The following is a 57,671-nucleotide window of genomic DNA, read 5'->3' as shown; positions in this document are numbered from 1 at the left end:
CACCACCGAGCAATGGTTGATACTGATGTTGTACATGAGTAATACTATTTGCCTTAAAAGTCTGTTGCCAACTATAAATAATTTGGGCTGACCACAAAACTTCCTCATCACCACTCATACTTAGCAACTTCTGAATCTGTGGCTGTTGACAGGCTTTGATTTTATTACTGATCCGATGTGAGTCAAGTTGACGATACCAAGGATTCATTAATTCTTGCTCTGTTAACCCACAAGCAATAAGTGCTGCAGTAACATCATGCACTTTTTCCACAGCTTCACCTTGTGCTGGTAGCGGATATTCACTCATAAAAGCACGTACATTCATTTTAGGTTTAAGTGCTTGACCATTCACTTTTACCTTAAAACTTTGAATTAATTTAGCCGTGTCAGCAAAATCTCCATCCATTTCAGCTTCAATCGCTGGTAATGGAAATAATACTGTTTCACTGATGTCCTTTTTACTCTCATTACGAAATTCGTAGTCGACTTTAATCAATTGTTTACTAATAAATAAATTTTCGCTTTGCATGGTTATATCGAGATTCTTTTTATAGGTCACCCCACCTGTCCCTACATAACCAGTACTATCATTGGCCCATATTTCAGTACTTCCCAGTAATAAAACACATCCATAAAACAAAGTTTGCAGTCTCATAACACATCTCTTTTCTCAAATAATCGTTATCCAACGATTTACTTCTAGTCCATCAGTTCTTCATTGCTTATTGCCTTAATCAATATGTTTGAGCCAGCTACAATGTTGATCAGACTGCAATGTATCAAAAAATATAACTGATTTTAATGTGGATTTTTAGTAAAAATCTAAGCTCAAAATATATTTTTTATATAATAATCAAAATCATTTAGTTAATTTAATTGAAATATAAAGTAGCAATCAGTGCAAATTAACGATTTATTCATAATATTTTCTATTCAATAGATTAAAATTCAAACACATTGCTTTAACTTAATTTAAACCTTTATTTTTTACACATAAGGATATGCTCATGAATGAAACACCAATCTATCAAACCCATGAGAAAAGCAAACGGGTTAAAGCCATTGTTGGCGCAGCATCAGGTAATTTAGTTGAATGGTTTGATTTTTATATTTATGCAGCATTTGCAGTATATTTCCAGCATGCCTTTTCCACTCCAGATATGAGTGACTCCACCAAAGCCATTTATGTTTGGGGTGTATTTGCCGCTAGTTTTTTTATGCGTCCTATTGGTAGCTGGCTCTTTGGTTGGATTGGTGATACCTATGGCCGCAAACAATCAATGACGATCTCCATTACCTTAATGGCTATTAGTTCTTTTTTATTTGCAGCACTACCTACCTATGAGCAAGTCGGTATGGCCGCCCCATTTTTATTACTTGCCGTACGTCTATTACAAGGTCTTTCTGTTGGTGGTGAGTATGGTACAGTTGCGACCTATATGAGTGAAGTTGCACTCAAGGGTCAACGTGGTTTTTATTCTTCATTCCAATACGTTACGCTTTCTGGAGGGCAGCTTTTAGCCAGTCTTTTAGGTGTTATTATGCTTATGCTCATGACAAAAGAGCAAATGATGGATGGTGGCTGGAGAATTCCATTTATTATTGGTGGTATCGTTGCAATTTTATCTTATTTTGCTCGTCGTAATTTGGAAGAAACTTTAACTGAAGATAAGAAAAAAGAAGGTGGAGGCAGTCTATCTGAATTATTCAAACACAATTGGGGTACTTTTTTACTGGTTGTAGGCTATACCTCTGCTGGATCATTAACCTTCTATGTATTAACTGTCTATTCAAAAACTTATATTACCAGTTTAGGTTTTGATGAAAAAATCGTAGGTTATATGATGACCACGGCATTACTGGTCTTTATGTTAGCTCAACCTTTATTTGGTATGTTATCAGACCGTATTGGTCGCCGTGCCTCTATGATTCTGTTCAGTGTTTCTTGTGCGATCTTTGTTTATCCAGTTATGGTCATCGCTATGCGACATTTTAGCGACTCGGCAGTTATTGTTACTTTGCTACTCATTTTCTTATTGATGTTACTCAGCTTCTACACTTCAATTAGCGGTCTAGTCAAAGCCGAAATGTTCCCTGCACATATTCGTGCTTTAGGTGTTGGCTTTGCCTATGCAGTTGGTAATGCCATCTTTGGTGGCTCTGCACCTGCGGTGGCTTTACAGTTTAAAAATTCAGGCTATGAAAACATGTTCTTTATCTATGTTTTTGTCATGCTCATCATCTGTTTACTCTGCAGTATGAAGCTACCTAAAGAGCCAGAATACTTAAAACACGACCATTAAACTTCAAACTTAGTTAAAAAAACGATATCTTATAAGATATCGTTTTTTTAAAACCATATGAAATAACTTTCTAATCTGTAATCAACTGACCTAAACTCACTCGATCTTTTCCAGCATAGTCTTGAATTGTTTTAACTTTTTTAAAGCCAGTTTGCTCAAATAAAGTTCGTACCGCTTGCCCCTGATCATAACCATGTTCAAGTACAACCCACCCTTGAGGTTTAAGCCAATACACTGCCTGTTGAATAATGAGCTGAAGATCAGCCATACCTTGCAGATCCGCAACCAACGCACGTTCAGGTTCTGCTCGTAGGCTTTGCATATGTGGATCAACACGATCAATATAAGGTGGATTAGAGACAATAACATCGAACTGTGCTTGATCATCTATTGCTAAAGCATCATACCAAGCACCACAAGCAAACTTGACCTGCTTTAAACCATGTTTATTTGCATTACGTTGGGCAACAGCCAAGGTGGGTTCATAAATATCTGTCGCTAAAATCTGCCAACTTGGGCGTTCAGAAGCAAGAGACAAAGCAACTGCCCCTGTTCCAGTACCTAAATCGACTACTTTTGCATACTGCGCCAAATCTAATTGGAGGACACTTTCAACCAATACTTCAGTGTCAGGGCGTGGCACTAAAGTGTCAGGAGTAACAATCAAGTCTAAGCTCCAAAACGGCTGTGAACCCGTAATATATGCCAAAGGTTCACCTGCCCCAATACGCTCAAGTGCTTGAACATAGTCCTGTTGCTGTTTAGCAGTGAGCTCAAATTCACCCAGTAATTTTAATTCAAGTACACTGCGCTGCAAAATATGTTCAAGAATCCAAAGATTTTCTTGGCGCTCATAGCTATCGACTTCACCACGTAACGCCACCGCCTCTTTAATATTCATTAACCACCATTTTGCTGTGCAAGTAAGGCCAACTGATCTGCCTGATATTCACGATGTAAACTATCGAGTAACTCAGTTAAATCACCTTCCATAACAGCATCTAACTTATATAAGGTTAAGTTAATACGATGATCTGTCATGCGACCTTGCGGATAATTATAAGTTCGAATCCGTTCAGAACGGTCACCAGAACCCACCAAATCACGGCGCATTTCAGATGTTGCTGATTCTTGAGCAGCGCGTTTGGCATTTTCTAAACGTGAAACCAATAAAGCCATGGCCTTTGCTTTATTCTTATGCTGTGAACGTTCATCTTGACACTCAACAACTGTGCCAGTTGGGATATGCGTAATACGTACAGCCGAATCTGTTTTGTTAATATGCTGACCACCAGCACCTGATGCACGGTAAGTATCTATACGTAAATCGGCAGGGTTAATCTCAACAGTGGTATCAACATCAACTTCAGGCAAAATAGCTACTGTACATGCAGAGGTATGTACACGCCCTTGAGATTCCGTAGCTGGAACTCGTTGTACACGATGTGCGCCACTTTCAAATTTAAGTCGTCCGTAAACGCCCTCACCGTTAATGAGACAAATGACTTCTTTATAGCCGCCATGTTCGCCTTCATTTTCTGACAAAATTTCAATACGCCAACCTTGTGTTTCCGCATACTTACTATACATACGGAACAAGTCACCAGAGAAGATTGCGGCCTCATCACCACCTGTACCTGCACGTACCTCTAAGTAAGCAGAGTTTGCATCATTAGGATCTTTAGGAATCATCAAAATATTGAGATCAGCTTCAAGCTGTTCAATGAGTGCTTTATTTTCTTTGATTTCCTCTTGGGCCATTTCTTTGAAATCAGGATCTGAGGCCATCATTTCAGCTGTTTCTATATCTTCCTCAGCCTGTTTATACTTAATCCAAACAGTGGTTATTTCTGTGAGATCATTATGTTCACGCGATAAATTACGAAATCGCTTATTGTCCGAAATTACTTCAACATCTGCCAATAGGGCTGTTAGTTCTTCTTGTCGATCACAGAGTTGATCCAAACGTAGACGTAACGATTCTTTCATTTAAGTCAGTTCTCAAACACGGTTTAAGTCAAATAGCAACATGAGCTGTTATTTGAAGCAAATCTATTGTAAAAAATTTCGCTTAGTTTACAGATTGTCGCTTTTAAAAGACACTGCTAGATACACATCTTTGCCAGTTTTACTTTATTTTCTCCCCCCATCTATTGCCTCACCCCTATCTTCCACACATTTTCTGCATAATGTTCTTATTTTTGCGGTTTATTTCATCAATTTAGAATTTATAGTTACAAGCTGATACCAAAGCATTATAGGACAGCCTATGTTCTCCATATTTATCTCGTAGATGCTTGTTAAATTAGCTGCAATGATTTTAACAAGCCCCACATGAGAGGGCATGGAGAATAGAATGAATGCTCAAGTATTATTTTTAGGTGTAATGCTGTCATTGTCGACTGTATTTGCTACAGCTGCTCAGGCTGGAAATACCACACGCGTTGCTGCGACATCCGCATTAGGTAGTGTTGTTGGTACTGCACTTGGTAAAGAGATGGGTGGGCATAGTGGAGCAATGATTGGTTCAGCCATTGGCGGTGCTGGTGGGGCTGCTGTCGCGAGTGACCGCCGTGATCGTACTGCTGCTGCAATTGGTGGTGGTTTAGGTGGTGCTGGTGGTTATGCTGCTGGTCGAAATATGGGTGGAAGCACTGGTGGTTACGTTGGTTCTGCACTTGGTGCCGCAGGTGGATCAGCCCTAGGTAATAAAATCTCTCAAGATAATCGCTATAACTATTATGGTAATAGCAAACACAATCGCCATAAACATCGTCGCTACCGCTAAAATCACTCACCTTTGGTGTGTCTTTCAGCCTCAAATGTCACTCACATTTGAGGCTTTTTTATTGCAGATAACTTTAGCATTTAGCAAGACTTTACCAATTTATATACCCCCTTAAATACACCATTCTTATATCGAAAAAAAACGATATACAGCATTCAATTTATCACGTATGCTCAACTGAATATTGATTTAAGGGTTTCTAATGAGATCACTTCATAACACTAAATTTTCCATTTTAGAATTAGCCCCAGTACGTCATGGACACAGCGTTGCTCAAGCATTACAGCATGCATGTCAACTCGCACAACACGCAGAAAAACTCGGTTATGACCGCTTATGGCTTGCAGAACATCACAATATGGATGGTATCGCTAGCTCTGCAACAGCAGTATTACTTGGCCACTTACTGGCCAACACACAACATATCCGTTTAGGATCAGGCGGTATTATGTTGCCTAATCATGCCCCTCTTGTGGTTGCTGAGCAATTTGGCACTCTCGCAACTTTGTACCCCAACCGCATAGAATTAGGTTTAGGACGTGCGCCTGGTACAGATCAAGTGACCATGCGCGCATTACGCCGTGGACGCCAAGAAACCGAAGATCAATTTCCACAAGATGTTATGGAAATCTTAAACTATTTTGCAGATGCTCAAGCAGGTCAACGTATTACAGCGACACCTGGTCAGGGCACCCATGTTCCAGTTTGGTTGCTTGGATCAAGTTTGTTTAGCGCACAACTTGCTGCCCGTTTAGGTTTGCCTTATTCATTTGCATCACACTTTGCTCCTCGCATGTTGAGAGATGCTATCGAGTTATACCGTGAAAACTTCCAAGCTTCTCGCTACTTAGACCACCCGTATGTCTCAATGGGTGTTCCAACAGTAGTCGCACCTAGCGATGCTGAGGCTGAATATCTTGCAACGAGCGCTTACCAACGCATATTAGGTTTAATTCGTGGTCAAAGTTTAAAACTTCAACCACCAATAAAAAGCACTGATGGATTATGTAGCCCAGGTGAGCAAATCGCTGTAAATAACTTCTATGCTATGGCACAGATTGGATCACCACAAACAGTGAAAGCAGGACTTGAAAAATTACTAAAAGACTATGAAGTAGATGAGTTTATTTTTACCTGTGATGTTTATGATCCACAAAAACGTCTTGATAGTTTTGAATTATTGATGCAGCTCAAACATGATGTTTAATCATCTAGTACGAGTCATGATTTTATTAAATTAATCATTACAGTAGTATATAAGTCTGTGTTTCACCTAGATTCCAGCAATTCTTGATAGGAAATTTGCAAAAACTCACAATCAAGGCGTTACACAGCATATAGTTCTGCTATGCTAAAAGCCTATCAAGCATTGTATGGATCTTTTACATGAGCGTTACTTTAGGCACTCCTCTGCAATCTTCTGCTTTCAAAGTTTTATTACTTGGCTCGGGTGAACTTGGCAAAGAAGTCGCAATTTCATTACAACGTCTTGGCGTTGAGGTCCACGCTGCTGATCGCTATGAACAAGCCCCTGCAATGCAAGTTGCACATTTTGCATATTGCATTGATATGACAAATAAAGCGCAATTACAACAACTCATTCAAGACGTCAAACCACATTTAATTGTTCCTGAAATTGAAGCCATAGCAACAGAAGTTTTAATTGAGATCGAACAACAAAATACCGCAACTGTTATTCCTTCAGCTAAGGCGGTAAATCTCACCATGAACCGTGAAGGCATTCGGGTTCTCGCCGCTGAAGAGCTTGGTCTTCCTACTTCTGCTTATCGTTTTGCCGACTCATTAGAAAGCTTTAAAGCTGCATGTGATGATATTGGTTATCCAAACTTTGTGAAGCCAGTTATGTCTTCTTCTGGCAAAGGACAATCACGCGTAAAAGCATTTTCCGAAGTTGAAGCTGCTTGGGAATATGCACAAACAGGTGGTCGAGTAAAACAAACAAAAGTTATTGTTGAAGCACAAATCGATTTTGACTTTGAAATCACATTATTAACTGTTCGAGCGAAGAATCCAGAAAGTGCCGTTGTGGAAACTCACTTCTGTGATCCTATTGGTCACCGTCAAGTTGATGGTGATTATGTAGAAAGCTGGCAACCACAACAAATGACAGCCACAGCACTTACAGAAGCAAAACGCATTGCAGATAAAGTAACGACAGCACTTGGCGGCTGTGGTGTCTTCGGTGTTGAGCTTTTTATTAAAGGCGATCAAGTGTGGTTTAGTGAAGTATCTCCTCGCCCACACGATACTGGATTAGTTACTTTAGCCTCTCAATTCCAAAGTGAATTTGAATTACATGCACGCGCAATTCTGGGTCTAAATGTCAACACTACACGTCATAGCCAAGCTGCAAGTGCTGTGATCTATGCTGGTGTTGATGCAAATAACCTCAGTTATTCTAATTTAAATATCGCTTTACAACATCCAGATACAGATTTACGTTTATTCGGTAAACCTGAAGGATTTAAACGTCGTCGCATGGGTGTAGTCACAGCACGTGCAGAAAATACTGAACAAGCACGTCAACTTGCACAACAAGCTGCTGACTTAGTTCAGGTACAAACAACTGAGAGCTAAGCAGTTTGTATTGCTTGATCTTCAGTTTTTAAAATCATGTAAATCATCATTCGGCACAGTATTTATATTTATGATCTGTGCCTCATCAAGGAAGCTTTTCAATGATTCAAATTACGCTCTTGAAAGACGATCTGCGTTTTCCCGATGACATTCAAGCCATTAATCAATGGCGTGATACGGTCGAAACAGAATTAGAGCAGTATTTTGAAGCAGGCCACCCGATTCGCGATACTTTAAAAGCTCGCTCTGACTCGATCGATAGTATTTTGAACTTACTCTGGCAACATGCTGGCTTAGATCAAAGTCCTTTGGCTTTGTTTGCTGTAGGTGGCTACGGCCGACGTGAAATGCTTCCATGTTCTGATGTTGATATTATGGTGTTATCAGAACAAGACTTAAGTCCTGAGCAAGAGGCAATGGTAACCACATTTATCTCCTCGCTTTGGGATGTAGGTCAACTCAAACCTGGAGTAAGTGTACGTACCATCCAATGTTGTTTTGAACAAGCAACTGCTGACTTAAGTATTGCAACCACACTCATTGAAGCGCGTCTAATCTGTGGTAATGCGTTTTTACGCAAATGGCCACGTCGTGTTGTTTCACAAACTTGGACTGACCGCACTTTTTTTGATGCAAAAATGCAAGAACAAGTTCAACGTCACGCGCAACATAATAATACTGAAAGCAACTTAGAACCTGACATAAAAAATGCACCTGGTGGAATTCGTGATATTAACCAAATTGGTTGGATTGCCAAACGCCACTTTCGTGTTAATCGTATCTATGATTTAGTACATTTAGGCTTTATCTCTGAATTTGAATTGGGTGTACTAGAAGAAGCTGAAAATTTCCTTTGGGAAATTCGCCACCATTTACACCGCATCACTAAACGTGATGAAAACCGTTTGTTGTTTGATTACCAACGTGAAATTGCAACTAAATTTGGTTATGTAAAAAAAGAAGATCAACATATCAATTACCCAATTGAGCAATTTATGCGTCGTTATTATCGCACTGCGCAACAAGTCTCAACGTTAAATGAAATGTTGTTATCCTATTTCAATGAATCAGTCATTACCCCTCGCCTACCAAATTATGAAAGACAAATTGAGCAAATTAACGAAAGATTTAAATTAGTTGATGGTAAATTAGCAGTACAACATCATAAAATTTTCTCAGAAAAACCAAGCGCTATTTTAGAAATTTTCTATCTATTGGCAAGTCGTCCTGAAATTGAAGGTATCCGTGCACGCACGCTGCGTCTACTGATTTTAGCTGGCAAACGCATTGATCAAAATTTTAGAGATAACCCTGAACATCAAGCCTTGTTTATGGCAATTATTCGTGGGGCGAATCATAGACTATATGACACATTGTTAGCCATGAAGCGCTACGGTGTACTTGGAACATATATTCCAGCTTTTGGTCAGATCATGGGCCTGATGCAGTACGACCTGTTTCATATCTATACGGTTGATGCCCATACACTTCTACTGATTAGAAATCTTAATCGCTTTAAAGACCCGGTGTATACCAAAGACTTCCCTGTTGTAAGCTCAGTTTATCAACGCTTATTACGCCGTGATATCGTCATGCTTGCTGCACTATTCCACGATATTGCCAAAGGTCGTGGTGGAGACCATAGTGAGCTTGGTGCTCATGATGCTATTGAGTTTTGCCGCAAACATGGCTTTAGTGAACGTGAATGTAGTCTCGTTGCTTGGTTGATTCAAAACCACCTACTCATGTCACTAACTGCACAAAAGAAAGATATTTCAGATCTTGATGTGGTCAAAGATTTTGCAGAAAAACTGGGAGATATGGAGCATCTTAATTATCTTTACACTTTAACCGTGGCAGATATTAATGCGACGAATCCAAAATTATGGAACTCATGGCGTTCATCATTAATGCGTCAGCTTTATACGCATGCCCGCGATATTATTCGTATTGGTCTTGATCGTCCGGTCGATTATCAAATGCATATTGAGGAAAATAAATTTGCAGCCAGTGAGTTATTAGTCACTGATTTTTCTCTCGATCAAGTTGAAAAAGTTTGGCAAGAACTTGGAGATGAATATTTCCTTAAAGAATCTGCTGAAGAAATCGCGTGGCACACACGTGCGATTTTAGAACATGGCGATAACCCCGAACCATTGGTTATGATTCGTGCACACCGCCGCAGTGGACAAGTAACGGCACAAGATGCCATTCAAATTTTTATTTATACACAAGATCAACCAAATCTATTTGCAACCACAGTTGCCATACTCGATCGGATGAATCTTGATGTTCAAGATGCACGTATTATCACGGCGGAAAAAGCGTTTAGCTTAGACACCTATATGGTTCTTGATCGATTGGGCTCTCTACTCACTGACCCTGAACGTGAAGACCTTGTGAAAAACACACTTATACAAGCTTTAAGTCGTGCTGATCAGTATCCTGGTCTGATGCAACGTCGTATACCTCGCCAGTTAAGACATTTTGATATTGAAAATACTGTAGATATTACACTGAACGATGCCCTACAGCAGAATATGGTTGAGATTTCCACTCTAGATCATCCGGGCTTATTAGCAAAAATTGGTGGTTTATTTATGATTCAAGGTCTAGATATTCATTCAGCGCGTATTGCAACATTAGGGGAACGTGCAGAAGATATTTTCTTTGTTACCAAGAAAAATGCCATACCAATGACTCAAAAAGAGGCCACCGTTTTTGCTGAGCAACTTAAACATGCCTTAGATGAAGTCTCTAGCCAAATCGCGCAGCCCCATTGATTCACTTTACATTACCTTAGTTATTAAGCGGTCTTAGTTTCATGAATAGTAGTTTAGATTTACTGCATCCTTATCCTTTTGAAAAACTCAATCAGCTTTTTCAAAATGTTCAACCTGTAGATATGCCTTTGATTCCACTTTCGATTGGTGAACCAAAGCATCCAGCTCCAGAATTTGTTATTCATGCACTCTCTGAGCAATATCAACACCTTTCAACCTATCCAAACAGTAAAGGTCTACTGCAACTCAGACAAAGTATTGCTCATTGGTTACAACACCGCTTTCACCTACAACATATTTGCGCCGAAGAACAAGTCCTACCGGTCTCTGGTACACGAGAAGGAATTTTCTCATTTGTACAAGCCGCAGTTGAACGAGAACGTGCTCCATATGTTGTGATGCCGAATCCGTTTTATCAAATTTATGAAGGTGCAGCACTACTCGCAGGCGCTAAACCTTATTTTGTAAATTGTACAGAAGACAACGCCTATGTCGGTGACTTTGATGCAGTACCTCCAGAGGTTTGGGAAAATACCGCCATCGTATTCATCTGTACACCAGGTAATCCAACAGGTGCAGTCTACAGCAAAGCACAGTTTAAAAAGCTGATTGCGCTCTCTGATCAATATGGTTTTATTATTGCTTCCGATGAGTGTTATTCGGAGCTTTGGTTTGATCAAGCGCCTTGTGGTTTGCTGGAAGTTTGTGCCGAATTGGGACGCCATGATTATAAAAATTGTATCGTCTTCCACTCATTATCTAAGCGATCAAACTTACCTGGTATGCGCTCTGGTTTCGTTGCAGGTGATGCAGCACTGTTAAAACCCTATTTAAAATTCCGTACCTATCATGGTGCGGCAATGCCTGTACAACATCAAATTGCGTCCATTGAAGCTTGGAATGACGAAAACCATGTTGAGGAAAACCGTCAACAGTATCGTGCGAAGTTTGAACTATTTCAAAATGAGCTTGGGCATTTACTACCACTTAAAAAACCAGATGCAGGTTTTTATTATTGGTTAAAGGTAGATAATGATGAAGCTTTTGCCAAGATGCTCATGGAAAAAGCACATATTAAAGTATTACCTGGTCGCTATTTATCACGTGATACTGATCACGGTAATCCAGGTGAAGGTCATGTTCGCATGGCCCTAGTTGCAAGTCTGCAACAATGTGAAGAAGTGGTACAACGTTTAAAAGCAATTTTGTAATTTTACCTGAGTGCTATCAACCTCTCCTTTTATGGAGAGGTTTTTCTTTGAGTAAAATACGATTAGTTATGGCCGAGATATTCTTTCGTTCATACCATGCTGCTGCAAAATAAGTTTAAGGACGATATTGAGTGGGAATCCACTGATAACCCTGTGTATTTTTCACAATATGCCCAATACCAGGAAAAGCAATATGTGAAGCCCCAATCCACCATTGATCTTTATCTGCTTGCTTAAAAATAGACTCACGCACTGCGATAGCACGTTTAGCATCTGTATCTGGTTTATAACTAGCTTCAGGGTGTGGAAACTGCACCGCTGCATAATGTACAACATCACCCAAACCCAAAAACTTTTGGCCATTCTTACCATCTATCAAATAAGAAGAATGCCCTTCGGTATGACCATGCGTTGTGATTAACTGTACATTAGGTACATTAAATGATGCTGGTGTAAAAGCAACCAATTGATCAGCCTGCTGATATGGTATCAATGCTTCTCGGACCATTTTAAATATCGGCTTAAAGAAATCATTGGCTTTGGCCTCATGATCAACAGAGGTCCAATAATCAACATCCTCTTTGGCCAAATATACTTTAGCGTTGGGATAAAGCATTTTCCCATCTAAACTAATGCCACATAAATGGTCAGGATGAGCATGAGTAATTAAGATCGTGTCAATTTGCTCGGGTTGTAGTCCTGCCTTTTTTAAATGATCAGGCACATGTCCCAAGCTTGGTCCAAAACAGTTTGCTGTACCCGCATCAATTAAAATATTCTGTGTTGGTGTTTGTACTAAATAAGCCGAAAAATCAGTGATGATCTGATTGTCTGCGTCTACAGGAACAAAATTTTTAGTGAATAGCTGATTCGCTTTCTCATGCGAAATATTCAACAAATCACCACGTGGTAAACCAAGCTCACCATCCAACAATGCGGTGACCCTAAGATTACCTATAGATTGAGAAAAATAACCCGCAACTTGTGTAACCTGTTGAGTTGATTGCGCATGCAACAAACTACTACTGCATATTAATGCAAAGACAATTGCTGTGAGAGATTTCAAGAGCATATCCTCGTTATTGAACTGATCTTACAATATCGATTTTGAGTACTAGAAATCGCTCAATATACTTAGCGAAACGCTCACATTTGGTGGCTGGAACAGTTTATTCATTAGAAATAACTGCAGGATCAACATGATAATGTGCAATGAAACGCTCACGAAAAGTCGCAACGGATTGATAACCAGACTTTGCCGCAATAGTTTTCATGGGTAATTTACTTGAATATAACAACTCAAGAGCATAAGTGAGACGTGCATGGGTAATAGTTTCTCGAAGTGAGGTCTCTTCTTGGCTAAGTTTACGTCGCAGTGTGGCACTACTCATGCCAAGGCGCATTTCAATATCGCTAGACCGCCAGTGATATTGTGGCTCATCAATAACCCATTGATGAATAATTTTTGATAATTTTGATGGAGGAATAATCAGTACATCCGCATAATGTTGTTGGCAAAGTTGAACTAATATTGAGGTGATTGTTAAGCGCGCTTTTACAAGATCTTGTTTAAATAAAGCATCTTGCCATGTAAATAGCGCAGTTGAAAAATCATCAATAGAAAACTTTAAAATATCGGCAGTCTTATCCGTAATAGGTTTCGCCCAGATCATTTGTGCAGCCTGAATCACTTCCTCACAAAATGGTACCAGTATCGTTAAATATTCTCCTGTCTTTACATCAGGAATATTCACTGCATCAGTTATAATGTCTGGTTTCAATATAAATAAATCACCAGCACTTAAATGCACCTGAGTACTTTGCGTATTAATTTTCTTCTGACCGCGTAAAACCATCCCCATATGTAGTTTATTCACTTTAAAATGTGACAAACCATGCTGATTTCTAGATCGAATACACAAATAATCCTGAGCAAGCCCTGCTTGAGCCAACGCCAGCAGAGATTGATGCAAATCGTCATTTTCTAGAAAAGCAGGATGATGCATGTTCATCAATAATCGCCACAGTTTTAAATTGTTCATTGGGTATTATAGCTCTTTCAAAAGTCAAATAATCAACATCATAAAATGAGTCATCACTCATATAGGCAACGTGTGAAGTGGCATGGATGCCACTGTGATCAAGGACTATAGGGACATAGTCTCTTGATCACAAAAGGTTTTTGTTACTTTTGACCTTTCAAAAGTAAGGCATTGCCTACGGGTAAACATATCGTCCTGATCAGTTATATGTGGCCATGCATACTTTAATATTTGTCTATTTTTTAATTTATAAAAGTTGTCTATATAGAAAACAACATACGTATTACTGCAGGAGATTATTTTTAATAATGACTAGCACACATGGCATTTAACCCGTCCAACATAAAACTTCATGAAAAGTACGGCATCACGATCAGAGTAGATAAACTGAACAGAAAGCAAAAATTAAAAAGCAGATACCTGAAATTGCATAAATCCACCTCACCTTAGCCTGGAGGTATTGTAAATAAGAAGCTCGGCTCAACAACTTTAACAGTATACAATTCCAAACATATACGACTGTTACCATCCATAATGCTAAACCCAATTGTTGCCACAAGTTAAACTGCATATAAACTAACAATAAGACACTGCTATAGAAAATCATATTTTTAGGATTAAGCAAACTTGACTGTAAGCCCAAATAAAAGTGTTGCAATATACGACATTGCTGCTTTGAATCAGTCTGTATCGCTATAGATTGACGATGGTCAACCATACGCAAAGCCATAAAACAACGTAAAGCCAAATATAATAAATAGGCTGCAGCACAGTATTTAATAACCTGTACAATGCTCGGATCAAGCCCCCCCATATGATGTAATATATATAAAATCAGCAACAAAATAATGGCATTACCTAGCGCAATTCCCACACATACCGCATGTGCAGCTCTACGCCCATAACCCAGTAATGTTGTCACCAGTAAAAAGAAGTCCGGCCCAGGTGATAATAAAGCAATAAAATGAGTCGTTGCGACCAATATAAATATAGACATGCTGTCCCTCCTTTAACTTGCGAGAGACTTTAGGTAAGTGCATTAAATAGTTCTTGTACAAAATTGCAGAGTGGACATCAGCACATCAATAAAATTGCTTCAGCTAAATGCTTTGTTGATATTGTTTTGGTGTAACGCCGGTATAAGCTTTAAAACTACGATGAAAATGACTTTGGTCGCAAAAACCCAAAGTAAACGCCACATCAGCAAGGGAGTAGCCTGCGCAAAGCAACTTACGTGCTTGGTTCATTCTTAAATTAATTTGATAAGCATGAGGCGCCAAACCAAAATGCTTTTTAAACAATCGAATTAACGCAAACCGACTCATATTGGCCTGTTTTGCCAAATCCTCCAAGGAAATAAAATCATCACACTCAGCCAACCATTCTAATATATCCATCCATTGCTGCTCTGCTACATCTGCGTCAGCGAACGTATCAGCAGACGGACTAAGACGAAATACAGCAATCAACAGCTCAATCAAACTTTGTTCTTTATTGGCAATGGTGACCTCCGAATCGAATAAGAGATCATTGAGCTTAGTGAATTGATGATAAAGATCAATATCATGTAAAACTTTGGCCTGTAATTGCACCAATACTTGCTGTGCCGGGTCTGGATATTTAATTTGATGCTCTTGTAAAAGCCGATTTAACCAAGCCGCATCAATATGCATCATTTGATAACTCCATAGCTGCTCAGGCATGGGATTACAACTGTGCACTACATGTGCAGGCATAAGTACCAAAGTCTTTGCTGAAATTATATGTTGACCTGTTAGATGACTTTGGAAACGACTCTGACCTTGATCGACTGCGCCAATAGAAAATGTCTCATGACTATGTGCTTGATAACAAATACGACTCTCGCATGCCCGCCGTGTTTCCACATAGGGCATACGAGTGTCTCGCCAAAATTGACTCTTGAATGAGTTCATATCAGCCTATAGGTACGAATGATTACACTAAACTGCAAGGGCAGCTTGAGCCAAAGCTTGTTCAATATCTTGCTCTAAGCTTTCTGGCTTGGTGGTTGGTGCATAACGTTGAATGACTTCACCTTGTCGATTGAGCAAAAATTTAGTGAAGTTCCATTTTATACCACTGCCCAAAATACCTTTACTTTGGTTAGTTAAATAACGAAAAATCACATGAGCCTCTGGGCCCTTCACATTGACTTTAGCAAACATGGTAAAGCTTACGCCATAATTTTTACTACAAAATTCACCAATTTGCTCATTACTTCCAGGATCTTGTCCCCCAAATTGATTGCAAGGAAACCCCAACACCTCTAAACCTTGCTCACGATATTTATTATAGAGTTTTTCTAGGCCGGAAAATTGTGGTGTGAAACCACACTTACTCGCCGTATTTACAATCAAGAGTACTTTACCCTGATAATCAGCAAGACTCTTATTTTGTCCATTTAACAGTTCAGCATCAAATTGATAGATATTGCTCATGGATAGGTATCCTCATCATTTTTTTCTTTTGTTTTAAGTTCTAATGAAGCCGAGTTAACACAGTAACGAAGACCTGTGGGTTGCGGCCCATCTTCGAAAACATGCCCTAAATGTGCGTCACAATGATGACAGGTAATTTCTACACGGTGCATCCCATGGCTATGATCAGTATGCTCATCAATAACAGCAGCGTTAACTGGTTTGAAGAAACTTGGCCAACCACTCCCACTGTCATATTTGTTTTCAGAGGAAAAGAGTTCTGTCCCACAACAGCGGCACAAATAAACACCGGCACTTTTACTGTTCCAATATTGACCCGTGAATGCTGGCTCAGTACCTTTCTGGCGAGTAATCCTAAACTCTTCGGGTGATAACTCTCTTTGCCATTCTCGGTCTGTTTTATTGAGTTTTCCCATGACTAACTCCTTTAATTATTTAGCATTCAATGTCATGCTTCGATGCATTCATATTTACGCTAGAACTTTATATATTTCTAGTTAAATTTCAACATAGATTGTGATATTTCAGTAATCTATTTTTTTAACCCTGATAATATTGGATTGAATTATGTCCGTTTTAGGTTACACAACGCCACGAGAAATCAAAAAGTCATCAAAGCTCGAGCATGTTTGCTACGACATTCGTGGACCTGTGTTACGAGCCGCCAATGAAATGGAAGAAGCCGGACATAAAATCATTAAACTCAATATTGGTAACCCAGCCCCATTTGGTTTTGAAGCACCACAAGAAATTATTAATGATGTTGCGCTCAACTTACCTAATGCAATTGGCTATACTGATTCCAAGGGTATTTTTCCTGCACGTAAAGCAGTATGTCAGTATTACCAACAAAAAAATATTCATAATCTCACTGTGAAAGATGTATATATCGGTAATGGTGTTTCAGAACTGATTGTAATGGCCATGCAAGGTTTACTTGATGATGGCGATGAAATGCTCGTTCCTATGCCAGATTACCCATTATGGACTGCAGCAATTAATCTATCGGGTGGTACTGCTATTCACTACAAATGTGATGAAGAAAATAGTTGGTATCCCGATATTGCAGATATGGAAGCGAAAATCACAGCGAATACGCGTGGTATCGTGATTATTAACCCAAATAATCCAACGGGTTCGGTCTACCCACGTCATATTCTTGAGCAGATTGTCGCATTAGCAAAAAAACATGATTTACTTTTGTTCGCAGATGAGATTTACGATCGTATTATTTATGATGGTATAGAGCACGTATCAGTTGCAGAACTTGCTGGTGATCATTTATGTATCACTTTCAATGGCTTGTCTAAATCACATCGTATTGCTGGCTATCGTTCTGGATGGATGGCAATCACAGGTGATAAATCACGGGCAACGGATTATATTGAAGGCTTAGACATGCTCGCTTCAATGCGTTTATGTGCAAATCATCAAGCGCAGTTTGCTATTCAAACGGCACTTGGCGGTTATCAGTCAATCAATGATCTGATTCGCCCTGGTGGTCGTCTTTATGAACAACGTAATATTGCATGGGAAATGCTCAATGAAATCCCTGGGCTAAGTTGTGTTAAACCTGAGGGAGCGATGTACTGTTTCCCACGCCTAGATCCAAAAGTTTATCCTATTGAAGATGATGAAAAACTTATGCTTGATTTCTTAAAAGCAGAAAAAGTTTTATTGGTTCAAGGCACAGGCTTTAACTGGCCAACACCAGATCATTTCCGTCTTGTCTTCTTACCTGCTGAAAATGAGCTTCGAGAAGCCATTGTACGTTTAGGACGCTTCTTAGCCAAAATGCGTTAATAAGTAAAGCTCCAAAATACTGAAAAATTGTTCAGTTCAATGTTAAAAGCACTGTTTTACAGTGCTTTTAACACATCTAAAAAACAATAAAATGATTCATTTCTCTACCATTAGCAGACAACTATTCTGCTTTTGTTTTCTATTTAACTATATGTATTGTCCTAATTTTGAAATTAATCTTCCTATTTTTTAGCTTAATTTTACAGTTTTGAATACTTATATTGAGATCTAACATTCATCACTCTTAAACTCAATAACTGTTAGGAATACCAATATGGCTAAAAATTATGTACGTTTAGATAAAGATAATGCAGCAGTACTTTTAGTTGATCATCAAACAGGTCTGCTTTCATTAGTTCGCGATATCGATCCTGATAAATTTAAAAATAATGTACTTGCTCTAGCTGCTGCTGCAAAATATTTCAACTTACCAACTATTTTAACTACAAGTTTTGAACAAGGCCCTAATGGTCCACTTGTTCCTGAACTAAAAGACATGTTCCCAGATGCACCCTATATTGCTCGCCCAGGACAAATCAATGCTTGGGATAATGAAGACTTCGTACAAGCAGTTAAAGCAACAGGGAAAAAACAACTGATTATTGCAGGTGTTGTAACTGAAGTTTGTGTTGCCTTTCCTGCACTTTCTGCACTTGCTGAAGATTTTGATGTATTTGTCATCACTGATGCTTCTGGAACATTCAACCAGCTCACTCGTGATTCTGCTTGGGATCGTATGTCGAATGCAGGTGCCCAACTCATGACTTGGTTCGGTGCAGCATGTGAATTACATCGTGATTGGCGTAATGATGTCGAAGGTCTAGCGACTCTATTTAGTAATCATATTCCAGACTACCGTAATCTTATGAACAGCTACAATCAAAATCATAACCAGTCATAATACATTATTAAAAACAAAAGCGATCCTAAGGTCGCTTTTGTTTTATTATCTGTTATAACCTAAAGTTAAATTTGACCACTACTCCGACTTATTTGCCACCATCTCCCAAAGCAACACCTTCACGGCGAGGATCAACACCTCCTATAAGTTTTTGAGTCATCTGGCCATTATACAATTGAGTTGTTCGCATAATCGTTGATACGCCACTGGTTTGAGCATTTTTATTCACTACATGACCTTTGGCTTCTAATCCCTTCACCAAATCTTGTAAAGCCAACTTTTCATTAGAATGATCTATATTGGTTTGAACACTATTCATAGCACCAAAATTAATCATGGCATTGGCCTGCTGTGGATCAAGATCCCAATCTAGCATTGCAACTAAATTTTTCACTACAAATTGTATGATTGTTCCACCCCCTGGTGAACCAGTAGCAATATAGAAGTCCCCAACTTGAGTTCCTCTAAAGACTAAGGTCGGTGCCATAGTACTGCGTGGGCGCTTATTGGCCTGTACTCGATTGGCCAACATCATCCCTTGATCATCTACAGGATTAGCCGCAAAATCAGTAAGCTGATTACTTAATAAAAATCCATCAACCATATGAAAAGAGCCCATACTCGACTCAACAGTACTGGTGACTGACGAAACATTACCATAAGCATCGACCACTGTAATCTGAGTTGTGCCATGTTCTTGAGTTTGATCCTGCCCTAATTTTAAATTAGAGCCAAACTCTCCTGCTTTTGCAATCCCCATAGAGTGATTGAGATCAATCAATGCAGCTCGTTGTTTTAAATAATATTTGTTTATTAAACTTGTACTCCCCTGACCTGGTAAAGCCACAAAATCAGGATCAGCCACATACTTATCACGGTCGGCATAGGCCAAACGTTCAGCTTCTGCAATAAGATGCACTGCCATTACATTTGGAATACCCCCTTCGTTTTCAATCTGCTGAGGTGGATAGGCTTGTAAGTCAAAATTTTCTAATATACCTAGGCTTTGTAGCACGGCAATACCGCCTGAAGATGGAGGTGGCATAGTACAGATATAATAACGATCACGATAAGTATCACATATTGCATCTCGTTTAATTGCCTTATATTGAGCAAGATCATGCAGAGTCATCAAACTGGGGGTAATTGCTGTTCGAGCTTTGTCATCACCAATTCTTTGCTGAGCTTTAGCAACAATATGTTTTGCCATGGGGCCACGATACATCGCCTCAGCACCTTGTTGTGCAATTTGAGTTAAAGAATGGGCATAAGCATGATTTGTCATCTTATCTCCCTCTAGATATGGCTGACCATTGGCTCTGAAATAGGTTTTCACTGCATTTGCATCAAGCTGCAATTCTTGACGATTCACTTCAATTGCATTGGCTAAACGTTGAGGGACCGTAAAACCATGAGTAGATAAATCAATAGCTCGATTAAATAAGCCTCGCCAAGCAAGATGACCGTGCTCTTTATGTGCCATTTCAAACATTTTCATCACACCTGGCACCCCAATTGAACGCCCACTTCGCCGTGCAGAAGGTACTGGAGCCGCCGAATGTATATCCGATTGATTTTGTCTCAGTAGATAATAAGGCGTTGCTTTTGCGGGTGCTGTTTCACGTCCATCATAACTACTCACCTTTTGTGTTTTTGCATCGTAATACACCATAAATGCACTGCCAGCAATACTACTCGACTGTGGCTCTACTAAACCTAAAACAGCTTGTATTGCAATAGCTGCGTCAATTGCTGAACCACCAGCAGCCAAGACCTCGCATCCAGCTTGAGTGGCTAGTGGACTGTTCGCAACCGCCATATAGCGGCTGGCATATTTGGCCTGAATATCAGCACGATAACCCGAAGCTGGTTCAGGAAGTGCTAGGTCAGCAACTGCATTATGTGATTGTTTTTGAACTTTCTTTTGTTGCTGGTAATCAATACAACGTGATGGATGAATATCGATGACTAGATTTTGATTCATGGCTAGCATTTTATCTTTTGCATGACTCAATACAGGTAAAAGCATACTCACCGAAACACTGAGGATGATCATTATTTGTCTATTATTCATATAAAATTCCTTTAAATGCTTTAATGCTCAACAAATGGATGTATTGAAATTAAAAGTTAAAAAATATCATTTGAGTCATCCCAACTCATGCCTTATATTTCGTTGTTTTTCACTAAAAATCACTGTAAATCTCGTTAAACTTTTAATCTCAATTTCAAAAGAACAAGATACAAAAATGCCGTAACGTGTATACATGTTACGGCATTTTTAAATAAATCTAAGTGTGTTACAAACTAAATCACTTACTCTGCAACAGCTTCTTCTGCATAAGCTTCCGCATTACGTGAGTAAGACTCAGCATACTCTTTTGCTTTACGTAAGTTTTTCTTAAGGCCAAATCCACCTGTTTCATACAACTTAGAGAGTTTGTCTAGGGCATCAACATCACCATTTTCAACCGCTTTTTCATAATAATCAGCAGCTAAACGATAATCCTTTTTAGTACCTAAACCTTTTTCATAAAGTTCAGCTAAATTTGACATCGCAACTTCATTATCATAATTATCGGCAGCTTCTTTATATAGACGTAATGCTTCAGCATAATTCTGAGTTACACCACGACCTTCTTGGTACATTAAGCCAAGATTATTCATTGCCTTGTTATGATTTTGTTCAATTGCTTTTTTATAATAACGAATTGCCTTAGGTAGATCTTCTTTTACAGAAACGGCATTTTCATAATTATATCCAACATGGAACTGAGCATCAGCCTGTCCACCATCTGCAGCTTTTAACAACCAATACATAGACTTCTTAGGATCAGCTTTTACACCATCCTCGCCATCTTCAAGTATATAACCTAAAGCATACTGCGCAAGTAAATGACCTTTTTCTGCAGCCTTAGTGTACCACTTCACTGCTTCAACGTTATTTTCGTCTACATACTGACCTTCGTCATACATATAGCCAATTGAATAAATTGCATCTAGCTGACCTTTTGCTGCTGCTTTTTGATACCATTTAAAGGCTTGTTCTTCATCTTCTTCAACACCATAGCCTTGGTAATATGCTTCACCAAGATCATATTGTGCCTGAGCATCGCCCTTCGTCGCTAATTGTACAAGTTTAGGGCTATAGTCTACTTGTTCTGCAGCATATACTGTTGTGGCAGTGGAACAAGCCAATAATACGGCAAGTGCTAGAGTCTTAATCTTCATATATGTCCTGATCTGAATTTGTAAACATCTGTCCAAAGTAGAATTATCTTATTGATTTTTTTTTGACTTGCCAACAAATAAACACCATTTACGTAGCAACAATAAGCTAAAAATGATCGCTAAACTGCACTGATTAGACAGAGCATGCTAAAATGCTCGCGGTTTTCATCAAGGATTTATCTATGCAGTTTGTTCATCTTGGTACGCATACAGAGTTTTCGATCACTGAGTCGATTGTGCGTATACCTGATCTTATTAAAGCAACTGCAGCTGATAATATGCCCGCCTTAGCCATGACAGATTTGTCAAATTTGCATGCAGCAGTAAAATTTTATCGTAGCTGTCTCTCTAAAGGTATAAAACCAATACTGGGTAGCACTATCCGTCTCAATGACGCAGACCATCGAGTTCGTTTACTGGCCATGACCAATACTGGTTGGCGAAGCCTGACTGAGCTTGTGTCACGCGGCTTTATTGAGGGTCAACAGCTCAGTATCCCCTGTGTGGATAAGCAATGGATTTTAGATCAAGCAGAAGGCCAAATTGTTTTACTTGGTCAACATAGTGATGTCGGCAAACTACTCTGCTCTTCCAACCCTCAAAAAGCTGAACCCTTATTAGAAGCATGGTTGGAAAAATTTTCTGATCGTGTTTATTTTGCTTTAAGTCGCACAGATCGTCCTCAAGAAGAAGAATTTATTCAACAAGCACTATTACTTGCACACAAATATCAAATAGGTGTAGTCGCAGATAATGATGTACATTTTATTGCGCCAGAAGACTTTGAAGCCCATGAAGCGCGAGTCTGTATTGCAGATGGGTATGTACTCGGAGATAACCGCAGACCGCGCTTATATAGCACGGAACAATATTTAAAAACGACTGCGCAAATGTCTGAGCTATTTGCAGATATTCCAAGTGCAATCACAAACACTGTAAATATTGCAAAACGATGTAATGTTTCACTTAAACTTGGTACTTATCACTTACCAGACTATCCAATCCCTGAAGGTCATACCATTAATACCTTCTTTGAACATATTTCTGAAGAAGGCTTGGAAGAACGTCTCGCGGTACTCTACCCCGTTGAACAACGCGATGAAGATTGGGCTGAAGTACGTAAACCTTATGATGAACGGCTTGCCTATGAAATCAATATTATTAACAACATGGGTTTTCCAGGTTATTTCCTCATTGTCATGGACTTTATTCAATGGTCTAAAGGTAATGGCGTTCCAGTAGGTCCTGGACGTGGTTCAGGTGCAGGTTCATTGGTTGCTTATAGTCTTAAAATCACAGACTTAGATCCGCTACGCTATGACTTACTTTTTGAACGTTTCTTAAATCCAGAACGTGTCTCAATGCCAGACTTTGACGTTGACTTTTGTATTGCAGGTCGAGATAAAGTCATTGATTATGTATCAAGACACTACGGACGTGATGCTGTTTCACAGATTGCTACTTTTGGAACCATGGCTGCCAAAGGAGCAATCCGCGATGTGGCTCGTGTACTAGGTAAATCTTATGGCCTAGCAGACCGTATCTCTAAAATGGTGCCAACCAAACCACTAGGTATCGATTTAAAAGGGGCCATTGAAATGGAGCCACAGCTCCATGACATTGTGACTAACCCATCTAACCCAGACAATGATGATGCGGCAGAAATCTGGGAAATGGCCTTAAAACTTGAAGGTATTACCCGAAATACAGGTAAACACGCTGGTGGTGTAGTCATTGCACCAACCAAAATTACGGACTTCTCAGCCGTATTATGTGATGAAGATGGTACTAACCGCGTTGCGCAATTCGACAAAGATGATGTTGAGTCAGCAGGCCTAGTCAAATTTGACTTTTTAGGTTTACGTAACTTAACAGTAATTGAAGATGCATTGCAAAACATCAATAAACGAAGTGACGTTAGCACACCTGTTGTTATTGAAAAAATTCCTTTAGATGATAAACAGGCGTATAACATTTTCGCAGATGCAAACACTACAGCGGTATTCCAGTTTGAATCCGTGGGCATGAAACGCATGTTAAAAGAAGCGCGCCCAAGTAAGTTTGAAGAGATTATTGCCTTTGTATCTTTATATCGTCCAGGCCCTATGGACCTTATTCCTGACTTTATCCATCGTATGCATGGTGGAGAGTTTGAATACCTACACCCACTACTTGAAGGTGTACTTGAACCAACATACGGCATTATGGTTTATCAGGAACAGGTTATGCAGGCTGCACAATATTGTGCAGGTTATACACTGGGTGGGGCAGATTTATTACGTCGAGCCATGGGTAAGAAAAAACCTGAAGAAATGGTTAAACAACGTCAAATCTTTATTGAAGGTGCTGCAAAAAAAGAAATTGATGAAGCAACAGCCAACCATATTTTTGACTATATGGAAAAATTTGCTGGCTATGGTTTTAACAAATCACATGCTGCAGCCTATGCACTTGTTGCCTATCAAACGGCGTGGTTAAAAGCACATTATCCAGCTGAATTTATGTCAGCAGTAATGTCTTCTGAAATGCAAAATACAGACAGCGTGGTATTTTTAATTGATGACTGTCGTGAAAATGGTTTAGAGGTACTCCCTCCTTCTGTCAACATGTCACTTTACCGCTTCCATGCCAGTGATCCAGCCACGATTGTCTATGGCTTAGGTGCAATTAAGGGCGTTGGTGAACAAGCCATGCAATCAGTCATTGAATCACGTCAGCGTGATGGCGCCTATAAAGATCTCTTTGACTTCTGTCATCGAATCGATTTAAAGAAAATCAATAAACGTACATTAGAAGCCTTAATTCGCGCTGGAGCACTGGACTGTCTCGGACTCGAACGTTCTAGTTTAATGGCTCAACTACCAGAAGCTGTTCAAGCAGCAGATCAAGCACGTAGTAACCGTGAAACTGGTATGATGGACTTATTCGGTGAAGTTGAAGAGGTACAACGCAAACCGCTTAAACCTCTTAAACCATGGAGCGATGAAGTTCGTCTAAAAGGTGAAAAAGACACTTTAGGCTTATATCTAACAGGCCATCCAATTGATGTTTATAAAACCGAATTAAAAGCTTTTATTCCTAATAAAATCAATGAACTCACACCTACCCGTAGAGGAGTAACTACGGTATTTGCTGGTTTGGTGATTGATGTTGCCAACTTCCCCAACCGTATGATGATTACGCTTGATGATGGTACAGCGCGTATCGAAGTTTCTGCCAACCATGAACGTTTTCAACGTTTCAAAGATATAGTACAACCTGAAAAAGTAGTTGTTATTGAAGGTGAAATTTATGAACGTGAAGGTTTCGACCGTCCAATGGGACGCTTAACCAAAGCATTCTCACTCAATGAAATTCGTCAAAAACGTGCCAATGCAATTAAAATTCAACTAGATGCTGATCTGTGCAGCCCATCTTTAGCACAAGATCTCAAACAAATAATTCAACCTTTTTGTCATGTGGACTCCTGTCAACACATCCCTTTACAGCTGCTTTTAGATTATGCCTACGCTTCTACTGAAGTGCATCTAGCAAGTGATTGGTTAATTACTCCAACAGATGAGTTACTTAGTAAATTACGCGACTATTTTGGTAAAGAGGCAATTCATGTTGAATATCAAGTGAAGTCTAAAGCCGCTAAAGCTGCTGATTCAAGCCCTGTAGTACCTGCCTCTGCACCCCCAGAAATGAGTATGGATGAAGCTATGGATCTTTATCAAGCAGAAATCTCACAGTACTCCTAATCCCCAAATGGATCATTATCACATTCGTTCTCTGGAATAATTATGCAAAATTTTGACAATGCCACTGTGTCCACACAGTTGGCACATGTCCGTATCGTTATGGTAAACACCACATTACCAGCAAATATTGGTAGTGCTTTACGCGCCATGAAAACGATGGGGCTTTCCAAACTGGTTCTTGTTGCTCCAAAAACCTATCCACATCCCGATATTGATGCACTTGCCGCTGGCGCGACAGATCTAATTGAACATATTGAGGTTGTATCTAGCATTGAAGAGGCTATTGCTGAATGTCATTTAGTCTTTGGTACCAGCGCACGTAGCCGCACAATTCCATGGCCTTTACTTGATGTTAGACCTGCAGCAAAACTCGCAACACAAGCTATAGATGAAAAACAACAAGAAGTTGCTATTTTGTTTGGTCGTGAAGATCGAGGACTAACCAACGAAGAACTGGCCTTAGCCAACTATCACCTGACTATTCCAGTTAATAATGACTATGGCGTACTTAATGTTGCTCAAGCTATTCAAATCGTATGCTATGAGATGCGAATGGCTACAATCGAACGCGCTACAATAGCTGAGCAAGAACATGATTCCGCTATGCCAGTGACAGATGAACTAGAAATGCATTGGGATGAACCACTGGTTACTCAACAGCAAATGCAGCAATTTTACCCACATATGCAACAAATGTTGGCAGATATTGAATTTTTTGACCCAGAAAATCCAAGATTATTACCTTTACGCTTGCGTCGCCTTTTTGGACGTATACAATTAGATCGTATGGAATATCATTTACTTCGTGGTGTTTTTACCCGCGTACAAGCCCTAAGTAATGGCTCATGGAAAAAATCAACTCATCGAGAGGATCAAAACTAATGCTTAAACAGCTCAAAGAAGACGTTCAAGCTGTCTTCGCGCGAGATCCAGCCGCACGTAATCGTCTAGAAGTACTGACCACTTACCCGGGGATTCATGCATTAATGATGCATCGTGTCGCACATGAGCTATGGAAGAAAGAGTGTAAAACCTCAGCACGAGTTTTATCTTCATTTAGTCGTTTTGTTACTGGTATTGAAATTCATCCTGGCGCTAAAATTGGTCGTCGTTTTTTTATCGACCATGGTATGGGCGTTGTGATTGGTGAAACAGCCGAAATTGGTGATGATGTCACGCTGTACCACGGCGTTACCCTCGGTGGTACCACATGGAATAAAGGCAAACGTCACCCTACACTTGAAGATGGTGTGGTTGTCGGTGCTGGTGCTAAAATTCTAGGCCCGTTCACTGTTGGCAAAAATGCCAAAGTTGGATCAAATACAGTCGTTACTAAAGCAATTCCACCAGGCGTGACTGCCGTGGGTAGCCCAGCGCGCTTTATCTACAAAGATCAAATGAAAGATCAAATAGAAACAGCGCCTGAAGTTCAACATGACTTGGCCCACCACGATGAAAAAGCCAAGTTCCAAGCTTATGCTGCAACACCTAACCTTGCCGACCCTGTTTTTGAGGGCATGCGCGTTCTGCTAGATCGCCTTGCTTATACTGAACAACGTATGAATCAACTTTGTGCACACCTATCGCAGCTAGATCCAAACTTTAAACAGACCGAGCAAGATAGTGAGCATGAACTCAGTGATGAAGAGCTAAAAGTACTTGCTGACATTCGCCGTGAATGCGAAGCACAAAAAGATAAGAACTAAGCTATTCTTAAATTACCTACTTATAAATAATGGCCCAACACTCAAATTGGGCCATTTTTTTGTTTTTCGTCGTTTAAATTCAACCAAAAGGAAAATACATTACAAGAATAATTACAACCTAATGTATGTTTTTTAATAATGTTTCGCTTTTAAAGTTGCATGTTTTAGGTTCTTTTCATAGACTGAGCGACATCAACAATTTTCGATTCAAAAAAAACTATCTGGATGAATTTTATGACTCTTAAGCCCTTGGCATACAGCCTGTTTGCTGCCTTATTACTCACCGCATGTAGTTCAGGGCCAGTGAAACAACAATCAAATAGCAGCCAAATTGTCTTTACAGAACCAGATTTAACCCCTCCATTTTATGCACTTAACCCATTTAACTATGCAGAGCCGCCTGCTTTTGAATTAGATCTAAAAAAAGCTGCTGCTCAATCCGTAGCAAAAATGGAAGTTAGCCATCCTGAGAATCCAAGCCAAAAATTACTTTTAGATACTAATAAATTAATTATTCCAACGATTAATTCACAACAACGTGCAATGAAATATGCTGTGTTGGCTGGTGACAATGAAATTGACATCACCAATATTGATGACTTTTTGCAAATGGTTGAAGGTAAAGCACGTCACTACCCACCTCAATTTACCGATCGTATGGAACGTAAAGGTTTTGAAAGTAAATTGAAAGAAGTGTCAACTCAACTTGATCAATTAGCAGCAAATGACAAAGCTTCTTTTGATATTCTTATTCGTGCATTTAAAGCCAGTGTAATGGGACGTAACCTTGATCTAGGCTCTTCCTACACCACTAAATCTCTAAAGTATGCTCAACGTATTTTAAAAATTAATAAAGATGATCCAGAAACAAACTTATGGTTCGGTTTCTCTCTTTCAGAAGGTGGTGGCCAACGTGAGGCTATGCCTTATCTTGACCGTGCAATGAAAGCTGGTATGCAAGAAGCTTATCTTTCTTCTGCAAACAACTTTATGGGAATGGAACAAAAGAAAAATGCCATTCAAACTTTGAAAAACTACAAAGTTAAATACCCTGAAGAAGCAGAAGTTGCAGATCGTCTGATTACGGAAATTGAAAAACAGAATCGTTATAACGTTTGGCAAGTACTGAAGAAAAATTCTTAAGTCATCCAAACGCTATATAGTAAAAAACCACCTTACTCATTAAGGTGGTTTTTTACTATGGAGGATTTAAAAATTAAAGCTGATGCCTTGAAGTGGTACTTGGGTATAAACTAAGGCAAAACACGGTGTAAATCTACTACACACTGTTCACCTGTTGCTGTGCCACAAAAACTAATACTATTTGGACTATTCCACTTCACAAAAAACTGAGAAATTTCCCCAGATTGGTCTTGTTGCACCCCAGAACAATCCATTTCATCATTGTCATACTTAATCTGCATTGCCATCACAGGTAATTTTGTCATTGTATTATCTGGCGCAGGTTGATAATCATAGATCCCTGTTGACCATTCTTTACCACTGTTCACGACCATCTCATTTCCGGCCTTGAAATTATAATATTCAATACAAGTGTTATTGTTGGGAAGTTGCATCCCCCATAAGCCCATAATTTCAGGGCGTGTAATGACATGTACCGTATTTTCATTTGCAGCAACGGTTTTATTTGCTGTTTTTGTTGCAAAAACCGTAGGTGCGACGAGAACTGACAAGACAATCAGCAAAGAGACTTTATTCATATTTCAACTTGGTTCTTAATTCATTGAAATAACTTAGCATAATTTGCTGAGATAGCGATTAAAAATAACCATTGTTGAACAATATGTCGGTTATGCTAGTCATAATTTACAACTTGACAAAAACTTTAGGATTTTTACATAGGTTAGGGAACAATGAAATTTTCAGAATATGTTCAATATGATGGCTTAGGTTTAGCTCAACTGGTACACCAAAAACAAATTCAGGCACATGAATTACTCGAACTGGCCATTGCTCGTAGTGAGGCCGTTAACCCCAAACTCAACGCAATTACTATCCCCACTTTTGAACAGGCTAAAGCTAAACTCAATCCAGCACAACAAGGTCTTTTTGCTGGTGTCCCTTTTCTACTGAAAGACTTACACCAAGATTATGCAGGTATTGCGAGCAGTTATGGTTCTAATAGCTTAAAACGTAAACCTTATATTGCACAGCACACGGCTGAGATTGTAAAACGTTGGGAAAATACCGGTGTCAGTATTTTAGGACTTAGCAATAGCCCTGAATTTGGTATTAAGGGTATTACTGAACCCAAAGCTTGGGGAAGTTGTCATAACCCTTGGAATCTTAAATATAATACGGGTGGCTCCTCGGGTGGATCTGCTGCCGCTGTTGCAGCTGGAATTGTACCACTAGCTGGTGCCAGTGATGGTGGTGGCTCCATTCGAATCCCTGCGTCTTATTGCGGATTATTTGGATTAAAACCAAGTCGAGGTCGTACCCCATGGGGACCTCATTTCAGTGAAGCCATGCATGGTGCTGCAATGCAGCATGTATTAACGAAGTCAGTACGTGATAGTGCAGCCATGCTAGATGCAAGTCATGGTTCAGGCCCCTTTTCAACCTTTAACATTATGGCTCCAGAACAGACTTATCTCAGTCAAATTACACAAACACCCAAACGTTTAAAAGTTGCATTTAGCACTCAATCCCCAATTGGTACTCAAGTCTCAGCCGATGCCGTAGCCGCGGTAGAACATACAGCTCAACTCTTAACATCTTTAGGTCATCAAGTTATTGAAGAACAACCAAGAATTAATGGCCTTGCTCTTGCTAAAGACTTTCTACGTACTTGGTTTAGCCAATGTGCACACACCGTACAACAAATAAAACATCAATATGGTGCGCGTGATCAAGATTTTGAAGTAGACACTCGCGTTATTGCTGCTATGGGGGCCAAAGTTAGTGCCCTAGACTATATCGAGGCTTTAGAAAACTGGGGACGTTATAGCACAGAAATGAATCTTTTCTTTCAACGCTATGATCTCTACCTACTCCCTGCGACAGCGTCAGTTGCACCTCAGAATGGTGAAGTATGCACCCCAGCATGGCAAGTCCCACTGATGAGAAGCCTGTTAAAAATAGACCAAGCACATCAACTTGCACATAGTCGTTTATTTGAGTTTATTGTAAAAAATAATCTTAAATGGGTTCCATTTACACAACTGGCCAACGTAACAGGCCTTCCAGCCATGTCTGTACCCCTCTATTGGAATAAGCAAAATTTACCTTTAGGTTCTCAGTTTATTGCTCCTTTTGGTGCTGAAGGCCTACTATTACAGTTGGCAGCACAACTAGAGCAAACTCAACCTTGGGCGCCACAATATCAAAAAATCAAGTTATGAACATATTCATACTGCATATATGAAAAAGCCACCTACGTTTGGAGTACTTCGTAGGTGGCTCAAATGTGTTCTTTGAACGTTTCTAATTATTTATTTGTTATAGGTATAGTCAAACACAGAACATATTACATTGACGGCTTTACAATCTTTTTTTTACTGTTCAGCCAACCAATTCATAAATTTTTGACGTTCAGCTTTGGTCATTGTCTTCCATAATTGGATCATCTGTTGGTCTTTACCATTTGTAGCGATCACTTGAGTCGATGCAGCTGTAACAGGTGTTGTATTTGCATAGACTGGTGCAGGCTGAGCGGCTGCTGGCTTATTTGATGTGTAGTCGAATGCTCGACTGAATAAACCGCTTTTAAACCACGGCTTCGCTTCATTATTGGCACCAGTTTGCTGCACAACCAACTGATTTTTTGCATCGTAAAGTGCAATTGTTGGTTGTTCAGCATATTTAACAGCATCATCATAATTGGTTGGTTGATTCACAATGCCTAGACGATAACTTTGGCCATCAATTAAATGAGGTGTTTGAATCGTAACAACACCCGATTTTGCAATATCATGTTCACCATTTGCATGTTTGAAGAATTGTTGATAGCGAACACTCAAAGTTGTATTACCAGCATCTACTTTATAACTGTTCTTTTCCGCACGAAATAATCCTGTATTCACTTCTTGATCATTAATCGCAATTAAAGAAATATCTTCTGGACTGGTGATGGTGACTGCCGCAAATACAGAACTACTCATCATACATGTAAGTGCAATCATGCTTAATTTATTTAATGCCATCGGTACCACCACTCTCACTCATTGTCAAAAAACTGTAAAACTCAATGCACTATGCAATTTGAACGTGACAGTTATATGACAAAATGAAGAAAAACCCAGATACCTAAATAACAAAAGAACGCCGTAGCGTTCTCTTATTTAACATTATCAATTTATATGAGATCAGTGTATAAAAAACATCTTATTTAAATGTTTTAAAACGTGTTTCATCATCTATATATGTTTTTTCACCAGCAGCAGCTTCAATAGAACCGAAAACCAATTGTGCGCGAAGTTTCCAAGAAGCTGGTACAGCAAAAGTTGCTGCAACTTCTTCATCCACAATTGGATTGTAATGCTGTAATGACGCACCAATACCATGATCAGAAAGCGCTGTCCACACTGCAAATTGTGCAATAGCTGTAGAGTGTTCTGACCAAACTGGGAAATTGTCTGCATATGCTGCAAATTGTTCTTGTAAACCTTTTACAACATCTTGGTCTTCATAAAATAGTACTGTGCCATGACCTGCGATAAAACTATTCATTTTGGCTTTTGTAGCTTCAAATGCCTGTTCAGGAACAAGTTTTTCTAAAGTATTTAAAACAATTGTCCAAAACTGTGTATGTGAATCACCGAATAAAATCACAGCACGTGAAGACTGTGAATTAAATGCTGATGGGCTATGTTTTACTGCATCTTTAATCAATGTTTCAATAAAAGCATTATCTTGCGTTACATTTTTACCAATTGCATAAATTGTACGGCGTTGAGAAATTTTATCTAAGAATGACATGAGACAGCCCCTTTTCTAAAGTTGTTAATTCGTATTAAGGTCGATGTCGCTATATTAATGATGATTTATAACATAATCATGTAAATGTACATAACATAGTGTTCTAATCACAGAACAATAATAGCCAAAGCATCACACAACATCGTGCGACACTTTAGCTATGTTATACAAGTTGTTATTTTTATTTATCAGTTTCAAACAAAGCAGCAACAAAACTTTTTGCTGAGAATGGGCGCAGGTCATCTATCTGCTCACCTACACCAATAAAACGAATAGGCACATGTGTTTTACTTGCAATGTTAAATAACACTCCACCTTTCGCGGTACCATCAAGTTTAGTAATCGTCAAACCAGTAAGTCCAACAGCCTCGTCAAACAACTCAACCTGATTCACTGCATTTTGCCCAGTACCAGCATCAACCACCAACATGATTTCATGTGGAGCCGTCGCATCAATCTTTTGCATTACACGTTTAACTTTTTTAAGCTCCTCCATTAAATTGCTTTTATTGTGTAAACGACCTGCTGTATCTGCGATGAGTACATCAATTCCCTTCGCACGTGCACTTTCAAATGCATCAAAAATGACAGATGCACTATCAGCACCATGCCCTTGAGAAACGACATTAATATTATTACGTTCCCCCCAAATTTGTAATTGTTCAGTTGCTGCAGCTCGGAAAGTATCACCAGCAGCAAGCATCACTTTCTTCCCTTCACCCTGTAAACGTTTAGCTAACTTACCAATTGTTGTTGTTTTACCAACACCATTTACACCAACAACTAAAATAACGTATGGGTTTTTATTTGGATCGATATGTAATGGTTTTACTCTTGGTGCCAAAAGGCTCACCAATTCTTCTTGCAGCGCTTTATACAAAGCATGTGAATATATCAAGTCACCACGTGCCGTACGTTCAGTCAAATTCGCAATAATTGTTTTTGTAGCTTCAACACCAATATCAGCGACTAAAAGTTGTTCTTCAACTTCTTCAAGTAATTCATCATCAATCTCTTTACCACCAATAAGAATGTTCACCATTCCATCAGCAAGATTTTTACGTGTTTTACTCAAACCCGCCTTCATGCGACTAAAAAAACCGCCTTTTGATACTTGCTCTGTCTCTTCGACTTCAGTGGCCGTTTGAACTGAATGATTTTCAACAATGGGAACATCTACAGCAGGTAAACTAGCCAAAGTGACATCATCGTCCCCAATATCTGCATCAATCAAAAATTTATTTTCGTGTTGTTGCATTCCCGATTCCTTGAAAAACATCGTGTTAAAAGGCTGAGTCTAACATAATTTCAGCCTTTTTTTGAGCGTAGTACATGGGCAATTTAAACAATAAACTACAGTAATCACTTTAAAATTTATATTAGCTGCCCTGCTGTATGTAACCTGAGTGATTTTCATCAAGCTCTAATGCTGGTTGTTGCCGTACTCTTGCAGCTTCATACTGCTGTGTACGCAACAATTTCAAATATGTCACACGATCGATTTGCCCCTGTAAAAGCAAATTACGTGCTACATGTTGGGTATGTGGAAATTCTGCCTGTGTCGCCAAAATGACAACATACTGATATTGCGTTTGATTAAGAGGCTGTATACCCGCACTTTTCGCTTGCCATAATATGATTAAAAATAACAGTGCAATGGTGATATATGAAATTCGATCAAAATTCAGCTGTTGTTTAATTTTTTCTAGGTTTTCTTTAACAATAAACATTCATTACCTCTAGCTACGGCTAGTGTAATCATGCTTCAGTAAAAAATATAGTTATTGTAGCCTAATTGAATAAATATAAAGCACAACTTTACATTTGATCCTGCCTTCAGGCTATTATCCTAACTGCATTAGGATATACATGCACTATGCAAAGAAGATAATAGCCCTATGTATTTAAAATACTAATTTTTAAATACCATTTGTAAAACAGTAAAATAAAGCATACACGCTATTAAAATTAAAACAAAAACGACCGTAACAATACTCATTGCATTTTCATGTATTTCTGGGTGCAACTCATCGTCACCTAGACGATTTAGTTCTCCATCATAAATACGGTAAAAATCTTTTTTTTGCATTGAGTCCAAATGCTGTGTATAATCCCAAACTCTATTTCGCTGTGCGATGCAGAAATTACCCAAATGAACCTCCTGATGATATAAAGCATCGTGAAGTTGTTTTCGGTGATATTGCGCTAAAGCAATAATTTGTGTTTCTTTTAAGGGTAGATCAAAACTAAAACCGTCAATATTGTTGGTCATGTTGCTCTCCTTATTTGTCGTGCTGACAATGATTTTTAGCTGTTATTTTCGAATAAAGTTTAATCGTATAAACATAAAATGTCTAATTTGCATCTGTGACCATATTGACAATACTGTAGCTTTGTAATATTAGTTTAATATAATTTTGCTACATTCAATCAGCGGCGAAAAAAATGAGTTAATACTCAATAGCAATCATAATTACAATAAGGAGTTATATATGATTCAGAAGATTTCACACCGTGACTTAGAAGGTATTTACGAAGTCGCAGTTAACACTATCCAATCTGAAATGAATTTTTCGGATGCAGTTCAACAACTTGAAAATGTCGCTCGTGCAGGACATAGCCGATCTGCAATGTTTTTAGCGGAACTTTATTACCAAGGTTTTCGTGTAGAGCGTGACTCTCTCAAGGCACAATATTGGCAAAAACTCGCCACCATGCAAGCATAAAATAGCGTCACTTAGGTGGCGCTTTTTTTTGCCACCCTACTTAATTTAATATTTAATTACTATAAAACATCGCGTCATAACTATATTGTCATTACGATCAAGTAGAATGGATTTACTTTCTATAAGGCGGTTATGATTATGAAAAACTATTTAAAATTACAACCCGTTTCCAAGCAATTTATTTTACGCTTATCTATTTTACGAAGTATGATGTACTGTGGTGTTTTATGGGGGCTTTATCATGATGGTTGGGCAATAAAAACTGAAACCAATAATGATAAAGTCTTTCCTTTTTGGCTCAATGCAACCCAAGCTTTTCATTATGCAAAAAACAACTGGCCAAATTATCAACCTCGTAAAATCACCCCTCATGATTTCCAAAAATCACTACTTCCCACGTTAAATCGTTTTAAGGTTAAACCCACTTTATATGGTTCTAAAACAGCTATGTTTAGGCTATCACCCTCTCAAATGCAGCATTTCTTTTTTAATCAACAGCACAATCAATTTGCTTAACTTCCGATACTGCGAGTACATCCTTTTGAGATATTTGAACTTAAAGTATCACAAAATTAGTGGCTTATTATTCAGATGAATTGTAGTATTCATATATAGTTCTCTAAATACATTCATAACAAACAAGGTAGCTAAAAAATGACAACAGTGAATCAAGTCCTAAAAAATAAGGGTAGCAACGAAGTAGCAACTATTAGCCCGTACGAAACTGTTCTAGCTGCAATTTCACTCATGGCCAATAAAGGAATCGGTGCTGTTGTAGTTGTTGAAGAACAACATGTCGTTGGCATACTTTCAGAACGTGACTACACACGTAAAATTGCCCTCCTTGAGCGCCGCTCGGAAGACACAACTGTTGCTGAAATTATGACTGCTAGAGTAATTACAGTCCCAGGAAGTCATACGGTAGAACAATGTCTTGAACTAATGACAGATAAACATTTAAGACATCTTCCTGTGGTGGAAAATGAGCAATTAAAAGGTTTAATTTCAATTGGTGACTTAGTTAAAGCTATTATGGAAGATCAGAAAGTTCTCATCCAACAGTTACAACAATATATATCAGGCTAAGCCCTCCCAAAAGAAGAAACCTATTCATAAAAAAGCACCTCATTAAATTAGACAAATTAAACGTCTAATTTTTGAGGTGCATTCCAAATTAATATTTATTAACGGGCGAGATAAGTAATCATCTCTTCCAAACCTTTTAACGTCATTGGATACATATGCTGTTCAAAAATTTGCTGAATAGAAGTAATCGTTTGGGTGTACTGCCAATAATTTATCTGTTCTGGATTAAGCCAAGCCGTTTTATCAAAGTGTTGGCGTAAGCGTCTTAACCACACCTCACCAGACTCATCATTCATATACTCAACAGAACCACCAACAGACATTAATTCATAAGGTGCCATACTCGCATCACCAACAACGATAACACGATAATCTCTAGCATAAGTATTGAATAAGTCCCAAGTACTCATCCGAGTTGCTGAACGACGGTAGTTATCTTTCCAAACATAATCATACAAACAATTATGAAAGTAGAAATATTCTAAAGTCTTAAACTCACTTTTTGCCGCGCTAAATAATTTCTCGCACTGCGCAATATGTGCATCCATTGAACCACCAACATCGAATAACATTAGCACTTTGACTCTGTTTCGACGCTCTGGAACCAATTGAACGTTTAATATACCTTGCTTTGCAGTTTCCGAAATTGTACCTTGAATATCAAGCTCTTCTGCAGCCCCCTGTCGAGCAAATTTACGCAAACGACGCAAAACCATTTGCATATGACGTGTACCTAAGATTTGCTCGTCATCAAGATTCTGATATTGGCGCTGCTCCCAAACTTTCACTGCAGAGCGCTTACGCCCTGGCCCACCAATACGCACCCCTTCAGGATGATCACCATAGGCACCAAAAGGAGAAGTCCCTCCAGTACCAATCATCCGATTACCACCTTGATGTTTTTTATGTTGTTCACGTAAACGTTCTTCCAACATTTTCATCAGTTCTTCTAGTGAACCCGCTTTAGTTAAGGCTTCTCTTTGTTCTTTACTTAAGTGCTTTTCCAACAACTCCAAATCCAGCCATTCTTTTGGAATTTTCTGAATTTGTTGTAATACATCTTCTAGATCAACCTGCTGAATCCCATCAAAATAGGCTTTCATCGCACGATCAAACTTATCAAAGTAACGCTCATCTTTGATCATAATAATTTTGACCAAATGATAAAACTCATCCAAATCTGCAAAAACAACAGATTGATCTAAAGCATTATTTAAATCAATCAATTCTCTAGTACTGACTGGAATGCCATACTTTCTAAGTAAATAAAACAAACGTACAAACATGAGCGCTCAACAATCAACGACGTGACATGAAGGCTAAACGTTCAAGTAGCTGAACATCTTGTTCATTTTTAATCAACGCACCATACAAAGGTGGTATCGCCTTTGATTTATCTTGCTGTGATAAAATATCTTCAGGCATATCATCAGCCATTAATAGGCTTAACCAATCAATGAGTTCTGAGGTTGAAGGTGGCTTTTTCAAACCTGGTACTTTACGTAATTTAAAAAATATCTCTAATGCTTCATTGACTAAGCGCACAGAAATTTTAGGAAAATGCACGGCGATAATATCACGCATTGTTTCTTCATTAGGGAAATCAATATAATGGAAGAAACAACGACGCAAAAATGCATCAGGTAATTCTTTTTCATTATTTGAAGTAATAATGACAATAGGACGTTGAACTGCGGTAATCGTCTCACCTGTTTCATAAACAAAGAAAGACATCTTATCAAGTTCATGTAACAGATCATTTGGGAATTCAATATCTGCTTTATCTATTTCATCAATAAGTAATACACAGCGCTCTTCACTATGAAAAGCTTCCCATAACTTACCTGGTTTTATATAGTTTTTAATATCATAAACACGATCATCGCCCAATTGACTATCCCGTAAGCGAGATACAGCATCGTACTCATACAAACCTTGCTGTGCTTTGGTCGTTGATTTGATATGCCACGTAATCAACTTCATCCCTAAGCTATCTGCTACTTGCTCTGCCAATAAGGTTTTACCTGTACCAGGTTCCCCTTTTACCAAAAGCGGTTTTTGCAAAGCACGTGCAGCTTTTACTGCGAGCTTTAAACTATCAGTTGCAATATACTGATCTGTGCCAATAAATTGTTGATGATCAACAGACATAATCTTTAAACCTTTTTAATTCTTTAAAGTGGTGATCCTTCCGGACGATCAGCCACTGTGGCTTTTTTCTTTAACATTCTATATTTATTCGCCCAATGGCTTAGGATTAAACCCAAGCCAATGACAAATAAAATTAATGATAAATTAGACCAAATTAACACTGAGTCTTTGGTCAAAATACCAAATAACAACCCAAAAGTAGCTGGAGCAATTTCAGAGTTTGGACCTTCCGAGATTGTAGGCGTAGCAATAAGTGCAAACACAACAATCCATAAAATGCAGCCTAAAGTGGCTGGCAATCTACGCATAATTGATGTCCAACACCACATGATAATAATCGCCCCCACAACATATACTGTAATTGCAAGACTATCTTCTGGTAAGGCATCAAAAAGATCTAAGAAATTGTTCCAAAATACTGTTAGTTGCTCAGGCACCACGTAATCCCTCTGGTTCTACCGCATTCGGATTAATTAATCCTTCTGGTGGCATTTGTAAGAAAAATCCTTTGGTTTCCAATGAATCAATCACATGTAACACATTTACACGTGCTAATTTACGTGATTGGCTCAATTCCAATTTCATCACAAAAGTTGCTCGACCAAAGGCTTGGCGAACTGTTTCAGGAACCACCTCAAGTGGATCTTGGTTTTCAACTTCAGTAGATTGGTGGGTACGAGCAACGTAGAGGTACATTTCATCTTTCTTGCTCGATTTATAAATATCACAAAACATGTATACATACAGCTTAAATTCAACTTAAGCGACAGCATACATTAAAAGTGACGATGATACATTAACGATTTTAGTCGGAATAGTCGCAATTTTTCCAAGCGTAACGTAACAATAGAATTTAAAGATTAACTTTCATCTGAGTCGTTAAATAATCTATATCTTTTTTAAGTAACTCAATCAATGGCTGTGTCATCCGTTCATAGCGCCACCCCAACAAGTAAGCTGGTAAGTCTTGTATATCGCCATGAAAAACAACATGTTGGTAAAGCTGATTTAACCACTTTTTACGCATAAGCACTTCTTTCGGTACTTGGAGTTGTGTAGCAACCTGCTCAATTAACTCATCAACAACCTGCGTAATGCCTTTTGATGAATGCTTAATAGGACGAGACATGCGCAACGGCCACTGCGATTGATCTGGTAAAAATTTCAGTAAATCCAAAATAATTTTGCCATGCTCTCTGACTACTGAAGCACGAATATCTCTACACTTAGATAATTCCAATGTATTTTTAGGATTTTTCTCAACCAAATCATTCAAAGTCGAATTTTTCAGCACAAAACTTTTAGGTTGATTTAGCGCCTTCACCATTTCTTCTCGCCATACACACAATTGCTGTAATTGCATTAACTGTTTGCTCGAATGACGATAATTACCTACTTCAGTGAACAATTTACTTTTTTCAGTCTCTTGAGCAATTTCTTGGCAAAGATGCTGACAGTCTTCGAGCACAAACTCGTATAGACCTTTTTGCTGCAATTGTTGTTGAGTCATATTGGCCAATTGAACGATATAACATACATCATTAGCTGCATACTGCATTTGCTGAGGACTTAATGGTCTTGCTAACCAATCCGAGCGAGTCTGATCTTTATCAATATCAATATCGAGCTGTTGCTTTAATGCATTTTGATAGCTCAATTGTAAGCCATGCCCCAAAAATGACATTGCCACCTGTGTATCAAAAACATTCTGCAAACATTTTTTCTGCGAATAGTAATAAATCAAATCAATATCTTCACTACACGCATGAAATATATTTTGTTTGGCTTGAAAGATTCTATCCCAAAAAACACTCAGGTCGAGTGTAGTCCCATCGAGTAAAAAAACTTGCTGATCGATATTGATTTGAAAAACACCTAATTTTGGCCAAAACGTATCGACTTTAATAAATTCAGTGTCCAAACCATAAATTGAGTGCTGACTCATAAGATGTAATACATTTTCAAGTTCAGCTTGTTGTTGAATAAATTGAAACATGGGAGTTTGGGTCAAATTAATACATTGGAATTAAAAGACATTTTACATTAATTTCAAGCTGTTCGCATAAAACCCAATTTAAATGTCTGAAAAGTATCAGGTCTACATTGAGACCTATTTCTATGAAATTCAATCAAGATGTTGTTATAAAATCCATATGCTTCTAGATAGATTCCAATTCATCATCAAATGAATACGATATTAAAATCATAGTGTCACAAAATAAGCGATTCAAATAAAAGGATTTATAGAATAATTGTAAAGAGATTCATCATATTAGTAGAAATAAGCAGCGATCGTACTTATTTCATACTTAATCTATTATGCACAGCTTGGCTCAAGGTATGACTATCCACATATTCAAGTTCTCCCCCTTGAGGTACACCTTGTGCTATACGTGTCATCTGTAGTGCTAAATGTTTTGTCACTTCGAGCAAATAATGTGCTGTAGCCTGACCTTCAACTGTCGCATTTGTAGCCAAAATAACTTCCTTAATGTGTTGATCAGTTAAACGTTGCACTAAATAAGGAATGCCAATTTCTTCTGGACCAATACCATCTAAAGGAGATAAATGCCCTCCAAGAACATGGTACTTGCCACGGAAACTACCACTTTGTTCAATTGCCAAAACATCTGCTGGAGATTCTACTACGCAAAGTAATTCCGCATCTCGTTCAGTTGACAGACAAATATCGCAAACTTCATCTTCAGTCAAAGAATTGCAAATCTGACATTGATGGATATAACTGGTTGCTTCACTTAAGGCTACTGACAAGGCATTTGCACCCTCACGGTTTTTCATGATCAAATGCAAAGCCATACGTTGAGCCGATTTCGGCCCAACGCTAGGAAGTATTCTTAAAGCCTGTACCAGTTGATCAAAACGATCACTAAACACGCTATTTTTCCTTAGAACAAACCAGAAAGACCTGGTGGTAAGCCCATACCAGAGTTAGCAGCTTTCATTCTCTCTTCACTCACTGCCTCAGCTTGACGTGATGCATCATTCATTGCAGCAGCAATTAAATCTTCAATCATATCTGCATCATCTTGTAAAAGCTCTGGATTAATCTCAATGCGTTTTACAACATGGCGACAAGTCATGGTCACCTTCACCAAACCACCACCTGCTTCTGCCTGTACTTCAGTTTGAGCAAGTTCTTCTTTTGCCTTTTTGACATTTGCTTCCATGTCTTTTTGCATGCGCTGTGCTTGCTGCATCAACATATTAATATTCATAAACTTCTCCAAATAAGCTGCCGTTAAAGCAAATCTAAACCACGAGCAAGGTCGCAAATAATATCATCAATATCTTCTAAACCTACCGAAATTCGTATTAAACCTTCGCTAATACCTACTTTTTCTTTCGCTTCAGCTGATAATTTACCATGTGTAGTCGTTGCAGGATGGGTAATCGTGGTTTTGGCATCACCCAAATTACCTGTAATAGAAATGAATTGAGTATGATCAATAACAGTCCAAGCTTGCTCTTTCCCCCCAATCACTTCAAAAGAAACAATACCACTAAAGCCCTGTTGTTGCTTTAATGCCATTTCATGACTTGGATGATTAGATAAACCAGGATAATAAACCTGCTTAACTTTTTTATGCTGTTGCAACCATTCAGCCAATTTTTGTGCATTAGCACTATGTTCACGCATACGTATTTTTAGTGTTTCCAACCCTTTTAATAATACCCAAGCATTAAAAGGACTGAGTGAAGGACCAGATGTCCGAACATAGACATGCAGCTCATCCATTAACTGTTGATTTCCCAAGACCACGCCACCCAATGTACGTCCTTGTCCATCAATAAATTTAGTCGCCGAATACACAACTAAATCAGCACCTAAGGTCAGTGGCTTTTGTAAGATTGGGGTACAAATTGTATTGTCTACTGCCAATAATGCGTTATGACGGTGTGCCAAATCAGATAATGCACGAATATCTGCAACATCACCCAAAGGATTTGAAGGAGATTCAACAAAAAATAATTTAGTCTCTTGGCGTACAGCCACCTCCCAAGCACTTACATCTGTTAAATCTACGAACTCAACATCTATACCAAACTTACTTACATATTTTTCAAATAAGGCAACTGTTGAACCAAAGACAGAACGTGAACATAGAACATGATCTCCTGCTTTTAGGAAAGTCATGACAATAGACATTATCGCTGCCATCCCAGAACTGGTCGCCACGGCGCGATCTGCACCTTCAAGCGCAGCAATACGCTTTTCGAAAGTTGCTACAGTTGGGTTGGTAAATCTTGAATAAATATTTCCGTCTTCTTGTCCGGAAAATTTCGCTGCCGCTTCTGCTGCACTGCCATACACAAATGAAGAAGTAAGGAAAATAGGCTCTGCATGTTCTCCTTCAAAACTACGTGTATGCCCACTACGTAAGGCTAGTGTTTCAAGTTGATATTGTTTATCGTCGAATTGACTCATTTAAGTTTACCGTCCAAGACACTTTATTGGTATAAGGTAGGCAACATTGTGAGCGTCTAAGGTAATTCAGGTCAAGGCAAATCCATAAAATATCACTTAGACTATGCTACTTATTCATGCGAAAGGACTCTAGCAAGCAATGAGGGATCTCAAAAACAGATGGCAATATGCAAGCTTGCAATTTCAAAACCTATCCCAGCGTATATTTAATACATCAAGTCTGGTTATTTCAGAACAGATGAGCTATGTCAGTATATTTAGCTTTGGACCAAGCCAAATTCGCTATTATGCGGCCAACAAAAAAAAATTTCAGGAGCCTTTAGTCTTTATTGCGCCTCTTGCAATTGATATGTCAATTTACGATCTCTACCCCTACCGTTCTCTTATTGGTTACTTTGTAAAACAAGGCTTCGATGTTTACTTAATAGATTGGGGGAAATTTAACTTCCAACATCGCCATCTTAACTTTCTTGATTTCACACATCGCTTCATTCCAGACTGTATAACTCAAATACAGCAACATGCTCATTGTGAACAAATTTCACTACATGGTTGGAGTATGGCTGGATTATTTGCCTCGCTTTACACAGCCTCGCAACAATCCAATATTGTCAAAAATCTAATTGTACTCGGCAGCCCAATTGATAGTTACGCATCAGGTGCTATTGGACGCCTATATCAAAAATTGAATCAATTACTGCAACATAATGAACCCATCAAACAAGCACTTTACCAGGGAAAATTACCTAAAGGCCTCATTCATTCATCGGGCCTACTCAATGCTTTTGGTTTTAAGCTGTTAGATCCTAAAGGCTGGTATGAAAGCCATAAACAATTATTACTTAACCTTGATAGTAAACAAGCATTACAAGAACATGCAACTTTAGGCAGATTTCTAAATAATATGATTGATTATCCCGGCGGCATTAATCAGGACATGCTATTTCATATTTGGCTACAGAACCCATTAGCACGTGGTGAAATTGTTTTAGATGATCAACCGATTTATCTTAAAAACATTCACTGCCCTCTCTTGGTGGGTGCTGGTGAACGGGATCAAATTGTCACCATAGATGCAATACACCCTCTCACAAAATTAACCAGCAGTTCCGATGTGAGTTTTCACACTATTCCAGGTGGCCATTTAGGCTTAATGTCAAATCAAAAAAGCGCTGAAATATTTTGGCCCAAGCTTTACACTTGGCTAGCACAACGCTCAACAGCATTAAAACCTGTATACAATCAGGCTCACCTTTAAACTTATTTGTAGGGAATAACATGAAAAAGACGGTTGCCTTTATTGGCTTGGGAGCTATGGGTTATCGCATGGCAGCACATCTTCCACAACATTTTGACCATGTTATGGTGTGGAATAGAAACTTTGCTAAAGCCGAACAGCATGCAAATCAGTACGCAACAACAGCTGTTGAATTACAACAAGCAGCGCAGGCAGATCTAATCTTTTCATGTCTCCCTACGAGTGCTGATGTTAACGATATTTTATCTCAAGTACAGTGTAAAGCAGGTAGTATCTGGATTGACTGTACTAGTGGTGTGCCTGAGCTTGCACGACAACAAGCAAAATTTTTAGCACAACAAGGTGTTGATTTTTTAGATGCGCCAGTGAGTGGACAAACCATGGGTGCTGAAAATGCGAGCCTAACATTTATGGTGGGTGGATCTGAATCCGCATTTCAACAAGCACAACCAGCAATGCAAGCAATGGGCAAGCTTATTCGACATGTGGGTGAATCAGGTGCAGGTTTTGCTGTTAAAGCTGTTAATAATATGATGATGGCTGTACACCTTTGCGCAGCAGCAGAAGGTTTTACAACATTAAAAGCACATGGTGTAAATTTACAACAAGCACTAGACTGTATTAATGCCTCAAGTGGTAAAAGTGGTGTCACAGAATCAGCCTTACCAGACCGTATTTTAAACCGCAGCTTCCCCCTCACCTTTGCACTATCTTTACTTGCTAAAGATACCGGAATAGCCATAGATTTAGTACGAGAAGCCAAACTTGCTTCGCCTGTAATTGCATTAACACAAAGTTTAATTCAAGCAGCTTATGCAAGTTCTGAAGAAAACAGTGATTTCTCAGCTGCCGTAAAAATGTATGAATCGTGGAGTAAAATTACCATTGAATAAAATCAAGACAATTGCTTAAGTTACTGCAATCTTTATAATGGGAAACCAATATAACAGTCATAAAATCAAGTTAAGGAGTTATGATGAAAAAATTTACATTGTTCATGTTTTCCATTGTAGCCTTTTCATTCAGCAGCCACAGTATGGCTACCTCGGCAGAATGTCAAAAACTGCAAGATGACTACAATGTCATTTATGCCTCTAAAGGCTTCTGTTTTAAGGATGCTGATGCAAAAGCAAAATATGGCAACGACAATTGCTTCACTAGTAAACCTAAATTCTCTGAAAAAGAGCAGCAACGTTTAGATGAAATCAAAGCACGTCAAAAAGAATTGAAGTGTAACTAATCCAGACTCAGGAACTCAGTATGGCCTACGATCAACAAAATATCTTTGCACGAATTTTACGTGGTGAATTACCTGCAATAAAACTCTACGAAGATGAACAGGTGCTTGCATTTATGGATATAATGCCGCAAGCAGATGGCCATGCTTTGGTCATACCCAAAGTTGCAGCGGTAACATTACTTGACCTCCCTCCTGAGGCAGCAGCCTATACCATTAATATCGTACAAAAAATTGCCAAAGCGATTGAAAAAGCACTCGATACTAAGGGCATTGTGCTCATGCAGCTTTCTGGTGAGGCTGCAGGTCAAACCGTACCACATGTGCATTTTCACTTAATTCCAAGTTCAGTTCATGAACTTGGTAAACATGCTGCTCAAATGGGTGACCAAGAAAAAATTAAAGCCCTCGCCGAGAAAATTAAAGCAGCACTCTAATCAATTTTTACAGCTCCAATCACACCAGAATTCTAAGTTTAGGGTTCTGGTTTTTTTCTATCTCATATTATTATGTTGTCTTCTTGCAAAGATTTTTTGCCCTAGATTCGATGTTACAACAGTACGATTAAAAATAAAAAATTTCCATTATAATAAAAATTTTGCAATATTTTTTACGACAAAAGCAAAGATAAAATTTTATTCAAGATACTGTTATTACTTATTTTTTCATATTTTACTCCACACAAAATGTCTAGCAAATAACTCCACTGTAAACCCATAAGTTAAAACTAAGTGCGACTTAAATCGTCATCAAAATGTAACTTTTTATTCACCCATCTGTAACAAAGTTTACAGATACTGCATTGCAAGTTAGTCAGCATATTGAGCCATCCAGTTGATGGAGTTGACTGAATAAGAAGCGAATTACGGCAAAGGCCATTTTGGAGAATTTTCAATGAAAAAAGTGCTACTCGCTGCAGCAGTTGCATCAATCGGATTTAGCGCAGCGCATGCAGCGCCAACATTGTACGGACGACTGAATCTTTCTTTAAACCAAGTAGATAACAATTCTTGGAAAGGTGAAAACCAAACTCAATTGAACTCAAACGCTTCACGCATCGGTATCAAAGGTGAAGAGAAGCTGACTGATAATGTTGGAGTCGTTTATCTTGCTGAATGGGGCATTTCTGGTGATGGTTCTGGTTCAGATAAAGATATGGGGATTCGTAACCGTTACCTCGGTCTTAAATTCAACAAAATTGGTACACTAAAAGCGGGTAACTACGACTCTTACTTTAAAACTACTGCTGGTGATAACCAAGATATCTTCAATGATGATACCAACCTTGACATCACTAAAACCATGTATGGTGAAGATCGTATTGAAAACTCTGTAGGTTTTGAAACAGATAAAAACCTCATCGTTCCTGGCTTACGTTTTAACGTTATGGCAGAAATGGGCGAGAATAACTCATCAAAATACAATACTAAAAAACGTAATGGTTTTGGTGATGGTATCTCTACATCTGTAAACTATGAAAATAGTGATCTAGGTTTTGCAGTAGGTCTTGCTGGAAACTTTGGCGTAGCAGGTAAATATAACCACTCTGATATCGCTGACAAAATTGAATCTGATGCTTACCGCCTAACAGGTTCATACGACTTTTCTAAAGTGGGTGTTGATGGTCTTGTAATCGGTGCGTTGTACCAATATGCAGAACCATCTGATTCTCCATCTGCTTCTGCATTAACAGCTGCTAAATTGGATCCTAAAGCTGCTTCTCTTGATGAAAAATCTTGGGTATTCCAAACAACTTATACAATTCCAAATACACCTTGGTCAATTAAAGGCCAATACCAACAAGCAAAAACAAGTTGGGATGGTGACAGTCGTAAATTCGACCAATATGGTATTGGTGTAGACTACCGTTTCAACAAACAAGCACGTTTATACGGTGTACTTGCTCAACAAAAACGTAACTGGCAAGATAGCGATGACAAGCGTATTGTTGTAGGCGCTGGTATGTCATATAGCTTCTAAACCCAAACTTGCACAGATGGGCTTTGTTTAAGGTTCATCTGGAGAAAGTATAAAATGCCCGAATTTAATATTCGGGCATTTTTATTCAGTCTAAGACACGGGATAATACTGCTGAATTTGCTGACTAATTATAGCTGCAGTTGCCGCTGATAAAGTCCAACCCAAATGACCATGCCCTGTATTAAAAAATACTCTATCACGCTTACCTCGCCGTACCACAGGCATCATATTAGGCATCATCGGTCTTAAACCAGCCCATGGCACTACATGTTCAGTTGAAATTGCCATATTTTGGTTCACCCAATCAACCAAAGGCTGAATACGGTCAGCACGTATATCGCGATTATAACCATTAAACTCGGCAGTTCCTGCAACACGTAAACGTTGACTACCTAAACGAGATGTAACTATTTTTGCACTTTCATCAAGTAAGCTCACCCATGGCGCTGCTGTAATACTCTGTTGATCTTTTAAATCAATCGTAATGGAATAACCTTTTACAGGATAAATATTAACGCGGTCACCTAACATATGTGCCAAAGAATAACTTTGAACTCCCGCACAGATCAGGATTGCATCAGCTTGCAATTGTCCTAAGTTAATATCATGTTTGTCTTGCATATTTTCAGAACTTGCTTGGAATTGAATCAATACATCATGATCTCGATGTTGAATTTCATCCACCTGCATTCCCCACAAATACTTCACCCCAAGTCTTTGTGTTACCTCAGCCAAACCAACTGTAAATTTATGAATATCTCCTGTGGCATCATCGGGACAATAAAAACCACCATAATACTGTCCTGTTAGATTTGGTTCGATCGAAGGGATTTCCTCTGCTGTCACTGCATAGCGTTGTAAACCACCACGACACAACAACTGATTTACCTCAGTCGCAACAGCATAGTCCGCATGATTATGATAAAAGTGTAAAATACCGCGCTTTTCCAAATCAAATTGAATCTTTTCTTGGTCAGCAATTTCAAATAAGCGTTGTCGAGCCAATAACGCAAGTTTGACGGTTTCTATGGTATTGGTTTGATAATGTTTGATGTGCCCTAAAAACTCTATTAACCATGCGTATTTATGTAAGTCAAAAGAGGGATTTAACAATAGTGGAGCATCTTTGCGCGCCATCCACTTTAAGCCTTTGAGCACTGTAGACTTTTGATTCCAAACCTCGGCATTACATGCTGAAAGTTGGCCTCCATTTGCATAAGAGGTTTCCATTGCAGGAAATAAGTGTTGATCAATAACTGTAACCTCATAGCCTAATAAGCTGAGCTCATAGGCCGAAGTTACACCCGTGATACCTGCACCAACAATGACGACATGTGACATAAACACACTCCTTTGAAATTATTTTTATTTCAAAATCATGCCCCATCTGTCACGGGTACCTGAGAGCTTCGATATCTATATCCAACCCATTGGATAGATACCTTCCCCTTCGGTGAGCGCAAGTCATGACTTAACACTACTCTCCAGATTGATGTCATTATCACAGTCCTTTTGCCTGAAAGTTTCCGGGGCGGTTGCTCCTTCGGCGAGCGAATGCTTCTCTCCTGCAATAACTTTTCTTTTACTTATTCTGCAATCAATATGCCAAATCAGGAGTAAAAACAACATTTATTTTAAGAATATTTTCAACACATCACTATAATTGTGCTTTCAAAATAAGTTGAGCCAAGTCAAGATCGGATGGATAAGTGATTTTGATATTATCTGCTCGCCCCATAACGACATGTACGGGTACTTGGATATGTTCCAATGCACTGGCTTCATCAGTAATTGGGATCTGATCTTGTAGTGCCTGTTGTAACGCTTTTCTTAAAATACCAAGCTGAGCAATTTGTGGAGTTTGTGCTTGCCACAACTGTTCTCGGCTCACAGTTGCTGAAATGCGCGTTGTATGTTCCACACGCTTTAAAGTATCACGTACAGGAATAGCTAAAATTGCACTATGTTGTTGCTGCACTGCTTGGTCAAGTAGTTGATTTAGACAATCAGAACTTACACAAGGTCTTGCTGCATCGTGCACCAACACCCAATCTTCATCTGCCCCAATTGTGGACAAATAGTTTAAGGCATTTAATACCGAATGAACACGCTCTGCACCGCCTTGGCAAAAATGTGATTTTTCTTTTTTTTCAAAAGCCAATGTTTTTGCGACATGATCATCAGCAGCAATGGCTATCACATAACCATCTAAAGGCAATACGTTTAAGCGTTCAATGCTATGCTCTAGCACGGTTTTATCATTAATAATTTGATATTGCTTTAAATCTGTTGCTGAAAAACGACGCCCCGATCCAGCTGCAGGAATAACAGCCCAAAGCTTAGTGGACTTCTGGTGGGGTGTCGTCATTTTGTTCATTATTCTCTGAATCTTGGCTAAGGCTTGGATCTAATGCGATAGGTTGATAATTAGTACCAACTGTACTCATCTGCACAAAAGTCTCGTGTGGTTTAATTAACCCCAAGTCTAATCGTGCATGTTCTTCAATAGCTTCAGCACCATTTTTTAAATCATATACTTCAGCTGCTAAAATGCGATTACGCTCTTTAAGCTCTTCATTTTCTACTAATTGTACTTGAATTTTCTCAAGTAAGTTCTGGCGAGGGAAATAACCACCCTCACCATACCAGTAACTGTACTGAAGTACTGCGATCAAAATGATCGCTAGTACTAACAGTAGCTTACTTGCTGTTGTTTTAAAGACATCTAGCATGACGTAAAACTTAGTTTAAACCTTTAAACTCAGCTTTACCGCGATAAACTGCTTGAGTCAATTCTTCGATACGAAGTAATTGGTTATATTTTGCTACACGGTCAGAGCGGCAAAGTGAACCAGTCTTGATTTGACCTGCTGCAGTACCTACAGCTAGATCAGCAATTGTTGAATCTTCAGTTTCACCAGAACGGTGCGAAATTACAGTGCTATAGCCATTCGCTTTAGCTAAGTAAATCGCGTCTAAAGTTTCAGTCAATGTACCAATTTGGTTATATTTAATCAAAATAGAGTTCGCAACTTTCTCATCGATACCACGTTGTAGAATCTTCGGATTCGTTACGAATAGATCGTCACCAACTAATTGGATTTTGTCACCAAGAATTGAAGTTAAATAGCTCCAACCTTCCCAGTCCGACTCATCTAAACCATCTTCAATTGAAATAATTGGATACTGTTTAGCCAAACCAGCAAGATAGTCAGCAAATTGATTGCTTGTAAACGCTTTATTGCCTTCACCTGCAAGAATATATTGACCATTCTTATAGAATTCAGAAGATGCACAATCAAGTGCAAGCATAATGTCTGAACCTGATTTATAACCTGTTTGTTCAATAGCTTGAAGGATTACAGTAATCGCTTCTTCATTCGAACGTAAGTTAGGAGCAAAACCACCTTCATCACCAACAGCAGTATTTAAACCTTGTTTTTTCAATACTGATTTCAATGAATGGAAAATTTCCGCACCAGCACGAAGACTTTCAGCAAATGAAGTAAAACCAACAGGTTCAATCATAAATTCTTGAATATCAACAGTGTTGTCTGCATGTGCACCACCATTTAAGATATTCATCATTGGTACAGGCATGCTTAATGTTGTTTGACCACGTAAGTCTGCGATGTACTGGAACAATTCAGTTTTTTTCTCAACAGCAGCAGCACGCGCAGCAGCAAGAGAAACTGCTAAAGTTGCATTCGCACCTAGCTTTTCTTTATTTTCAGTACCATCAAGTGCAATCATTTTTTCATCAAGCACTTTTTGTTCAAATACGTTTTGACCAATTAAGGCATCACGAATTTCAGTTTTAACATTATTTACCGCTGTACGAACACCTTTACCTAAGTAACGTGCTTTGTCGCCATCACGAAGTTCTAAAGCTTCACGAGAGCCTGTTGATGCACCAGATGGTGCACATGCACGGCCAACAACACCAGAGTCTAAGATTACGTCTGCTTCGATGGTTGGGTTACCACGAGAGTCCAAAATTTCACGTGCACGTATGTCAACGATTTGGCTCATGAATAATTCCTCAGTTGAGTAAAAAACAAGATGTGTAATACAACATCAATGAGTGTCTAACTTTTTGAATCCTTTAACTAAAGTATCCAATTCTTTTAGCTGTGCTAAGAATGGTTCCAATTGCGATAAACGTAACGCACAAGGACCATCACATTTTGCTTGATCTGGATCGGGATGAGCTTCCAAGAATAATCCGGCTAGGCCCGTTGCCATGCCTGCACGTGCTAAAGTTGTAATTTGCGCGCGACGACCACCAGCAGAATCACTACGACCACCAGGTGTTTGTAAGGCATGTGTTACATCAAAGAACACTGGGACATTCATGGCTTTCATACTATCGAAGCCCAACATATCAACAACCAGATTGTTATAACCAAAAGCAGAACCACGTTCACACAAAATTAACTTATCATTACCTGCTTCCAAGCATTTGTGTAAGATATGACGCATTTCGTGGGGTGCAAGAAATTGTGCTTTTTTAATATTAATAATAGCCTGCGTCTTTGCCATAGCCTCAACTAAATCAGTCTGACGGCTTAAAAAAGCAGGTAATTGGATAATATCTGCAACCTCTGCAACAGGTGCTGCCTGATAAGGTTCATGTACATCTGTAATAATGGGCACATTAAAATGCTTTTTGATGTCGGCAAGCCATTCGATTCCCTTTTCCATACCTGGTCCACGGAACGAATTTAAACTTGAGCGATTTGCTTTATCAAAGCTTGCTTTAAAAACATAAGGAATGTTTAAACGTTTACAAATGTCTACATAGGTCTCAGCAATTTCAAATGCTAAATCTCTAGATTCAAGCACATTCATGCCACCGAAAAGAACAAATGGCAAATGGTTCGCCATTTCAATCTCACCCAAACGAACAATTTCTTGTGCCTGTAGTTGCGACATTTAAACCTTCCTCTGTTTATTTAAATTACTTATTACCTTGATAATGCTTTTTTGCTGCATCAATAAAGCTTGCAAACAATGGATGTCCATCACGTGGCGAACTTGTAAATTCTGGATGGAACTGTACAGCTACAAACCAAGGATGTGTAGGAATCTCAATTGTTTCAACTAAATGTTGTACTGGTGAATAACCAGAAACTTTCATACCTGCTGTTTCAATAGCTGGAATAAAACGATTATTCATTTCATAGCGATGACGATGACGTTCAATAATATCTGCTGAACCATAGATATCACGCGTTTTTGTCCCTGCAACTAATTCAGATTTCTGAGCACCTAAACGCATAGTACCGCCCAAATCGGACTGTAAGCTACGTTGTTGCACTTCGCCACGCTCATCTAACCACTCTGTGATGAGACCAATCAAGGGGAATTTGGTTGAACGGTTAAATTCAGTCGATGTTGCTTCAGGCATACCAGCAACGTTACGTGCAAATTCAATAACAGCCAATTGCATACCCAAGCAAATTCCGAGGAATGGAACACCATTCTCACGAGCATACTGAATAGCTTTCATTTTTCCTTCAGTACCACGTTCACCGAAACCACCAGGAACAAGAATTGCGTCAGCACCTTTGAGGATATCTGCAGCATTTTGTTGTTCAAGATCTTCAGCATTGACATAATCAATCTGAACTTTCACACGATTTTGAATTCCTGCATGTAATAAAGCCTCATTAACAGACTTATATGCATCAGGCAATTCAACGTATTTACCGACCATTGCAACACGAACTGTATATTCAGGATTTAAAAGTGCTTCAACAACACCATCCCAATCACTCAAGTCTGCTTCTGGTAGGTCATTATAGCCAAAACGCTCACAAATAAGATCATCAACGTTTTGTTCATAGAAAGTACGTGGAATTTGATAAATTGATTTAGCGTCTTTACATACAACAACTGCACGTGCTTCAACATTAGTGAATAGTGCAATCTTACGCGTTGTATCTGCATCAACATCGTACTCAGTACGACAAATCAAGATATCTGGTTGAATACCAATTGATAACAACTCTTTTACAGAATGTTGTGTTGGTTTAGTTTTTAACTCTTTAGCCGAATTAATGTATGGCAATAAAGTTAAATGCATCAACATGGTACGTTTATGACCAAGTTCCACCATCAATTGACGAACTGCTTCCATAAATGGAAGTGATTCAATATCACCTACAGTACCACCAATTTCTACGATTGCTACGTCATAGCCTTCGCCAGCACGTAATACACGTTCTTTAATATTGTCTGTAATATGTGGAATAACTTGAACAGTACCACCAAGATAGTCGCCACGACGTTCATTATTAAGAACATCTTGGTAAACACGACCAGAAGTAAAGTTGTTTAATTTGGTCATTTTAGCATGGCGTAAGAAACGCTCATAATAACCCAAATCCAAATCTGTCTCGGCACCATCTTCAGTGACAAAAACTTCGCCGTGTTGGAACGGACTCATTGTTCCTGGATCTACATTAATGTATGGATCCATTTTAACCATGGTCACTTTGAGACCACGAGCTTCCAAAAGCGCTGCAACTGAAGCGGCTGAAATACCTTTACCTAGTGATGAAACCACACCACCAGTAACGAAAATAAAATGGGTCATTGAGTCTCTCGTACAATCGAGCCTAATTCGGCCTGCAATGTTGCGCAATTTTACTTTACTCTGCCCCTATAAAGCAAAGTCAATCAGCCTCAATTCATAGAACTAAACACAATTGGTTAAATAATCAACAATTCCAATCAAAGAAGATGCGTAATTTATAGCACCATTGTTCAGATTTTTACTGTTATAATGCGGACATATCCTGATTCAATTTAGTTTGAGTAATTATGAATAAAAAACTTTTAATTGGCGCTGCTATCGCAACTGCATTATTAATTTCTGCTTGTGTTAAAAAAGAAACACCAAAAGATGAGGCAGATACTCAAGGTCAAGCAGCTTCTCAACCAGCACAATTTCAAAACTTAAATAGTGTAGAAAGCAGTAATTCACAAAATGTTGAAATCCCTACTCAAGTTCAACCTGAGCCAACACTTCAAGAAACGCCAAAACCTACAAATACTCAAACTACTTCGCATGCTCCAAGCACAACACCACCAGAGCCAGTTCCTGCACCAAAACCAGTATCTAGCACGCCTAAAGTTGAAGAGGCATCACCCTCAAAACCACCTGTAACTGAAGCTGCAAAACCAACTGTTGCACATACTAATACAGCTAAAGCACAGTCTGAAGATGATGCAGTAGCTGCTGCTATGGCTGCTGCGGCGCCTGCCTTGAAAAACTAAAACAGCTTTACAGCATTTAATTCATATTCAATAAGGTCCTTCAGCATTTGATGGACCTTTATTTTATGAATCAATCAATTACATCTGCAAATTCTGCATTTAAAACAATTTTCATTACCTCTGGCGCCACACCAATATCAAACCCGCGTCTACCACCACTCACATACATTTTATCAAGTGTCTTTGCCTGCAAATCAACTACGGTTGCTAATCGCTTTTTTTGACCAAAAGGACTTATCCCACCAACAATATAACCCGTTAAGCGCTCTGCATCTTTAGGATCAGCCATGTGTAATTTTTTACATTTAAATACCGTAGCCACTTTCTTTAAATTTAACTGACAATGTACAGGTAAAATAGCAACATAATAATTTTTATCATCAGTAACCATTAACGTTTTAAAAACTTCATTCACATTGAGTGAAAGTTTTTCTGCTGCCTCTAAACCAAAATTTTTTGCATTAGGATCATGTAGATATTCATGGGTCGAAAATTCAATTTTCATTTTTTGCAAAGTCTTACAAGCAGGAGTCATGATATTCCTTGATACAACCATTAAAGGAATATAGTACAGTAATTTATGTGTCTATTTTTATCTTTACCTCAGAATGTCTTTCACAGATATGCCGTTACAACTTTAACTTTCCTTATATTTTCTAGCTTTTCATTCAATGCTTTCTCTTACGACACTTTTCACTAATTACATATACAAATCTAAACATAACAACTGCTAGCAGTAATTTAATTATATTCATATATATCAATAAGATATTAAATTCATATTCGCTTCAGCTTATTTACTTACACTCACACGCATAATCAAGCATGAATTTCATCATTTTGACACTATAATGCGATGCAAATTTATTTGGCTAACATTTTCTTAAAGATATGAATGCCAGATGTTGTACTCAGGAGCCCCAATGTTATTAGAAAACTTAAATGTGCAGTTATTTCATCTCATTAATGCACCAATAACTGCAAGTCCATTAGATATTCATTTTGGTATTTTTATGGCCAATGATACTTTATATCTTTTGATCTTTAGTTTACTTATAGCTTGGTTTTTAGGTCGATATTCGACTAAAGCACTTGTTTTAAAAGCAGTCGTTACTACTGTTATCGCTTTACTTATTGGTTATCTTGTATCGTTAATCTACCCCCACCCACGTCCATTTGTAGTAGAAACAGGACAAACTCTAATTGCTCATGCTGCAACAGCTTCATTTCCAAGTAATCACATGCTCATTTTTAGCTCGATTGCTCTTTGTTACCTATTTGCAAAACAAGTTAAACTTGGTCTAGCTTTATTAGTCTTGGCTATTATGGTTGCCTGGGCAAGAATTTATGTGGGTGTACATTTCCCATTTGATATGTTGGGAGCTTTGATTATTGCATTCTTAACCAATTTAATGATTCAACAACTTTGGCCTAGATTCCAACAACCCATCATGGATGTTGCTTTAAAAATATATCACTACTTTTTTGCTTTTTTACTCAATAAGGGCATTATCCGCTAATCATTTATATGATTATTCTTAAAAAACTACCTAATACACTGTGGACGGTACCACTTAGTCCACAGTAGCCCCCCTCATTAAGCTTCAAAGAAAAATTACACTATAATCAAATATACTTAGGCTATTTTAAACATAACCTCACTTCAGCCTTAATACAAATCATCTCACTTCACTTTCATCCTAAGTCTTTGCTTTTGTTCTTTTATAAAAGTACAACAAAATCAACAAGTATTCATGTTGACCTTATTTTAAGCAAAACATATGATCTTTATGATTATCATAATTTTGTACATGGTTTTAGTTTTGTTTAATTTATTGCAACGCATATTTTCTATTTATCCCCAGTATATACAAAAGCAGAATTTGACTCTTCTTTGTACTTCGACGCTTTTAGTCAGTTTAGCAGGCTGTACAAGCCTAAATAATGGATCAATTGAAAAGCGCTCAGCTAAATTATCGACAGGTATTCAAAAAGCCTACTCGGTTGCTCCAGCAACTGCTAATCGTATTTCACCCATGATCATACATAATGCAGAAAAGCATAATATTGATCCAGTTTTATTAGCAGCAACGATTCGCCAAGAATCAAGTTATCGGAGTAGTGTAACATCCTCAGCTGGTGCTGTTGGCCTTACCCAAGTCATTCCACGCTATTGGCAACAACATTGCCCTGGTGATTTATTCGATGAAAATACCAATATTCACTGCGGCAGCTATATTTTATCTAAATATTACTCTTCAGCTGGTAGCTGGCCAAAAGCACTTGCCTACTACAACGTAGGGCCAACGGGCTATAACAATAGTTGGAAAATGAAGCACCAAGGTAAAAAATATGCAAGCCAAGTAAAACAACACGAGCAAGCATTAAAGAATGCCTTGTAATTATCTTCTATTTTATTTCGATGATAAAAAACCAATGCTCAATAAACTTGTTTGAGCATTGGCAATATAAAAACACACCATTAATATGCTTTTAAATATAAAACAATATCTTTATTTCCAGCCATTTCAGCCAACTCTAAAGCAGTATATTGTCCTTTTAATGCCTTATCAGCACCCTGTTCAAGCAACAACTGTACGATCTCAATATAGTTATTTTCTGCTGCCGCTTGCAAGGCACTATAACCTTCTTCATCAATAGAATTAACATCGACTCCCTGCTCTAAAAGTAATTTCACTTGCTCAACCTCACCAAGTGACGACCAATAAACCAGTTCTGGAAGATGCAATTCTTCATTATTTTCAGGAATTGCAGAGAATGAGCTTAATTTCATATTTAATCACTATAAATAATTTACAAGATCATAAGTCTTCATTGTGAATATTTTCAAGTCTAGAATCTTATTCTTTAAATCTTATATAAATTTCCCCGATAAAAAAATCCCCCAGCGTTAAGCTGGGGGATTTTAGAATAATGAGCTGGCGATGACTTACTCTCACATGGGTAACCCCACACTACCATCAGCGCGAAGA

At 38.6% G+C, this 57,671-nt stretch carries 57 protein-coding genes and 1 riboswitch (1 of these 58 running past the window's edge); of the genes, 24 read left to right on the top strand and 33 right to left on the bottom strand.

What is annotated here, in order from left to right:
- A protein-coding gene (locus tag RFH42_RS12975) for a DUF4424 family protein (RefSeq protein ID WP_308976113.1) crosses the window boundary here: on the bottom strand, nt 1-655 show its 5' portion. 311 nt of this gene lie to the left of the window's left edge; 655 of the gene's 966 nt are visible here — the first part of the coding sequence; it begins with the start codon at nt 653-655; its stop codon lies beyond the left edge, outside the window.
- 352 nt (nt 656-1,007) lie between these two features.
- On the opposite strand from RFH42_RS12975, the gene RFH42_RS12970 reads away from it, so the two are divergent.
- A complete protein-coding gene (locus RFH42_RS12970; RefSeq protein WP_308976111.1) occupies nt 1,008-2,303 on the top strand; it encodes an MFS transporter in 1,296 nt (431 codons plus the stop codon).
- A gap of 70 nt (nt 2,304-2,373) precedes the next feature.
- Here RFH42_RS12970 and prmC read toward each other — a convergent pair whose 3' ends face one another.
- Nucleotides 2,374-3,204: a peptide chain release factor N(5)-glutamine methyltransferase gene (gene prmC / locus RFH42_RS12965; protein WP_308976110.1), complete on the bottom strand. Its 831-nt coding sequence runs from the start codon at nt 3,202-3,204 to the stop codon at nt 2,374-2,376.
- The gene (prfA, locus tag RFH42_RS12960; RefSeq protein WP_308976108.1) at nt 3,204-4,292 is read right to left on the bottom strand and encodes a peptide chain release factor 1; all 1,089 of its coding nucleotides are present in this window, start codon (nt 4,290-4,292) and stop codon (nt 3,204-3,206) included. Before prfA ends, prmC begins: the two co-directional genes overlap by 1 nt.
- Nucleotides 4,293-4,659: 367 nt before the next feature.
- Here prfA and RFH42_RS12955 point away from each other — a divergent pair, with 367 nt between their 5' ends.
- The 5 genes from RFH42_RS12955 to dapC all read left to right on the top strand — a co-directional run bounded on the left by RFH42_RS12955 (nt 4,660) and on the right by dapC (nt 11,683).
- A complete protein-coding gene (locus RFH42_RS12955; RefSeq protein ID WP_308976107.1) occupies nt 4,660-5,091 on the top strand; it encodes a hypothetical protein in 432 nt (143 codons plus the stop codon).
- Between the two features lie 202 nt (nt 5,092-5,293).
- Nucleotides 5,294-6,298, top strand: coding sequence for an LLM class flavin-dependent oxidoreductase (locus RFH42_RS12950; protein WP_308976106.1), 1,005 nt, complete (start codon nt 5,294-5,296; stop codon nt 6,296-6,298).
- A gap of 170 nt (nt 6,299-6,468) precedes the next feature.
- Nucleotides 6,469-7,689: a formate-dependent phosphoribosylglycinamide formyltransferase gene (purT, locus tag RFH42_RS12945; protein ID WP_308976136.1), complete on the top strand. Its 1,221-nt coding sequence runs from the start codon at nt 6,469-6,471 to the stop codon at nt 7,687-7,689.
- 101 nt (nt 7,690-7,790) lie between these two features.
- Nucleotides 7,791-10,472: a [protein-PII] uridylyltransferase gene (gene glnD / locus RFH42_RS12940; RefSeq protein ID WP_308976105.1), complete on the top strand. Its 2,682-nt coding sequence runs from the start codon at nt 7,791-7,793 to the stop codon at nt 10,470-10,472.
- Nucleotides 10,473-10,513: 41 nt separating this feature from the next.
- Nucleotides 10,514-11,683 carry a succinyldiaminopimelate transaminase gene (gene dapC, locus RFH42_RS12935; RefSeq protein WP_308976104.1) on the top strand — a complete coding sequence of 390 codons (1,170 nt, stop codon included), beginning with the start codon at nt 10,514-10,516 and terminating at the stop codon, nt 11,681-11,683.
- 115 nt (nt 11,684-11,798) lie between these two features.
- Here the strand turns inward: dapC and RFH42_RS12930 are convergent, their stop codons facing one another.
- The 6 genes from RFH42_RS12930 to msrB all read right to left on the bottom strand — a co-directional run bounded on the left by RFH42_RS12930 (nt 11,799) and on the right by msrB (nt 16,600).
- On the bottom strand, nt 11,799-12,755 hold the full coding sequence (locus RFH42_RS12930; RefSeq protein WP_374990769.1) for an MBL fold metallo-hydrolase: 957 nt from the start codon (nt 12,753-12,755) through the stop codon (nt 11,799-11,801).
- Nucleotides 12,756-12,852: 97 nt separating this feature from the next.
- Entirely contained in the window at nt 12,853-13,695 is an 843-nt protein-coding gene (locus tag RFH42_RS12925) for a helix-turn-helix domain-containing protein (RefSeq protein WP_308976101.1), read from the bottom strand.
- A 403-nt stretch (nt 13,696-14,098) separates the two neighbouring features.
- The gene (locus RFH42_RS12920) at nt 14,099-14,722 is read right to left on the bottom strand and encodes a LysE family translocator (protein WP_308976100.1); all 624 of its coding nucleotides are present in this window, start codon (nt 14,720-14,722) and stop codon (nt 14,099-14,101) included.
- Nucleotides 14,723-14,825: 103 nt separating this feature from the next.
- Entirely contained in the window at nt 14,826-15,659 is an 834-nt protein-coding gene (locus RFH42_RS12915) for a helix-turn-helix transcriptional regulator (protein WP_308976098.1), read from the bottom strand.
- A gap of 27 nt (nt 15,660-15,686) precedes the next feature.
- Nucleotides 15,687-16,184 (bottom strand): glutathione peroxidase, encoded by a 498-nt coding sequence (locus RFH42_RS12910; RefSeq protein ID WP_308976096.1) that lies wholly within the window; start codon nt 16,182-16,184, stop codon nt 15,687-15,689.
- Nucleotides 16,181-16,600 carry a peptide-methionine (R)-S-oxide reductase MsrB gene (msrB, locus tag RFH42_RS12905; RefSeq protein WP_308976094.1) on the bottom strand — a complete coding sequence of 140 codons (420 nt, stop codon included), beginning with the start codon at nt 16,598-16,600 and terminating at the stop codon, nt 16,181-16,183. The genes RFH42_RS12910 and msrB overlap by 4 nt, the downstream gene beginning before the upstream one ends.
- 151 nt (nt 16,601-16,751) lie before the next feature.
- On the opposite strand from msrB, the gene RFH42_RS12900 reads away from it, so the two are divergent.
- Together RFH42_RS12900 and ycaC are read left to right on the top strand one after the other, a co-directional pair.
- Nucleotides 16,752-17,987 (top strand): pyridoxal phosphate-dependent aminotransferase, encoded by a 1,236-nt coding sequence (locus RFH42_RS12900; protein WP_308976093.1) that lies wholly within the window; start codon nt 16,752-16,754, stop codon nt 17,985-17,987.
- A gap of 274 nt (nt 17,988-18,261) precedes the next feature.
- Entirely contained in the window at nt 18,262-18,888 is a 627-nt protein-coding gene (ycaC, locus tag RFH42_RS12895) for an isochorismate family cysteine hydrolase YcaC (RefSeq protein WP_308976092.1), read from the top strand.
- 88 nt (nt 18,889-18,976) lie between these two features.
- On the opposite strand, the gene RFH42_RS12890 is transcribed toward ycaC, so the two are convergent.
- Together RFH42_RS12890 and RFH42_RS12885 are read right to left on the bottom strand one after the other, a co-directional pair.
- Nucleotides 18,977-20,917, bottom strand: a complete 1,941-nt coding sequence (locus RFH42_RS12890; RefSeq protein WP_374990838.1) for a gamma-glutamyltransferase family protein — start codon at nt 20,915-20,917, stop codon at nt 18,977-18,979.
- A gap of 287 nt (nt 20,918-21,204) precedes the next feature.
- Entirely contained in the window at nt 21,205-22,119 is a 915-nt protein-coding gene (locus RFH42_RS12885) for an SEL1-like repeat protein (RefSeq protein WP_308976090.1), read from the bottom strand.
- 182 nt (nt 22,120-22,301) lie between these two features.
- On the opposite strand from RFH42_RS12885, the gene dnaE reads away from it, so the two are divergent.
- From dnaE to RFH42_RS12865, 4 genes are all read left to right on the top strand, one after another.
- Nucleotides 22,302-25,862 carry a DNA polymerase III subunit alpha gene (gene dnaE, locus RFH42_RS12880; protein ID WP_308976089.1) on the top strand — a complete coding sequence of 1,187 codons (3,561 nt, stop codon included), beginning with the start codon at nt 22,302-22,304 and terminating at the stop codon, nt 25,860-25,862.
- 42 nt (nt 25,863-25,904) lie between these two features.
- Nucleotides 25,905-26,744, top strand: a complete 840-nt coding sequence (locus tag RFH42_RS12875; protein ID WP_308976088.1) for an RNA methyltransferase — start codon at nt 25,905-25,907, stop codon at nt 26,742-26,744.
- The gene (cysE, locus tag RFH42_RS12870) at nt 26,744-27,568 is read left to right on the top strand and encodes a serine O-acetyltransferase (protein WP_308976087.1); all 825 of its coding nucleotides are present in this window, start codon (nt 26,744-26,746) and stop codon (nt 27,566-27,568) included. Before RFH42_RS12875 ends, cysE begins: the two co-directional genes overlap by 1 nt.
- Before the next feature lie 234 nt (nt 27,569-27,802).
- Nucleotides 27,803-28,711: an ABUW_2363 family tetratricopeptide repeat lipoprotein gene (locus RFH42_RS12865; protein WP_308976086.1), complete on the top strand. Its 909-nt coding sequence runs from the start codon at nt 27,803-27,805 to the stop codon at nt 28,709-28,711.
- A gap of 110 nt (nt 28,712-28,821) precedes the next feature.
- On the opposite strand, the gene RFH42_RS12860 is transcribed toward RFH42_RS12865, so the two are convergent.
- The gene (locus RFH42_RS12860) at nt 28,822-29,289 is read right to left on the bottom strand and encodes a hypothetical protein (protein WP_308976085.1); all 468 of its coding nucleotides are present in this window, start codon (nt 29,287-29,289) and stop codon (nt 28,822-28,824) included.
- A 153-nt stretch (nt 29,290-29,442) separates the two neighbouring features.
- On the opposite strand from RFH42_RS12860, the gene RFH42_RS12855 reads away from it, so the two are divergent.
- Nucleotides 29,443-30,933 (top strand): amidase, encoded by a 1,491-nt coding sequence (locus RFH42_RS12855; RefSeq protein WP_308976083.1) that lies wholly within the window; start codon nt 29,443-29,445, stop codon nt 30,931-30,933.
- A gap of 153 nt (nt 30,934-31,086) precedes the next feature.
- Here the strand turns inward: RFH42_RS12855 and RFH42_RS12850 are convergent, their stop codons facing one another.
- The 5 genes from RFH42_RS12850 to RFH42_RS12830 all read right to left on the bottom strand — a co-directional run bounded on the left by RFH42_RS12850 (nt 31,087) and on the right by RFH42_RS12830 (nt 34,781).
- Complete coding sequence (locus RFH42_RS12850; RefSeq protein ID WP_308976081.1) at nt 31,087-31,734, bottom strand: DUF2057 family protein; 648 nt, start codon at nt 31,732-31,734, stop codon at nt 31,087-31,089.
- A gap of 181 nt (nt 31,735-31,915) precedes the next feature.
- On the bottom strand, nt 31,916-32,509 hold the full coding sequence (locus tag RFH42_RS12845) for a nitroreductase family protein (protein WP_308976080.1): 594 nt from the start codon (nt 32,507-32,509) through the stop codon (nt 31,916-31,918).
- 181 nt (nt 32,510-32,690) lie between these two features.
- Nucleotides 32,691-33,767, bottom strand: coding sequence for a signal recognition particle-docking protein FtsY (gene ftsY, locus RFH42_RS12840; protein WP_308976078.1), 1,077 nt, complete (start codon nt 33,765-33,767; stop codon nt 32,691-32,693).
- A 121-nt stretch (nt 33,768-33,888) separates the two neighbouring features.
- Nucleotides 33,889-34,239, bottom strand: a complete 351-nt coding sequence (locus RFH42_RS12835; protein WP_308976077.1) for a hypothetical protein — start codon at nt 34,237-34,239, stop codon at nt 33,889-33,891.
- Between the two features lie 182 nt (nt 34,240-34,421).
- Nucleotides 34,422-34,781 carry a hypothetical protein gene (locus RFH42_RS12830; protein WP_308976076.1) on the bottom strand — a complete coding sequence of 120 codons (360 nt, stop codon included), beginning with the start codon at nt 34,779-34,781 and terminating at the stop codon, nt 34,422-34,424.
- A 220-nt stretch (nt 34,782-35,001) separates the two neighbouring features.
- Here RFH42_RS12830 and RFH42_RS12825 point away from each other — a divergent pair, with 220 nt between their 5' ends.
- The 3 genes from RFH42_RS12825 (at nt 35,002) to RFH42_RS12815 (ending at nt 36,321) form a co-directional block, all read left to right on the top strand.
- Entirely contained in the window at nt 35,002-35,235 is a 234-nt protein-coding gene (locus RFH42_RS12825) for a hypothetical protein (RefSeq protein WP_308976074.1), read from the top strand.
- Nucleotides 35,236-35,373: 138 nt separating this feature from the next.
- Nucleotides 35,374-35,751, top strand: coding sequence for a DUF2750 domain-containing protein (locus RFH42_RS12820; RefSeq protein WP_308976073.1), 378 nt, complete (start codon nt 35,374-35,376; stop codon nt 35,749-35,751).
- Nucleotides 35,752-35,889: 138 nt separating this feature from the next.
- Entirely contained in the window at nt 35,890-36,321 is a 432-nt protein-coding gene (locus tag RFH42_RS12815; protein ID WP_308976072.1) for a CBS domain-containing protein, read from the top strand.
- A gap of 98 nt (nt 36,322-36,419) precedes the next feature.
- Here the strand turns inward: RFH42_RS12815 and RFH42_RS12810 are convergent, their stop codons facing one another.
- The 8 genes from RFH42_RS12810 to RFH42_RS12775 form a co-directional block, all read right to left on the bottom strand.
- Nucleotides 36,420-37,607 (bottom strand): vWA domain-containing protein, encoded by a 1,188-nt coding sequence (locus RFH42_RS12810; RefSeq protein ID WP_308976070.1) that lies wholly within the window; start codon nt 37,605-37,607, stop codon nt 36,420-36,422.
- Nucleotides 37,608-37,620: 13 nt separating this feature from the next.
- Nucleotides 37,621-38,472 (bottom strand): AAA family ATPase, encoded by an 852-nt coding sequence (locus RFH42_RS12805; protein WP_308976068.1) that lies wholly within the window; start codon nt 38,470-38,472, stop codon nt 37,621-37,623.
- 23 nt (nt 38,473-38,495) lie between these two features.
- The gene (locus RFH42_RS12800; RefSeq protein WP_308976067.1) at nt 38,496-38,909 is read right to left on the bottom strand and encodes a hypothetical protein; all 414 of its coding nucleotides are present in this window, start codon (nt 38,907-38,909) and stop codon (nt 38,496-38,498) included.
- Entirely contained in the window at nt 38,902-39,207 is a 306-nt protein-coding gene (locus tag RFH42_RS12795) for a YcgL domain-containing protein (RefSeq protein ID WP_308976066.1), read from the bottom strand. Before RFH42_RS12795 ends, RFH42_RS12800 begins: the two co-directional genes overlap by 8 nt.
- Nucleotides 39,208-39,325: 118 nt before the next feature.
- On the bottom strand, nt 39,326-40,468 hold the full coding sequence (locus tag RFH42_RS12790; protein WP_308976065.1) for a ribonuclease D: 1,143 nt from the start codon (nt 40,466-40,468) through the stop codon (nt 39,326-39,328).
- 302 nt (nt 40,469-40,770) lie between these two features.
- The gene (gene recR, locus RFH42_RS12785; RefSeq protein WP_308976063.1) at nt 40,771-41,367 is read right to left on the bottom strand and encodes a recombination mediator RecR; all 597 of its coding nucleotides are present in this window, start codon (nt 41,365-41,367) and stop codon (nt 40,771-40,773) included.
- Between the two features lie 11 nt (nt 41,368-41,378).
- The gene (locus RFH42_RS12780; protein ID WP_308976062.1) at nt 41,379-41,708 is read right to left on the bottom strand and encodes a YbaB/EbfC family nucleoid-associated protein; all 330 of its coding nucleotides are present in this window, start codon (nt 41,706-41,708) and stop codon (nt 41,379-41,381) included.
- A gap of 23 nt (nt 41,709-41,731) precedes the next feature.
- A complete protein-coding gene (locus RFH42_RS12775) occupies nt 41,732-42,919 on the bottom strand; it encodes an O-succinylhomoserine sulfhydrylase (RefSeq protein WP_308976061.1) in 1,188 nt (395 codons plus the stop codon).
- Nucleotides 42,920-43,058: 139 nt separating this feature from the next.
- On the opposite strand from RFH42_RS12775, the gene RFH42_RS12770 reads away from it, so the two are divergent.
- From RFH42_RS12770 to RFH42_RS12750, 5 genes are all read left to right on the top strand, one after another.
- Entirely contained in the window at nt 43,059-44,177 is a 1,119-nt protein-coding gene (locus RFH42_RS12770; RefSeq protein ID WP_308976060.1) for an alpha/beta fold hydrolase, read from the top strand.
- A gap of 20 nt (nt 44,178-44,197) precedes the next feature.
- A complete protein-coding gene (locus RFH42_RS12765) occupies nt 44,198-45,070 on the top strand; it encodes an NAD(P)-dependent oxidoreductase (RefSeq protein ID WP_308976059.1) in 873 nt (290 codons plus the stop codon).
- 104 nt (nt 45,071-45,174) lie between these two features.
- Nucleotides 45,175-45,417 (top strand): YARHG domain-containing protein, encoded by a 243-nt coding sequence (locus tag RFH42_RS12760; protein ID WP_308976135.1) that lies wholly within the window; start codon nt 45,175-45,177, stop codon nt 45,415-45,417.
- A gap of 20 nt (nt 45,418-45,437) precedes the next feature.
- Nucleotides 45,438-45,851 (top strand): HIT family protein, encoded by a 414-nt coding sequence (locus RFH42_RS12755; protein WP_308976057.1) that lies wholly within the window; start codon nt 45,438-45,440, stop codon nt 45,849-45,851.
- Nucleotides 45,852-46,308: 457 nt separating this feature from the next.
- A complete protein-coding gene (locus RFH42_RS12750; protein ID WP_308976056.1) occupies nt 46,309-47,394 on the top strand; it encodes a porin in 1,086 nt (361 codons plus the stop codon).
- A 90-nt stretch (nt 47,395-47,484) separates the two neighbouring features.
- Here the strand turns inward: RFH42_RS12750 and RFH42_RS12745 are convergent, their stop codons facing one another.
- From RFH42_RS12745 to RFH42_RS12720, 6 genes are all read right to left on the bottom strand, one after another.
- Nucleotides 47,485-48,735: a D-amino acid dehydrogenase gene (locus tag RFH42_RS12745; RefSeq protein ID WP_308976055.1), complete on the bottom strand. Its 1,251-nt coding sequence runs from the start codon at nt 48,733-48,735 to the stop codon at nt 47,485-47,487.
- A 153-nt stretch (nt 48,736-48,888) separates the two neighbouring features.
- Nucleotides 48,889-48,972, bottom strand: a riboswitch (glycine riboswitch).
- Nucleotides 48,973-49,051: 79 nt separating this feature from the next.
- Nucleotides 49,052-49,762 carry a 2-C-methyl-D-erythritol 4-phosphate cytidylyltransferase gene (gene ispD, locus RFH42_RS12740; protein ID WP_374990768.1) on the bottom strand — a complete coding sequence of 237 codons (711 nt, stop codon included), beginning with the start codon at nt 49,760-49,762 and terminating at the stop codon, nt 49,052-49,054.
- The gene (locus RFH42_RS12735) at nt 49,734-50,126 is read right to left on the bottom strand and encodes a septum formation initiator family protein (protein WP_308976053.1); all 393 of its coding nucleotides are present in this window, start codon (nt 50,124-50,126) and stop codon (nt 49,734-49,736) included. The genes ispD and RFH42_RS12735 overlap by 29 nt, the downstream gene beginning before the upstream one ends.
- 10 nt (nt 50,127-50,136) lie before the next feature.
- The gene (gene eno / locus RFH42_RS12730) at nt 50,137-51,426 is read right to left on the bottom strand and encodes a phosphopyruvate hydratase (RefSeq protein WP_308976051.1); all 1,290 of its coding nucleotides are present in this window, start codon (nt 51,424-51,426) and stop codon (nt 50,137-50,139) included.
- Between the two features lie 45 nt (nt 51,427-51,471).
- Nucleotides 51,472-52,329, bottom strand: coding sequence for a 3-deoxy-8-phosphooctulonate synthase (gene kdsA / locus RFH42_RS12725; protein ID WP_308976050.1), 858 nt, complete (start codon nt 52,327-52,329; stop codon nt 51,472-51,474).
- 25 nt (nt 52,330-52,354) lie between these two features.
- On the bottom strand, nt 52,355-53,995 hold the full coding sequence (locus RFH42_RS12720; protein WP_308976049.1) for a CTP synthase: 1,641 nt from the start codon (nt 53,993-53,995) through the stop codon (nt 52,355-52,357).
- A gap of 227 nt (nt 53,996-54,222) precedes the next feature.
- Between RFH42_RS12720 and RFH42_RS12715 the strand changes: the two genes are divergently transcribed.
- Nucleotides 54,223-54,678: an internalin gene (locus tag RFH42_RS12715; RefSeq protein ID WP_308976048.1), complete on the top strand. Its 456-nt coding sequence runs from the start codon at nt 54,223-54,225 to the stop codon at nt 54,676-54,678.
- Between the two features lie 70 nt (nt 54,679-54,748).
- Here RFH42_RS12715 and ybaK read toward each other — a convergent pair whose 3' ends face one another.
- Nucleotides 54,749-55,213, bottom strand: a complete 465-nt coding sequence (gene ybaK, locus RFH42_RS12710; protein WP_308976047.1) for a Cys-tRNA(Pro) deacylase — start codon at nt 55,211-55,213, stop codon at nt 54,749-54,751.
- A gap of 388 nt (nt 55,214-55,601) precedes the next feature.
- Between ybaK and RFH42_RS12705 the strand changes: the two genes are divergently transcribed.
- Together RFH42_RS12705 and RFH42_RS12700 are read left to right on the top strand one after the other, a co-directional pair.
- On the top strand, nt 55,602-56,198 hold the full coding sequence (locus tag RFH42_RS12705; RefSeq protein WP_308976046.1) for an undecaprenyl-diphosphatase: 597 nt from the start codon (nt 55,602-55,604) through the stop codon (nt 56,196-56,198).
- A gap of 291 nt (nt 56,199-56,489) precedes the next feature.
- Nucleotides 56,490-57,080 carry a transglycosylase SLT domain-containing protein gene (locus RFH42_RS12700; RefSeq protein ID WP_308976134.1) on the top strand — a complete coding sequence of 197 codons (591 nt, stop codon included), beginning with the start codon at nt 56,490-56,492 and terminating at the stop codon, nt 57,078-57,080.
- 80 nt (nt 57,081-57,160) lie between these two features.
- Here the strand turns inward: RFH42_RS12700 and RFH42_RS12695 are convergent, their stop codons facing one another.
- Entirely contained in the window at nt 57,161-57,472 is a 312-nt protein-coding gene (locus tag RFH42_RS12695; protein ID WP_308976045.1) for an ankyrin repeat domain-containing protein, read from the bottom strand.
- Between the last annotated feature and the right edge of the window lie 199 nt (nt 57,473-57,671).

This window comes from Acinetobacter rudis (assembly GCF_031157835.1).
In the GTDB taxonomy this organism is placed as follows: Bacteria; Pseudomonadota; Gammaproteobacteria; order Pseudomonadales; family Moraxellaceae; genus Acinetobacter; species Acinetobacter rudis_A.
The sequence above is the reverse complement of the archived record's forward strand: the minus strand, read 5'-3'. Positions and strand labels throughout refer to the sequence as shown.

Excerpts from the sequence above, each read along its gene's own strand:
- RFH42_RS12970 (WP_308976111.1), top strand. The coding sequence starts at position 1,008 with ATGAATGAAACACCAATCTATCAAACCCATGAGAAAAGCAAACGGGTT.
- prmC (WP_308976110.1), bottom strand. The coding sequence starts at position 3,204 with ATGAATATTAAAGAGGCGGTGGCGTTACGTGGTGAAGTCGATAGCTAT.
- prfA (WP_308976108.1), bottom strand. The coding sequence starts at position 4,292 with ATGAAAGAATCGTTACGTCTACGTTTGGATCAACTCTGTGATCGACAA.
- RFH42_RS12955 (WP_308976107.1), top strand. The coding sequence starts at position 4,660 with ATGAATGCTCAAGTATTATTTTTAGGTGTAATGCTGTCATTGTCGACT.
- RFH42_RS12950 (WP_308976106.1), top strand. The coding sequence starts at position 5,294 with ATGAGATCACTTCATAACACTAAATTTTCCATTTTAGAATTAGCCCCA.
- glnD (WP_308976105.1), top strand. The coding sequence starts at position 7,791 with ATGATTCAAATTACGCTCTTGAAAGACGATCTGCGTTTTCCCGATGAC.
- dapC (WP_308976104.1), top strand. The coding sequence starts at position 10,514 with ATGAATAGTAGTTTAGATTTACTGCATCCTTATCCTTTTGAAAAACTC.
- RFH42_RS12930 (WP_374990769.1), bottom strand. The coding sequence starts at position 12,755 with ATGCTCTTGAAATCTCTCACAGCAATTGTCTTTGCATTAATATGCAGT.
- RFH42_RS12925 (WP_308976101.1), bottom strand. The coding sequence starts at position 13,695 with ATGAACATGCATCATCCTGCTTTTCTAGAAAATGACGATTTGCATCAA.
- RFH42_RS12920 (WP_308976100.1), bottom strand. The coding sequence starts at position 14,722 with ATGTCTATATTTATATTGGTCGCAACGACTCATTTTATTGCTTTATTA.
- RFH42_RS12915 (WP_308976098.1), bottom strand. The coding sequence starts at position 15,659 with ATGAACTCATTCAAGAGTCAATTTTGGCGAGACACTCGTATGCCCTAT.
- RFH42_RS12910 (WP_308976096.1), bottom strand. The coding sequence starts at position 16,184 with ATGAGCAATATCTATCAATTTGATGCTGAACTGTTAAATGGACAAAAT.
- msrB (WP_308976094.1), bottom strand. The coding sequence starts at position 16,600 with ATGGGAAAACTCAATAAAACAGACCGAGAATGGCAAAGAGAGTTATCA.
- RFH42_RS12900 (WP_308976093.1), top strand. The coding sequence starts at position 16,752 with ATGTCCGTTTTAGGTTACACAACGCCACGAGAAATCAAAAAGTCATCA.
- ycaC (WP_308976092.1), top strand. The coding sequence starts at position 18,262 with ATGGCTAAAAATTATGTACGTTTAGATAAAGATAATGCAGCAGTACTT.
- RFH42_RS12890 (WP_374990838.1), bottom strand. The coding sequence starts at position 20,917 with ATGCTTTTACCTGTATTGAGTCATGCAAAAGATAAAATGCTAGCCATG.
- RFH42_RS12885 (WP_308976090.1), bottom strand. The coding sequence starts at position 22,119 with ATGAAGATTAAGACTCTAGCACTTGCCGTATTATTGGCTTGTTCCACT.
- dnaE (WP_308976089.1), top strand. The coding sequence starts at position 22,302 with ATGCAGTTTGTTCATCTTGGTACGCATACAGAGTTTTCGATCACTGAG.
- RFH42_RS12875 (WP_308976088.1), top strand. The coding sequence starts at position 25,905 with ATGCAAAATTTTGACAATGCCACTGTGTCCACACAGTTGGCACATGTC.
- cysE (WP_308976087.1), top strand. The coding sequence starts at position 26,744 with ATGCTTAAACAGCTCAAAGAAGACGTTCAAGCTGTCTTCGCGCGAGAT.
- RFH42_RS12865 (WP_308976086.1), top strand. The coding sequence starts at position 27,803 with ATGACTCTTAAGCCCTTGGCATACAGCCTGTTTGCTGCCTTATTACTC.
- RFH42_RS12860 (WP_308976085.1), bottom strand. The coding sequence starts at position 29,289 with ATGAATAAAGTCTCTTTGCTGATTGTCTTGTCAGTTCTCGTCGCACCT.
- RFH42_RS12855 (WP_308976083.1), top strand. The coding sequence starts at position 29,443 with ATGAAATTTTCAGAATATGTTCAATATGATGGCTTAGGTTTAGCTCAA.
- RFH42_RS12850 (WP_308976081.1), bottom strand. The coding sequence starts at position 31,734 with ATGGCATTAAATAAATTAAGCATGATTGCACTTACATGTATGATGAGT.
- RFH42_RS12845 (WP_308976080.1), bottom strand. The coding sequence starts at position 32,509 with ATGTCATTCTTAGATAAAATTTCTCAACGCCGTACAATTTATGCAATT.
- ftsY (WP_308976078.1), bottom strand. The coding sequence starts at position 33,767 with ATGCAACAACACGAAAATAAATTTTTGATTGATGCAGATATTGGGGAC.
- RFH42_RS12835 (WP_308976077.1), bottom strand. The coding sequence starts at position 34,239 with ATGTTTATTGTTAAAGAAAACCTAGAAAAAATTAAACAACAGCTGAAT.
- RFH42_RS12830 (WP_308976076.1), bottom strand. The coding sequence starts at position 34,781 with ATGACCAACAATATTGACGGTTTTAGTTTTGATCTACCCTTAAAAGAA.
- RFH42_RS12825 (WP_308976074.1), top strand. The coding sequence starts at position 35,002 with ATGATTCAGAAGATTTCACACCGTGACTTAGAAGGTATTTACGAAGTC.
- RFH42_RS12820 (WP_308976073.1), top strand. The coding sequence starts at position 35,374 with ATGAAAAACTATTTAAAATTACAACCCGTTTCCAAGCAATTTATTTTA.
- RFH42_RS12815 (WP_308976072.1), top strand. The coding sequence starts at position 35,890 with ATGACAACAGTGAATCAAGTCCTAAAAAATAAGGGTAGCAACGAAGTA.
- RFH42_RS12810 (WP_308976070.1), bottom strand. The coding sequence starts at position 37,607 with ATGTTTGTACGTTTGTTTTATTTACTTAGAAAGTATGGCATTCCAGTC.
- RFH42_RS12805 (WP_308976068.1), bottom strand. The coding sequence starts at position 38,472 with ATGTCTGTTGATCATCAACAATTTATTGGCACAGATCAGTATATTGCA.
- RFH42_RS12795 (WP_308976066.1), bottom strand. The coding sequence starts at position 39,207 with ATGTTTTGTGATATTTATAAATCGAGCAAGAAAGATGAAATGTACCTC.
- RFH42_RS12790 (WP_308976065.1), bottom strand. The coding sequence starts at position 40,468 with ATGTTTCAATTTATTCAACAACAAGCTGAACTTGAAAATGTATTACAT.
- RFH42_RS12780 (WP_308976062.1), bottom strand. The coding sequence starts at position 41,708 with ATGAATATTAATATGTTGATGCAGCAAGCACAGCGCATGCAAAAAGAC.
- RFH42_RS12775 (WP_308976061.1), bottom strand. The coding sequence starts at position 42,919 with ATGAGTCAATTCGACGATAAACAATATCAACTTGAAACACTAGCCTTA.
- RFH42_RS12770 (WP_308976060.1), top strand. The coding sequence starts at position 43,059 with ATGAGGGATCTCAAAAACAGATGGCAATATGCAAGCTTGCAATTTCAA.
- RFH42_RS12765 (WP_308976059.1), top strand. The coding sequence starts at position 44,198 with ATGAAAAAGACGGTTGCCTTTATTGGCTTGGGAGCTATGGGTTATCGC.
- RFH42_RS12760 (WP_308976135.1), top strand. The coding sequence starts at position 45,175 with ATGTTTTCCATTGTAGCCTTTTCATTCAGCAGCCACAGTATGGCTACC.
- RFH42_RS12755 (WP_308976057.1), top strand. The coding sequence starts at position 45,438 with ATGGCCTACGATCAACAAAATATCTTTGCACGAATTTTACGTGGTGAA.
- RFH42_RS12750 (WP_308976056.1), top strand. The coding sequence starts at position 46,309 with ATGAAAAAAGTGCTACTCGCTGCAGCAGTTGCATCAATCGGATTTAGC.
- RFH42_RS12745 (WP_308976055.1), bottom strand. The coding sequence starts at position 48,735 with ATGTCACATGTCGTCATTGTTGGTGCAGGTATCACGGGTGTAACTTCG.
- ispD (WP_374990768.1), bottom strand. The coding sequence starts at position 49,762 with ATGACGACACCCCACCAGAAGTCCACTAAGCTTTGGGCTGTTATTCCT.
- RFH42_RS12735 (WP_308976053.1), bottom strand. The coding sequence starts at position 50,126 with ATGCTAGATGTCTTTAAAACAACAGCAAGTAAGCTACTGTTAGTACTA.
- eno (WP_308976051.1), bottom strand. The coding sequence starts at position 51,426 with ATGAGCCAAATCGTTGACATACGTGCACGTGAAATTTTGGACTCTCGT.
- kdsA (WP_308976050.1), bottom strand. The coding sequence starts at position 52,329 with ATGTCGCAACTACAGGCACAAGAAATTGTTCGTTTGGGTGAGATTGAA.
- RFH42_RS12720 (WP_308976049.1), bottom strand. The coding sequence starts at position 53,995 with ATGACCCATTTTATTTTCGTTACTGGTGGTGTGGTTTCATCACTAGGT.
- RFH42_RS12715 (WP_308976048.1), top strand. The coding sequence starts at position 54,223 with ATGAATAAAAAACTTTTAATTGGCGCTGCTATCGCAACTGCATTATTA.
- ybaK (WP_308976047.1), bottom strand. The coding sequence starts at position 55,213 with ATGACTCCTGCTTGTAAGACTTTGCAAAAAATGAAAATTGAATTTTCG.
- RFH42_RS12705 (WP_308976046.1), top strand. The coding sequence starts at position 55,602 with ATGTTATTAGAAAACTTAAATGTGCAGTTATTTCATCTCATTAATGCA.
- RFH42_RS12700 (WP_308976134.1), top strand. The coding sequence starts at position 56,490 with ATGGTTTTAGTTTTGTTTAATTTATTGCAACGCATATTTTCTATTTAT.
- RFH42_RS12695 (WP_308976045.1), bottom strand. The coding sequence starts at position 57,472 with ATGAAATTAAGCTCATTCTCTGCAATTCCTGAAAATAATGAAGAATTG.